This window comes from Spirillospora sp. NPDC000708, assembly GCF_040299565.1.
Classification (GTDB): Bacteria; Actinomycetota; Actinomycetes; order Streptosporangiales; family Streptosporangiaceae; genus Spirillospora.
The window spans coordinates 1-56,636 of sequence record NZ_JBEPCJ010000008.1; the positions used below are offsets into that span (position 1 = coordinate 1).

The following is a 56,636-nucleotide window of genomic DNA, read 5'->3' on the forward strand; positions in this document are numbered from 1 at the left end:
GGTGGACGAAGTCCATCGCGAAGCGACGCCGAAGGCGCCCTTGACTTTGGAGGGGCGGCCCCGTACGCAAGCGCCACCCCACCACCCGAACACCCTTTCTTCCCATCAGAAAAAACCCCTACTGCCCCATCGCCCCGCACTACTGCCCTGTCCCCTGCTCCACCCCATCACCTATCGCCTATCGCAAAAACAAACTTCGAAGCCACACGAACTCAAATGGAGGGCCCCGTTGCGCTTTTCAGAGGCCATTCGGACACGCTTCCAATGAGCACACCAACGAGCCGATCGTCGGTAAATGAACACTTCATTCCCCAGTCTCCCGCCCCGCAGTCAAAGGGTTGGTCGGGACGGGCGTGAGGGGTTAGCGTGCGGTGGGTGGATCTCTTCGAACGGTCGTGGACGGCGCTGCTCGCGGCGGTCGCGGGGCTTTCCGACGAGGACTTCGAGCGGCCGTCGGGCTGCGCCGGGTGGCTCGTCCGGGACCTCGCGTGCCATCTGGTCATCGACGCCCAGGACGTCCTGATCACCCTGGTCACGCCCGCAGGGACGGAGCCGACCGCGGACGCGGTGTCCTACTGGGACGTCGGCGACGAGCCTCCGACCGGTGACGACCCGCTCGACGCGCTGATCCCGCGGCTCGCCGCCGCGTACGGCGAGCCGCGGTGGCTGAAGTTCCATCTCGACGACGTCGGGTCGGCGGCGGGGCGCGCGGCGGGGCTCGCCGACCGCGCCGCGCGGGTGAGCACGCAGGGGAAGGTGCTGACGGCCGGGGACTTCCTGTCCGCGTACGTCCTCGAATGGACGCTGCATCACCTCGACCTGGTCGCGCATCTGCCGTCCGTCGCGGGGCCCTCGGCGGAGGCGCTCGCGGCGGCGCGGGCGTTGCTGGAGGGGATCGCCGGGGCGGCGTTCCCCGGCTCCTTCTCCGACACGGACGCGCTGCTGGTCGGTACGGGGCGGCGGGCGGCGAGGGGGGCGGAGGAGGCCGCGCTGGGCGGTCTGACCGCGCGGGTCCCGCTCATCCTCGGCTGAGCGGCGAGCGGCCGCCGGCTCAGCGCGAGGTGAACGCCTCGGTGGTGCGGCCGGGGCTGACGAAGGCGAAGACGGAGTGCGGGTCGTAGCCGGAGAACAGCAGCCGGATGATCACGATGGCCATCGCCTCCAGGTTGCGGGCCTGGCGGATGTCGCCCGCGTCCAGGGGCTCGGCGCCGAGGTCGGCGATCAGGGTGCGGGCGGCGGCCTTGCCCTCTTCGGCTCCCGCGTACGGGACGGCGAGGGGGCGGCCGTCGAAGGCGGGCGGGGTCATCGCCCACACGGACGCGTGCGCCTGGTTGAACGCCTTGACGACGTGGGCGCCGGGTGCGAGGCGGGCGATCTCCTCGGCCATGGACGTGCCGTCCTTGTAGGTGACCTGCGAGAAGTCGGTGACGTCGACGGCGTTGCCGCAGTCGATCACCGGCTTGCCGGCGAGGGCGCCGGCGGTGGCGGCGATGGTCTCCTCCAGCCCTTCGCGGCGGACGGCGACGAGGACGGCGTCGCCGAACTCGGCGGCCTCGCGGAGGGTGCCGGCGCGGGCGCCGACGCGTGCGGCGAGGGCGGCGGCCTTCTCGGGGGTGCGGCCGCCGATCAGCACGTCGTGTCCGGCGCGGACCCAGCCCGCGGCGAGGGATTCGGTCATCATTCCCGCGCCGAGCACACCGATCTTCATGATTCCTCCCGGAGTCCTTTCGGGGTCTGCGAAGGAATGTAGGAGGCCGTGGGGAACCGGGTGGTTCCTAGGCCGGGCGGGCGGCGAGCAGCGCGTCGGTGTTCTCCTCCGCCCAGCGGGACAGGGCGCAGACGGGGACGAGGAGGCTGCGTCCGAGGTCGGTGAGGCGGTACTCGGTGCCGGGCGGGGCGGTGCGCAGTTCGCGGCGCTCGACGAGGCCGTTGTCGGCGAGGCGGCGCAGCGTCTGGGTGAGCATCTTGTTGCTGATCCCGCCGATCTTCCCGCGCAGCTCGCCGTACCGGGCGGGGCCGCGGCCGAGGGCGGTGATCACGACCACGGACCATGTGTCGGAGATCAGCGCGAGGGTGGTGCGGGCGGGACAGTCGGCGAGGAACACGTCGTAGGCGACCACGTCCGGCAGGCTACGCCTTCGCGGGGCGGCGGGCGCGGGCGAGGAGCGCGGCGGCGGGGCCGGTGGGGTCGGCGCCGGTCCGCCACACGGCGCGCAGGGACCGTTCCACCGTCATCCCGGCGATCTCGACCTCGGTGAGGGTGCCGGCGGCGAGGTCGGCGGCGACGACGAGCTCGCTGATCAGGGCGGGTCCGGCGCCGGCGACGACCGCGTTGCGCACGGCGGTGCTCGATCCGAGTTCCAGCAGCGGCGGGACGGGTTCCAGGCCGTGCGCGGCGAACGCCTGCGCGGCCGCCTGCCGGGTGCCGGAGCCCGCCTCCCGGGTGATCAGCGGGGTGCCGGCGACCTCCGCCGGGTCGACGGGGCGGCGGCGCCGCGTCCAGCGGTGGCCGGGCGGCGCGACGAGGACGAGCCGGTCCCCCGCGACGGCGCGGGAGCGGAGCCCGGACGGGCGGCCGGGCGACTCGATGAAGCCGAGGTCGATCTCGCCATGCCGGGCCAGTTCGCAGACCCGCGAGGAGTTGGTGACCTGGAGGCCGACGTGCAGGCCGGGGTCGGCGCGGCGGAGGTCGCCGATCCAGGCGGGCAGCAGGTACTCGGCGACGGTGAGGCTGGCCGCGACGGACAGCTGCGCGGTGCGGGCGCGGTGCAGCGCGGCGGCGCCGTCGGTGAGGGCGGTGAGGTCGTCGAGGACGCGGCGGGCCCATCCGGTGACGAGGGCGCCGTCGGCGGTGAGGGCGGAGCCGCGGCGGGTGCGGTCGAGGAGGCGCAGCCCGAGCCGGCGCTCCAGCCGGGACAGCCGCTTGCTGGCCGAGGGCTGGCTGATGCCGAGCTCGGCGGCCGCGGCGGTGAGGCTGCCCTGGTCGGCGACGTGCACGAGCAGCTGGAGCGATTCCAGGTCCGGGGGTTGTGCCATGCCCCCAGGTTATGACGTGAGGTCGGATCGCCCGCTTCCGGCGCGGTCCCGGGTCCCCGAGGGTCGGATGCATGAGCACAACGGTGGAGGCGGTACGGCCGGAGCGGGTCCGGTCGTGGACGAGGCGGACGGGGCCGGGGGTCGCGGTGGCGGCGGCGGGCGCGGCGGCGGCGATGGTGATCAACGGGTGGGTGCCGGCGCTGAGCGCGCTGACGGTGGCGGTGCTGCTCGGCGTGCTGGTCGGCGGCGCGCTGCCCGAGGCGGCCGCGTCCGGGCTGCAGTGGGCGACGCGCAGGTTCCTGCGGATCGGTGTCGTGCTGCTGGGATTGCAGCTCAGCGTGGGCGAGGTGCTGCGGCTCGGGCCGGGCATGCTGGCGGTGGTGCTGGTCACGGTCCTGGCGGGGTTCGCGGGGACGCTGGCGCTCGGCCGGCTGGTCGGGGTGCCGAAGGGGCTGGCGCTGATGGTGGCGACGGGCTTCTCGATCTGCGGGGCGTCGGCGATCGTGGCGATGGACAGCGTCGCGCGCAGCCGGAAGGAGGACGTCGCGACGGGCGTGACGCTCGTGACGATCTACGGCAGCGCGGCGATCGCGGTCGTCCCGTTCCTCGGGACGCACGTGTTCGGGCTGAGCCCCGAGTCGCTCGGCATGTGGGCGGGGCTGAGCGTCCACGAGGTCGCGCAGGTCGTGGCGGCCGCGTCCCCGGCCGGTGCGGCCGCGGTCGGGACGGCGGTGATCGTGAAGCTGACCCGCGTCGTGCTGCTCGCGCCGATGGTCGCGGGGATGGGCGTGGTCGAGCGGCGCGGCGGCGTCCGCGCGGAGGGGAAGCGCCCGCCGATCGTGCCGCTGTTCGTCGTCGGGTTCCTGGTGATGCTGGCGCTGCGCAGCACCGGCCTGGTCCCCGGCCCGGTGCTGGCAGGCGCCAAGGACGTCTCGACGGTGCTGCTGGCCGCCGCGATGTTCGGTCTCGGGTCGGCGGTGCGCGTCCGGGAACTGGTGCGGACGGGACGGCGCGGGCTCGTCCTCGGCGCCCTGTCGACACTGCTGGTCGGCACGGTCGCGCTGACCGCGCTCACCGTGATCCCCCGCTGATCCCCCGCTGACCGCGGGCCGTCAGCGCATGACCGTGGTGAGCACGTCCGAGCCGAGCGACAGCAGGAGCCGCGCGTGCAGCCGGTGGTAGATCATCCGGCCCTCGCGGCGGGACGTGACGAGGCCGACCTCGCGCAGCCGCCGCAGATGCCGCGACACCTGCGGCTCGGAGATGCCGGTCCGCTGCGCCAGCTCCGACGTGGTGATCGGTTCGCCGAGCAGGTGCCGGCACATCTCGAACCGGCCCGGCTCGGAGATCGCGGCGAGCCGGTCGCGGATGAGGGACTGGCGGGCGGACGGGCGCTGCTCCCAGTCCCCGGCGATGAAGTGGACGACGAGCGGCAGCCCGTCGTCGCCCGTCTTGAGGATGAGGTGCGGCCAGCCGTGCAGGGTCGGGACGAGGAAGCAGCCGCGCTCGGCGACCTTGCCCGTCGCCGACTGGAGCTTGTCGTAGTGGACGCGCGCCGGCTGCTCGGTGCCGGTGGCGGTCGGGCTGACCGAGGTGAGCACGGTCAGCGGCGACTCCTTGCGCAGCTGCTCCCGGACGGGCGCGGCGGTGTCCTTCAGGCGCGGGCCGATGCGGCGCCATTCGGCGTCGAAGAACGCGGCGGCGCAGCGTTCGAGGGTGTCGGCGAGGCGGGACCGGAAGCCCTCCGGGTCCTCGACGAGGGCGCGGGCCAGCTCGCCGCGGGAGAACGAGCGGCGCTCGCTGGCCTTGACGAACGCGCGCCGCACCGCCTCGTCGCGCAGCTCGTACGCGCCCTCGAACGTCACCCCGCGGATCGCGAACGCCGCCAGCCGGGTGAACTCGTCGACGTCCAGCCGCGCGACGGTGTCCAGTTCGGCGGGCAGCTCGCGGTCGAGGGCCCTGCGCAGCGGCAGGAACAGCCGGCAGCGGTAGCGGGCCCACAGCGGCGCGAACCGGTTCAGCTCCTGGACGAGCGGCTCCGGCAGCGCCTCCCGGGTGCGGGCGAGCCACGCCCGCGACTCGGGATGGTGCTCGGGCTCGGCGAGGGTGTGCAGGCACGCCATCAGCTCCGCCAACGGGGACGTCCCGACCGCGAAGTGCAATGCCTGCGCCCCGTCCACGTCGAGCGTGACGACCATGGCCCGAATCCTAGCCGCGGTCCGGGCCGCGCCCGGACCCGTCGCTCAGGACGTGCACCGACAGCCACGACGGGTGCTCCGGTGACAGGTGCACCTCGTTGACGGCCACCACGCGCCGCCGCGCCGCCGCCTCCGGGCCGCCGGTGTTCGGGTTCACGTCGAAGCGCGGGAAGTTGCTCGACGACACGTCCAGCCGGATGCGGTGGCCCCGGGCGAACAGGTTCGCGGTGTCGGGCGCCGTCACGGTGATCTCGTAGACGGTCCCGGGCCGCATCGGCTCCGGGCTCGCGAACGAGTTCCGGTACCGGCAGCGCAGGATCCCGTCGGTGAGGTTCATCGCGTAGCCGTTGGGATAGTCGGCGTTCGGCGGGTGGACGTCGATGAGCCGGACGGTGAAGTCGGTGTCCGGCGCGCTCGACGCCACCGACAGCCGCACCCGGACGGGACCGGCGATCGCGACGTCCTCCTCCAGCGGCTCGGTCTGGAAGACCAGCACGTCGGGGCGGGCCGCGAGCGGCAGGTGCGGCGGTTCGCAGCCGAACGTCTCGTCGGTGGGGCACTGGTCGAACGCGCCGCCGCGCATGACGGGCTCGCCCGAGGTGATCTGGCCGCCGATCGTCGGGACCGGGTTCGCCGGGTCGAAGTCGTACTCGAGCCGGTCGTCGGCGCCGTCCCGCGGGAGGGCCTCGGTGAGGGAGCCGTCCTGCCGCAGGTACAGCCGGACGGCGGTCGCCTCCTGCGGCGGCCAGGTCGCGGCGGTGCGCCACTCCCCGCCGTGGTCGAGCCGCCCCTCGGCGGTGCGGCGGCCGCTGCCGCCGCCCATCAGGAAGTACTGGACGCGCGGGAAGTCCTCCGCCGCCGCGCCGTCACCGGACGGGCCGTCACCGGACGGGGCGTCGCCGCCGAGGTGGCGGGCGAACCAGCGGGCCCGGAACTCCCAGTAGTCGGGGGCGAGGTTGCCGTCCAGGACGGCGCGGGGCCCGAAGTCCACGTCGCCGGAGTGCCGGACGCTGCGGGCGCCGTGCGTCCACGGCCCGACGACCAGGTACGCCGGGCTGGACTTGGCCTCGGTCAGCGCCCGGAAGTTCTCCACGGCGGTCAGGACGTACGGGTCGTACCAGCTGACCATGTGCAGGCTCGGCACGTCCGGGAACCGGTCGTAGGAGCCGCGCCCGAACAGCCCGAGGCGCTGCCAGAACTCGCCGAACGCGCCGTGCTCCCACTGTTCGAGCAGGTACTCCTCGTACTCGGGGACGGCGCGCAGCGGGGACGCGCCGCGCCGCCACGGCATCGCGCGGAACCAGGCGGGCAGGTCCTGCGACTGCAGCGACGCCCGGACGACGGGGTCGCGGTGCGCCGCGGGGCTGTTCAGCGCGTGCCGGTACGCCCACGTCGCCTGCTTCAGCTCGAACGCGCCGCCCATCCGGATGCCCGCCTCGTACGCGCTGGCGAACCCGCCGGAGTCGACGAACATGGCGGCGAGGGGGCGCGGCGACAGCGCGGCCAGCGCGGTCTGCACGTGCGCGGAGTACGACACCCCGGTGGTGGCGACGCGGCCGTCGCACCAGGGCTGCGCGCCGATCCACTCGACGGTGTCGTAGCCGTCCTCGGCCTCGCCGAGGTACTTCACGAACCGGCCCTCGGAGTCGCCCCGCCCGCGGCAGTCCTGGCGGACGACGTTGTATCCGCGCGCGACGAAGAGCGCCGCCGACCGGTCCGGGAACACCGGCTCGCCGTGCCGGTCCAGGCCGTCGGACTCGCGCCGCGCCCGCCGCCCGTAGGGGGTGCGTTCCAGCAGGACGGGGCGCGCCTCCAGCGCGCGGCCGGGACTGTACAGGTCCGCCACCAGGACGGTGCCGTCGCGCATGGCCGTGCGCACGACGCGCCGCCACACCGACCCGCCGTCCGGCAGCGCGATCTCCTCCGCCTCCTCGGCGACGGCCCCCGATTCCATCACCGTCATGAAGCGGAACCACCCTGCCCGGTCTCGCCGCCCTGCCCGTTCCCGCCGCCCTGGCCGACCTGCGCGCCGAGCGCGGGCCAGATCTTCACCAGCTCCGGACGCGGCGCCTCGACGAACCACTTCTTGTAGATCCGCAGGAAGGTGCCGTCCTGCACCATCGCGCCGAGCTGCCCGTCGACGGCCTGCTGGAACTTGGTGTTCTTCTTCTGGACGGCCATCGCGGTCGGGTGGTCGACCGGCGCGGACACGGCGGGCTTGAGGGCGCTGTACTTCTTCAGGTACGCGTCGGCGTCGGGGCCGCCGACGACGAACGCGTCCAGGTTGCCGGACAGCAGCTGGGAGACCGCGGAGTTCTGGTTCTGGAACTGGACCTGCTTGGCGCCCGGCATCTTCGACTTGACGAACTCCTGCTGGACGGCGCCGGTGATGTCGCCGACCCGCTTGCCGGAGAAGTCGTTCAGCGTGGTGGCCGTGGACTCCTTGCGGGTCAGGACGGTGGTGGTGCTCCAGTAGACGCCCTTGGTGAAGGACACCTGCTTCTGGCGCTCGGCGGTGACGCCGAGGCCGCTCGCGGCCAGGTCGTACTGGCCGGACGAGAGGCCCTGCAGCGCCGCCGGGACCGCGCTGGCCTTGTACTCCACCTTCAGCTTCAGCCGCTTGGCGACCTCGTCGGTGAGGTCGACGATGAAGCCCTGCGGCTTGCCGCCCTTGTCGGCGGTCGCGAACGGGGGCTGGTCGGTGGAGACGGCCGCGAGGACGGTGCCGGCCTCCTCCAGCCCGTACGGGTCGTCCTTGCCGGAGCCGCCGCCGCAGCCGGCGAGCGTCAGGGCCGCCGCGGCGACCACGCCGCCCGCCGCGAAGCGGACGCTGAGGGCCTTGTTCATGTGCTGTCCTGCCTATTCGTGAGGGGGGTCAGAGCACCTTGGAGAGGAACTCGCGGAAGCGGGGGTCGGACGGGGCGTCGAGCACGGCGCGGGCCTCGCCCTCCTCCGCGATCACGCCGTCGTCCATGAACATCACGCGGTCGGCGGCCTCGCGGGCGAACCCGATCTCGTGCGTGACGACGACCATGGTCATCCCGCTCGCGGCCAGTTCCCGCATGACCGCGAGGACGTCGCCGACCAGCTCCGGGTCGAGCGCGGAGGTCGCCTCGTCGAAGAGCATCACCTCGGGGCGCATCGCGAGGCTCCGGGCGATCGCGACGCGCTGCTGCTGCCCGCCGGACAGGTTCCCGGGCCGCTGCCGGGCCAGCCGCCCGAGCCCGAGCCGGGCCAGCTGCGCGCGCCCGATCTCCTCGGCCTCCGCCTTGCCCATCCCGAGGACGTGCCGCGGCGCGAGCGTGACGTTGTCCAGCACGTTCAGGTGCCCGAACAGGTTGAAGTGCTGGAACACCATGCCGATCTTGGCGCGGGCGGCGTCCACGTCCACCTTGGGGTCGGTGAGGGCCGTCCCGGAGACGACCACGCTGCCGGACGTCGGCCGCTCCAGCAGGTTCAGGCATTTCAGCATCGTCGACTTGCCGGAGCCGGACCGGCCCAGCACGCACAGCACCTCGCTCTGCGCGACGTCGAAGCTCACCCCGCGCAGGATCTCGGTGTCGCCGTAGGACTTGCGCAGATCCCGGACGCTGATCACCGTCTGCGTCCGCGTCGCCGTCGTCATGCCCGCTCCTTCACACCGTTCGCCGCGGGACCCGCGGTCGGCTCGCCCGTGGCCGGATCGCTCGCGAGGCCGGCGGCGCCGGTCCCGTCCTCCTGGGTGAGGTCGGCCGCCGCCCGCCGCGCGCCGCGCCCGCCCCCTTCGCGCATCCGCCGGTCCAGCCAGTTGACGAGGTACGTCAGCGGGATGGTGATGACGAGGTAGCAGAGACCGGCCGCGACCAGCGCCGACGCGTTGTAGCTCGCGGCCTGCCGCTCCTGCGCGATGAAGTACAGCTCCCGCTGGCCGACGCCGAGGCCGAGCAGGTAGACCAGCGAGCTCTCCTTGATGTCGACGATGAACTGCCCGGCGAGGGCGGGCAGCACGTTCCGGATCCCCTGCGGGACCACGACCAGCCGCATCGTCTTCAGGTACGACATCCCGAGGCTGCGCCCGGCCTGCAGCTGCCCGGGCGGCACCGCCTGGATGCCGGACCGGAAGATCTCCGCGCAGTACGCCGCGGAGATCAGCCCGACGGCGATCACGGCGTAGCCGAGCGGGTTGCGGCCGAACGGCCGGACGCCCGCCGCGGGGAGCCCGAGGCCGATCAGGCTGACCGTCACGATGGCGGGCAGCCCGCGGAAGACGTCCACGTAGAGCCGGGCGGGCAGCCGCACGAGCCGCCGGCGCGACAGCAGCAGCACCGCCAGCAGCACGCCGACGACCAGGCCGAACAGGATGGCCAGCACCGCGATCAGCAGCGTGTTGCGCAGCCCCTCGGTCAGCAGCGTCGGGAGTGCGCCACGGATCTCCGACCAGTCGAAGAACGTATGCAGGAAGTCGCTCACACTCGCTCCGATCTCACGGCGTCCACCGGCGGTCCGGCGCACCCGCCGACCGCCCGGCGGCCCTCGGCCGACCCCGCGTCCACCGCGGACGGGCGTCGCCGGTGCGCTCACACTAGGCGCAGGGTAGGCGACTGAACAGCATCATTGCGCCAACGCGTTAATCATTGGCCGCACCCTCACATCGGGGGGCGGCGGAGGCGGAGAGGTGAACGGGGAGGTGGGCGGCGAGGGGAACGACGAGGTGAACGACGAAGGGACCGGCCGTCGCCGGCCCGTGGTCGGGCGGTGAACGGCCGGTCCCTGAAGGGCGCGGTTGCCGGAGGGCGCGGTGGCTGGAGGGCGCGGTGGCTGGAGGGCGCGGTGGCTGGAGGGCGCGGTGGCTGGAGGGCGCGGTGGCTGGAGGGCGCGGGGCGCTCTAGTCGTCGATGGCGGCGTAGGCGGTGGTCCAGAAGTCCTGGAAGTGGTGCGGCGGCTCCGGGGAGGTCATGGCGCGCTGGGTGAAGACGATGCCGATCATGTCCTCGCCGGGGTCGGCGTAGGCGGACGTGCCGAGGCCGCCCGTCCAGCCGAACCGGCCGGGGCGGACGAACAGGTCCTCGCGGCGGCCGTCGACGGCGAGGCCGAACCCCCAGCCGCCCGAGCCGAGGAACACCCCGTTGCCCGCCTTCTGCTCCGGCGTCAGCCGGTCGGTGGTCATCAGCTCGACGGACGGGCGCGACAGCAGCCGCCCGCCCGGGTACCGGCCGCCGTCCAGGAGCATCCGCAGGAACGCGCAGTGGTCGTCGACGGTGGACAGGAGGCCGGGGCCGCCGCTGCCGGCGGCGAAGACCGGCGGGCGGTCGTAGGCGCCCTCGCGCGGGTCGGGGCGGCGGACGAGCGCGCCGGTGGCGGGGTCGGCGGTGTAGGACGCGGCGATCCGGCCCGCCTGCGCGGCGGGCACGGTGAAGCCGGTGTCGCGCATCCCGAGCGGCTCGAAGATCCGTTCGCGGAGGAACTCCTCGAACGGGCGCCCGGTGGCGCGGGCGATCAGCACGCCGGCCACGTCGGCGCCGGTGTTGTAGAGCCAGCCCGCGCCCGGCTGGTGCGCCAGCGGCAGCGCGCCGAGCCGCTTCAGCCACTCGTCGGGGCCGCAGGGCGGGCCGTCCGGGCCGTTGTCGACACCGGTGTCGAGCATCGCCTGCATGATCGGAGGCGGGCCCTGCGGGGTGAACGTCACGCCGTAGCCGAGCGTGAACGTGAGCGCGTCGCGCAGGGTGATCGGCCGTTCGGCGGGGACGGTGTCGTCGAGCGGGCCGTCGAGGCGGCGCAGGACGCGCCGGTCGGCGAGTTCGGGGAGCAGGTGGTGCAGCGGGTCGTCCAGGCGGAGCCGGCACTCCTCGACCAGGATCATCGCGGCGGCGGCGGTGACCGCCTTGGTGAGCGACGCGATCCGGAAGAGGGTGTCGCGCCGCATGGGGGCGTCGCCGCCGGCTTCGAGGGCGCCCGCCTCGATCACGTGCGTGCGCCCGCGCCGGTGGACGAGCGCGACGAGCCCGGGCAGGTCGCCGCGGTCGACGAAGCCGGTCATCACCCGGCGCATCCGGTCCAGCCCCGCGGGGGACAGCCCGCCGTTGTCGCTCATCGTCGCTCCTCGTGGTCGGCTCTTGGGGGTATGACCGCCCTGCGGCCGGTAACTCATCGGCCCGGGCCGCCGCGGGCCCGGGCGACGGGGTCGGACGACGGGGTCGGGCGACGGGGTCAGGCGACGGGTTCCAGGGGCGGGCGGGTGTCGAACTGCGTCTCGTACAGGTCGGCGTAGCGGCCGCCGGCGGCGAGGAGCTCGTCGTGCGTGCCGCGCTCGACGATCCGGCCCTCCTCGACGACCAGGATCTGGTCGGCGGCGCGGACGGTGGACAGCCGGTGCGCGATCACCACGGCGGTGCGGCCGTCGAGCGCCTCGGCCAGCGCCTCCTGGACGGCGGCCTCGGACGTGGAGTCCAGGTGGGCGGTCGCCTCGTCGAGGATGACGACGCGCTGCCGCGCCAGCAGCAGGCGGGCGATGGTGAGCCGCTGCCGCTCGCCGCCCGACAGCCGGTAGCCGCGCTCGCCGACGATCGTGTCGAGGCCGTCCGGCAGCCCCTCGATCAGGGCGTCGAGACGGGCGCGGCGCAGCACGTCCCACAGCTCGTCCTCGGTCGCCTCGGGGCGGGCCAGCAGCAGGTTGTCGCGGATCGACTCGTGGAACAGGTGGCCGTCCTGCGTGACCATCCCGAGCGTCGCGCGGATCGAGGCGAACGACAGGTCGCGGACGTCCACGCCGCCGAGCCGGACGGTGCCGGAGTCGGCGTCGTACAGGCGCGGCAGCAGCTGCGCGATCGTGGACTTGCCGGCGCCGGACGAGCCGACGAGCGCGATCATCTGCCCGGGCTCGGCGCGGAACGACACGTCGTGCAGGACGTCGACGCCGCCGCGGGTGTCGAGCGTCGCGACCTCTTCGAGGGAGGCGAGGGAGACCTTGTCGGCGGCGGGGTAGCCGAACGTGACGCCGTCGAACTCGACCGCGACGGGGCCGTCCGGGACGGTGCGCGGCTCGGGCTTCTCGGCGACGAGCGGGCGCAGGTCGAGCACCTCGAAGACGCGCTCGAAGCTGACCAGCGCGCTCATCACCTCGACGCGGGAGCTGGCGAGCGCGGTCAGCGGCGCGTACAGCCGGGTGAGCAGCAGCGCGAGGGAGACGACGGCGCCGGCGTCGAGGTGGCCGCGCAGCGACATCCAGCCGCCGAGGCCGTAGACCAGCGCGAGGGCGAGGGCGGACACCATGGTCAGCGCGGTGATGAACACGTGCTGCACCATCGCGGTGCGGACGCCGATGTCGCGGACGCGGCGGGCGCGCGCGGCGAACTCGGCGGACTCGCGGTCCGGCCGGCCGAACAGCTTGACCAGGGTGGCGCCGGGCGCGGAGAACCGCTCGGTCATCTGGGTGCTCATCGCGGCGTCGTGCCGGGCCGCCTCGCGCTTCAGCCCGGCGAGGCGGGTGCCCATCCGGCGGGCGGGCAGGACGAAGACCGGCAGGAGCAGCAGCGCCAGCAGCGTCACCTGCCAGGAGATGCCGACCATGACGGCGAACGTCAGCAGCAGCGTCACGAGGTTGCTGACCACGCCGGACAGCGTGTCGCTGAACGCGCGCTGCGCGCCGATCACGTCGTTGTTGAGCCGGCTGACCAGCGCGCCGGTGCGGGTCCGGGTGAAGAAAGCGACCGGCATCCGCTGGACGTGGTCGAAGACGGCGGTGCGCAGGTCGAGGATGAGGCCCTCGCCGATGCGGGCGGACAGCCACCGGTTGGCGAGGCCGAGCCCGCCCTCGGCGACGGCCAGCACCGCGATCAGCACGGCCAGCCCGACCACGGTGGACGCGGCGGACCGGTCGACGATCGCGTTCACCACCCGTCCGGCGAGCACCGGGGTGGCGACGGCGAGCACCGCCATCACGACGCTGAACAGCAGGAACGCGAACAGCGGCCGGCGGTGGGGGCGGGCGAAGGCGGCGATCCGGCGCAGCGTCGCCTTCGAGAACGGCCGGCGGTCGTCCTGGGCGTTCATGGCGTGGTGCAGCGACATCCACGCGGTGACTTCCATGTCCATGCGGGCGGTCCTCGGTCGTCGTCGGCTCGGAAGCCCCATCCTGGAACCTCAACTAATGTTGAGGTCAAGTCGGCGGCGAGGGCCATCGTCGCGCGCGAGTACGACAATCCGGCGTTGATCACCGATAATCCGAATGATCGGCAACGGAGGGGGCGCAACGTGGGGACCGACACCGGCACGGCCAACGGCACCGGCATCGACGTCGGGAAGGCGCGGGCGGACACGCCGGGATGCGCGCGGGTGGCGCACCTGAACAACGCGGGCGCGGCGCTGCCGCCCGCGCCCGTGATCGAGGCGGTCGCGGAGCACTTCGCGCTGGAGACGACGATCGGCGGCTACGAGGCGGCGGAACTGAGGGCGGACGCCGTCGAGCACTTCTACGGCGCGGTCGCCGGGCTGATCGGCGCGCGCGCGGACGAGATCGCCTACGTAGAGAACGCGACGCGCGCCTGGGACCTGGCCTTCTACGCGATCCCGTTCGCGGAGGGCGACCGCATCCTCACCACCACCAGCGAGTACTCCAGCAACGCGATCGCCTACCAGCAGGTCGCGGCGGCCAAGGGCGCGCGCGTGGAGGTGATCCCCGACGACGCGAACGGCACCCTGGCCCTGGACGCGCTGGAGGCGGAACTGGCCAAGGGCGGCGTCCGGCTGGTCTCGCTCAACCACATCCCGACCTACAACGGGCTGGTCAACCCGGCCGCGGAGGTCGGGCGGCTGTGCCGCGAGCACGGCGTCCTCTACCTGCTGGACGCGTGCCAGTCCGTCGGGCACCTCGCGGTGGACGTCGCCGAGATCGGCTGCGACATGCTGTCCGGGACGGGCCGCAAGTACCTGCGCGGGCCGCGCGGCACCGGCTTCCTGTACGTCCGGCGGGAGATCGCCCGGACGCTGGAGCCGCCGTTCCTCGACCTGACCGCCGCCGAGTGGAGGGCGCCCGACGGCTACGAGATCCGGGACGACGCGCGCCGCTTCGAGACCTGGGAGCGGTACGTCGCCGGGCAGATCGGGCTCGCCGTCGCCGCCGACTACGCGTCCGCGCTCGGCGCCGCCGCCATCGAGGAGCGCGTCGTCGGCCTGGCCGCGGCACTGCGGCGGATGCTGGCCGACCGGCCCGGGATCACGGTCCTCGACCGGGGCGAGCGCCCGTCCGGGATCGTCACCTTCACCGTCGACGGCCACGACGCCGCCGCGGTCAAGGCGGCGGCGCGGGAGCGGGACGTCAACGTCAGCGTGGCCCAGCCGAGGACGCACGGGTACGACCCGCACGGCCTCGACGCGGCCGTGCGGGCGTCCGTGCACTACTACAACACCGAAGAGGACCTGGACCGCCTGATCGCGGCCCTCCCCTAGTCCCCCGGCGGGCCGTCAGGACATGGAGCGGGCCGTCAGAAGGTGGAGCGGGCCGCGCTGATGTCGGCGAGCGCCGAGGCGGAGTCCTTCTCGATCGCCAGGTCGCCGATGGACACGATGCCGACGGGGCGCCCGTCCTCCAGGACGGGCAGCCGCCGCACGGCCCGCTCCCGCATGATCTGCGCGGCCTTGTCGAGCGAGTCGTCCGGCCCGATCGTGGCGGTGACGTTGCTGGCGAGCCCGCCGATCGTGGCCTGGGCGGGGTCGCCGCCGGCGGCGAGCCCGCGGATCACCAGGTCGCGGTCGGTGACCAGGCCGAGCAGGTCGTCGCCCTCGGCGACCAGCACCGCGCCGATGTCCTCGTCGCGCATCGCCCGCGCCACCGTGACGATGTCGAGTTCCGGGGACACCGACGTCGGGGAACCGGTCATGATGTCGCGGATCTTCCTGGCCATTGCACACCCCTCGAGGCTCGTGATCGTACTGCTGGGAGCATTGGGACGATTGCGGCTCTACCCGACATAGCGGCGGCCACTCATCGGGGGCGGACCGACGGCGCCGGGGGGCTCTCCTCCCCCCTGAACGGCGCGAACACCGTCCGCGCTCCCGCCGGGACCCACGCCAGCCGGCTCGGATCGCCCGGCGCAGGACGCACCGGAACCGTCGCGTAGTGGACCCGCCCGGGATCCAGGTCCTTCAGGCTCCTGGCGAGCGACTCCATCGCCTTCAGATCGAGGCCCGGGGATGTCTTCACGGATCCTGCCGCCGCCGCGAGGAACCGCGCGAACCGCACCGGATTCCTCAGCTGCTCGCCGTGCGCCGCGCCCAGCAGAGCCGCCATGAATCTCTGCTGCCGCCGGACCCGCGCGAGATCCGACCCGTCGTCCAGGCCCCGGCGAGCCCGCACGACGTCCAGCGCCCGCTCCCCGTCCAGGCGGTGCCGCCCCGGCGGCACCAGCACCCGCCCCGACGGGTCCGTGATCGCCTTCGGCAGGGTGTACTCGACCCCGCCGAGCGCGTCCACCATCGCCTTGAACCCGGAGAACTCGATCACGATCGTGCTGTCGATCCGGACGGACGCCGCGTACTCGACGGCCTTCCCCACGCACGAGGCGCCGCCGTCGGAGTAGACCGCGCCGATCGCGGCGCGACGCGCCGGGAGCGTCCGTCCCCCGGGCCCCTTGCACGCCGGGACGTCCATCAGCGAGTCACGGGGGATGCTCACCACCGTCCCGGCCTTGCGGTCGGCGGGCAGGTGCACCATCACCACCGTGTCCGCCCGCGCCGGGCCTCCCGCCCGGCGGTCGGACCCCAGCACGAGGACGTTCACCGCCTTCCCTGTGAACGCGGACGTGTCCGACGCGACCGGCCGCGCGCCGCGCCCGTGCAGCAACAACGCCGGCACCAGGATCGCCGCCGCCGTCACCGCCGTCACCGCCGCCACCACGCCGATCAGCGTCCAGCGCCCCCCGGCCGGGCGGAACCGGCGGCGGCCGCGCGCCGCGTCCAGCAGCCGCCCCCGCTGCCGCGCCAGCGCCGGCGGCGGCTCGTCCCCCAGCTCGCGCCCGAGGTCGCGGAGCAGTTCCAGGTCGTCCACGGTCACTCCTCCTCGTCCATCGGGTTGGTGTCGCCGAGCGCCGCGCGCACCTTGCGCCGCGCCCGGTTCAGGCGGGACCGGACCGTGCCGACCGGTATCCCGAGGGCCCGCGCCACCTCCTCGTACGCCAGGTCGCCCCACGCCACGAGCAGCAGCACGTCCAGGTCCCGGCGCGGCAGCCCGGCCAGCGCCTCGGCGAGCGCGGGACGCGACGCCCACGCCGTCACCCCGGCCGCGACCCGCTCCGCCGGGCCCTCGACCGGCCCGTCCACCGGGCTGCGGCGCAGCGCCCGGTACCGGGCCGCCTCCGACCGGTGGTGCCGCGCGACCAGCTTCGTCGCGATCCCGAACAGCCACGGCCGCGCGTCCGGCTGCGCGAGGTCGTAGCGGTGCCGCTTGCTGAACGCGGCCAGGAACGTCTCTCCGACGACGTCCTCGGCCGCCTCCGGGCCCAGCCGGCGCGACACGTACCGGTAGAGCATCGCGGAGTAGCGGTCGAACAGCGCTGCGAACGCCTCGGGATCATCGAACGACCGCCCGATCAGATCGGCGTCGCGCGCCGGGACCCTCGGCGGCGCGGTCATCTCGGACACCATGGCATGCGGACCGGCCTTCTCGTCGGGAACATTGTCAGCGGTGTATCTCCGCAACCCCGCCGCCGGGTTCACGGGGCGCGCCGGGCCCCGTGACCGGGCCCGCCGGACCGACGAAGATCACTGATGCGTAACGGTCCGAACCTCGTCGCTAAAGTGGACATCTTTCTATGTGCACGGGGGATCCACGGCGAAGGACCACCCCCGTCCGCATCCGTGATCACCGAGCTTGAGGGGGCAGGCCCGTGAACGACGTCCCGCAGGAGCCGGAGCCCGCCGAGCGCCCGGAGGACGCCGAACACGAGCCGGGCCGGACGGCCACCGCCGAGTTCCGCATCCCGGCGCCCGCCCCGGCGAAGAACGCCTCGCTGACCAGGCCCGACATCCGGCGCCCGGCCCGGCCCGCCGAGGACGCGCCGCCCGCGGCCGACGACCCCGAACCGTCCGGCGAGGCGCCCGATGAGGCGTCCGCGGGCGAGGAGGCGGACACGTCCGCGCCGCCCGAGGACGAAGCCGCTGAGGACACGCCCGAGCAGGACGCGGAGCCGGAGGCGGACGCGGAGCCTGAAGACGCGGACGCGGCGGAAGAGCGTCCCGAGGAACCGCAGGAACCCGCCGAGGCTCAGGAAGAAGAGCTTGAGGCGGACACCGCGCGGGCCGAGCCGGAGGAGTCCGCCGAGCCGGCCGAAGCCGCGCCGGACGCGGGCACCGCCCATGACCAGGGCACGCCTCCCGCGCCGCCGGAGGACGCCGGGCCCGCGCAGGATCCTGAGGACGAGCCGGCGCCGAGCGCCGAACCGCCCGAGGCCGACGAGCCGGAGGCGTCCTGGGACGACGACCCCGACGACCCCGACGAGCCGGAGGCGTCCTGGGACGACGACCCCGACGAGCCGAACGCGGCCGAGGAGAGCGCGGCGCCGGGCGCGGAGGAGCACGAGCGGCCCGGCCCACCGCACCGCTATGAGGCGGCGCCCCGGCCGGAGCCGCCTGCGGAGCCACCGGTGGAGTCGCCTGCGGCGGTGACGCGGGTCGAGCGGCTGCCGGCTCCGTGGCAGCTCCCCGCACCGGAAGCGCCGGCGGCGCCGCCCGCGGAAGAACGGCAGGGCGGACAGGGCGGACAGGGCTGGTTTGAGTCTCCGCGCCAGAGTCCCGGACCGGTGGTGTGGGATGCGCCGCGGCAGGCGCCCGCGGGCGAGTTCCGGCCCGAGTCCGTCCGGTGGGACGCGGCCCCCCAGAATGCGGCCCCCCAGAATGCCGCACCGCAGAACGCGGCGCCCCAGGGCGCGCCGCCACAGAACGCGGCACCCTACGCCGCTGCGGCGCAGGGAGCGGCGCCGCCGGTGCGGCCCGTGCAGAGCGGGCCCTGGGAGGTCGCCGTACCGCAGGCGCCCGCTCCGGCCCCGCCCGCGGCCGAGGCGGAGAAGCGTCCGAAGCGCCGGGGGCTGGTGATCGTCCTCGTCGCGGCGCTGGTGCTGGTCGTGGGAGTGGTGGCCGGGCAGCTGATCCGGCCCGTTCCGGATCCGACGGTGAAGCTGAGCCTGGCGTCCAGCCACGTGTTCCCGGGCGCGGCGCCCGCGCTGCCGTGGCCGGCGGTGGGCCAGTCGACCGTGTACGTGGACGGGCTGGGGACGATGGGGTCGTCGGGCGGGTCCGCGCCGACGCCGACGGCGAGCGTCGCGAAGGTGATGACGGCGTTCGTCTACCTGCGCGACCATCCGCTGGCGACCGGCCAGGCCGGGCCGGTGCTGGCGGTGTCGCCGCAGGGGGTGGCGGAGATCCCGGCGCGCAAGAAGCGCGGGGAGTCGCTGCTCGGCATCACGGCGGGGCAGCGGCTGACCGAGCGCAAGGCCCTGGAGGCGCTGCTGATCATCTCGGCGAACGACCTGGCGCACGAGCTGGCGCGCTGGGACTCGGGCGGCGACCAGCCGTTCGTGGCGAAGATGAACGCGGCGGCGCGGGAGCTCGGGATGACCGCTACCCGCTACACCGACCCGAGCGGCTACGACTCGGGGACGGTCAGCACCGCCGCGGACCAGGTGAAGCTGCTGCGGGCGGCGATGAAGGTGCCGGCGTTCACCGAGATCGTGAACCGGCGGGCGTACGTGCCGGACGACGGGAGCCCGGCGCGGCCGGGCGGCAACGTCCTGGTCGGGCAATACGGGGTGGTCGGCGGGAAGACCGGCTACACCGACGCGGCCGGCGGGAACTACGTGTTCGCGGCGCGCCGGAAGGTCGGCGGTGTGCCGACGCTGATCCTGGGCGCGGTGATGGCGCAGAAGTCGCCGAGCGCGCAGGGGGCCGTGGAGGCGGCCGGGCGGCTCATCCAGGCGGTGGAGGGCTCGATGACGGCCGCGACCCTGGCGCCGAAGGACGCCAGGGTCGGCACGGTCGACGACGGGCTCGGCGGGTCGACGCCGCTGCGCGCCGCGTCGCCGGTGACGGTCGTGGGGTGGCCGGGGCTGCGGGTGCCGGTCGGGATCCAGGGCGACCCGCCGCACCAGGGCGCCGCCGGCGAGCGGGTCGGCCAGGTGACGGCGGGCGCCGCGCGGGTGCCGCTGGTGCTGGGGTCGTCGCTGGACGAGCCGTCGTACCTGAAGCGCCTGGTCCGGGTGAACTAGCCGGCGTAGAGGGCGGACAGGAACCGGACGAGGAGGGCCTCGCGGGTGGCGGGCGGCAGGCCGTTCAGCACGGTGTTGACGACCGCCATCTCCGGGCCGCCGCCGTCGAGGTCGACGCCGACGGCGGCGAGCAGGCCGGTGAAGCCCGCGTCGTCGAGGGAGTCGAGGTCGAGCCCGGCGAGGGCGTCCAGCAGGTCGGCCGGGACGTCGGGCGGACCGGCCGCGCGGGCGGCCTTGGCGGCGTCGGCGAGCGCGGACAGCAGCGCGTCGACGTCGCTGACGCCGGTAAGGGTGAAGTGCAGGTTCGGCGGGATGCCCTGGTAGGCGAGCTGCGGCTGGAAGAACCAGCCGCGGGCGCGGGCCTCGTCGGCGATGGTGAAGACGTCGAGGGCGGGGTCGTCGGAGGCGACGGCGACGAGCGGGACGGCCGGGTCGCCGAGCACGCGCAGCCCCGGGATCCCGGCGACGCCCGCGATGAACCGTTCGGCGGTGTCCATGGCGGTCGCGGCGAGGTCGCGGTAGCCCTGCGCGCCGACCGCGTTCAGCGTGGCCCACGCGGCGCCGAGGGGGCCGGCGCTCTTGCTGCTCTGGACGCCGGCGTTGATGACGGTGTAGCCGGGCCATTCGGCGGACGCGAAGTAGGCGGCGCGGCGGACGGCCTCGTCCTTGAACAGCACGACGGACGCGCCCTTCGGCGCGTACCCGTACTTGTGCAGGTCGCAGGAGATGGACGTGACGCCGGGGACGGACAGGTCGAACGGCGGGACGGGGCGTCCGAGGTCGCGGAGCCACGGCAGCACCCAGCCGCCGACGCAGGCGTCCACGTGGCACGGCACCCCGGCGGCCGCGGCGATGCCGGCGATCTCCTCGACCGGGTCCATGACACCCTGCGGATAGGACGGCGCGGACGCGACGACCAGCACGGTGTCGGGCGTGATCGCGGCGGCGACGGCGGACGGGTCGGCGCGGAAGCCGGCGTCCACCGGGATGTGGTCGACGTCGAAGCCGAGGTAGTGCGCGGCCTTGTGGAACGCGGGGTGCGCGGTGGTCGGCAGGACGATCCGGGGGCGGCCGGCGACGGGCCGGGCGTCGCGGGCGCCCTTCACCGCGAGCATGATCGACTCGGTGCCGCCGCTGGTGAAGATGCCGGTGCCGCCGCCGAGCTCGTCCGCCACGGCGGACACGATCCGGCGCTCCAGCGCGACGATGCTGGGGAACGCGGTCGGGTCGAGGCAGTTGACCTCCAGCATCTCCTGGAAGGCGGTGGCGGCGAGGTCGTGCACGGCCTCGCGTCCGGTGTCGTAGACGTAGGCGGTGACGTGGCCGCCGCGCACGGGCAGGTCGGCCTCGCGGAGCCGGGCGAGTTCGGCGAGCAGGTCGGCGGCCGGACGGCCGTGCTCCGGCAGGACGCGATCAGACGGCATGGGGCTGCGCTTCCTCGGTCGGTCGGTGGGCGGCGGCGAGCCGGCGGTAGGCCAGCAGGAGGGGGACGGCCAGCAGGAACAGCAGGGCCGGGACGAGGGAGAAGCCGGCGGTCAGCCCGGTGAGGGCGGTCCCGGTCTGGTGGACGGGCTCGTCGAGGTCGGACGAGCGGAACGACGACACCGCCAGCACCAGCGCGAACACGCCGGGGCCGAGGGCGAGCGCGCCGGTCTCGGCGGCCGTCCACAAGCCGGTGAACGCGCCGGCCTGGGCCTGCCCGGTGCGTCCCTTGTCGGCGTGGACGGTCTCGGGCAGCAGCGACAGCGGGAACAGCTGGACGGCGGCGTAGCAGACGCCGGTCAGCGCGGCGAGGAGCAGCACGCCGGGCCGCGACCCGGCGGAGATCGCCGGGTAGGACGCGAAGCCGGTGACGGAGAACATCGCGAGCGCCGTGACGTAGCAGGGGACGATCCCGTACCGGGCGGACATCTTCCGCCACAACGGGACGGCGAACGCGCTCGGCCCGACCATGCAGACGAACATCGCGGAGGTGAGCCCGTAGTCGTCCAGCCGGTAGGTCGCGACGTAGGGGGCGCCCGCCAGCATGATCGCGACGGCGAGGGTGTGCGCGACGTAGCCGCCGAGCAGCGCGAAGAACGGGCGGTTGCCGCGCGCGGCGCGCAGCGCGGCGGCGAGGCCGAGCGGGCGCGGGCCCGGGGTGGACGGGATCCACCGGTTGGCCAGCGCACTGGTGATCATCGCGGCGCCCATCACGGTCCCGATCACGGCGCCCATCAGGGCGTATCCGCCGCGCCCTCCCCCGGCGGAGTCCGACAGGGCGGGCGCGACGCCGCCGGCGACGAGGATGCCGACGGTCAGGCACACGACCCGCCACGCCATCGCCCGGCCGCGCTCGGACGGCAGGTCGGAGATCTCGGCGGGCAGCGCCACGTACGGCACCTGGAAGCACGCGAACGCGCTCGCGGCCAGCAGGAACATCACCGCGGCCCAGCCGGCGCCGAAGCCGGGCGAGTCCACCGGGACGGCGAACATGGCGGCGAACAGGAACGGCAGCGTCGCGCCGCCGATCAGCAGCAGCCGGGTGCGGCGGCCCGTCCGGACGGCCTCGCGGTCGCTGGCGGCGCCGACGACCGGGTTCAGCAGCACGTCCCACGCCTTCGGGACGACCAGGACCGCGCCGGCGATCGCGGCCGACACGCCGAGGACGTCGGTCAGGTAGTAGAGCAGGAGCAGGCCGGGGACGGCGGAGAACACGCCGGTGCCGACGGACCCGACGCCGTAGCCGAGGAGCCGCCGGCGCGGCAGCGCCGCGGTCGCGGCGGGGGCCGTCACAGCGCCGCCCGGGCGTCGAGGTTCAGCCCCGCGAGGACGAGCCGGTGCAGGTTGGCGCGGAACCGGGCGAGCGCGGCGGGGTCGTCCATGCGGTGCCGGAGGCCGTCGCCGCGCAGGACGCCGCCGCGGCCGAACCCGTGGGTGCACCAGACGACGGTCCAGGCGACGTACTCGACGTCGGCGTCCTCGCCGACGGCGTCGCCGACCGCGCGGACGACCGCGTCCATCAGCGGCTTGACGTACCGCTGCTCGATGTCCGCGATGTCGGAGGCGTCCGACAGCCAGCGGTGCATCCACAGGGCGGTGATCTCCGGGTGGGCGGCGCAGAAGTCGATGTAGCGGTCGACGAGGGCGAGGATCCCGGCCGCGTCGGGGGTGAGGCCGACGAGGGCCTCCTCCAGGGCGGCGCGTTCGGCCTGGTGGGCGCGTTCCATCACGGCGAGGTAGAGGTCGCGCTTGCCGCCGGTGTGGTAGGCGACGGTGGCGATGTTGAGCCCGGCCGCCTCGGCGATCAGGCGGGTGGACGTGCCTTCGTAGCCGTGTTCGGCGAACAGCCGGGTCGCGACGTCGAGAATGCGCTCCCGGCCGGAGTCGCTGGTCATGGGCAGCACCGTAGGGGCCCGCCCGGCTCTCGGTCAATCGCTTGATGGAAAACGCGACCGCGAGATCATCCGAGGGGTGCGGCGCGGGCCGCCGGCCCGCCGGCCCGCTGGCCCGGCGGTGCTATTCGGCGGGAGCGGTCTCCTGGTCGCGGCGGCGCGGGCCGTCCAGCGGGATCACGTCCGCGCCCTGCCGTCCCTCCTGCGGGCCCGAGAGCCAGACGGTCAGCACCATCTCCATCTCCAGCCGCGTCTCCGGGTCGTACAGCCGCTCCCCGAACAGCTCCTCCAGCTGGTGCAGCCGGTACCGGACGGTCTGCGGGTGGACGTGCAGCCGGCTCGCGACCTCGGTGGCGTTGAACCCGTTCTGCAGGCAGGACAGCAGCGTCCGCATGAGCCGCTCGCGGTGCCGGGGCCGGACGGTCTTCAGCGGCGCGAGCCGCAGGTCCGCGACGGCGCGCACCAGCTCCTCGTCCTTGAACACCACCAGCGCCGGCATGTGGTCGGCGCAGCGGATCAGCCGGTCGGACGCCAGGATGCCGCGGCGGGCGAGCGGCAGCGCCTCGCGGGCCCAGCGCAGCGACTTGGCGGCGTCCTCGGTGCGGACGGTCGGGCCGAGCGCGGCGACCCAGTTGCGCAGCGCCGACTCCAGCATCCGGCCGCGCCCGGGGCCCTCCGGGTCCGGGACGAGCAGGCACGGCTCGCGCCGGTTGACGTCGGCGAGGACGTCCGGCGGCAGCGACGGGTGCGAGAACGGCTGCTGCCCCCGCTCGTACAGCACGACCGCCGCGACCGTCCGGGGCACGCGCCACTGCGCGAGGCGGGCGAGGTCGGCGACGGCCTGCGGCGCGGCGGGCGGCTCGGCGAGCAGCATGTCGAGCAGCCGGCGGCGGCGGTGCTCCAGCTCGCCGGCCTCCTGCTCGCGGGCCTTGGTGTACCCCTCGGTGGCGGCGCGGGCGATCTCGTCGAGGAACGCGAAGATCGCCTCGGCGATGCTGGCGAGGGTGCGGCGGGAGATGTTGTACCGCTCGGACTCCGCCGCGAGCCGCCGCCACGCGACGCGGGCGCCGAGCCGCAGCGAGGTCTGCAGGATGTCGAGGTTGCGGCCCTCGCGGGCCTCCGCCCAGCCGATCTCCCGGTACACGGCGGCGACCGCCTCCCAGGAGCTCTCCGGGTCCATGATCAGGTCGACGAACTGCCGCAGCGCGCCCTCCACGGCGAGCCGGACGAGCCGCGCGTACTCCTCGTCCTGCGGCCGCGAGTACTCCGGGATCCCGGCGAGGATCTCCTCGATCATCTCCTCGGCGAGGGCCTCCAGGTGCGGCCGGAACATCTCCGACAGCTCGCTGGGCACCCCCGCCCACGGCTTCAGCGGCGAGCGGCCGTCCCCGCTCCGGGCGGACGCCCCGCCGGGACCGCCGGTCCCCCCGGACGCCCCGGACGCCCCGGCCGCCCCGGACCCGCCGGCGAAAGCCTCCAGGCTCGTCGTCACCTTCGCACCTCCCGCCCCCGATGGGTCCTTCCGGAAGTTACCGAGCCGGCGGGCGGCGGGCTGCGCGATCGGGCACGCATTGCGGGCGGGCGCTTGTAAGCCGACTGACAAACCGTTCATCGAAAACCTAGGCCCGGCGGCCGCCCGGTCCGGCGAGCAGGGCGGCGGCGCCGAGGCCGAGGTAGATGAGGCCGGTGGCATACCGCTGCCGGCGGCGGAACCCGGGGCGGGCCCGCAGCCAGCCGCCGAGGACCCCGGCGGCGACCGCGTAGACCAGGTCGGCGGTCAGCCCGATCAGCGCGGTGGCCAGGCCCATCACCACGATCTGGAGCGGGACGGCGCCGGCGCGCTGGTCGACGAACTGCGGCAGGAACGCCAGGAAGAACAGCACGACCTTCGGGTTCAGCACGTTCACCAGGACGCCGTCGAGGTAGACGCGGCGCAGCGGCCGAGGTTCGAGGAGCGGCGCGTCCTGGCCGCCGCGGGCGCGGAGCGTCCGCCAGGCGAGGAAGACCAGGTAGGCGGCGCCCGCGTAGCGCAGGAGCCCGAACGCGGTGGCGGACGCGGCGACGAGGGCGGACAGCCCGGCCGCGGCGGCGGCGATGTGCACCAGCGTCCCGGACTCGACGCCGAGCGCGGACGCGACGCCCGCGCGCCGCCCCTCCCCGATGCTGCGCGCGGTGATGTACAGGTGGTTGGGCCCGGGGATCGCCACGAGGACGAGCGCGGTGAGCAGGAAGAGCGGTGGGTTCGTCACCCGTCGAACGCTACGAGCCCCGATGGTCCGCACCGAAGGGCCAATCAGGCACACGAAACATGGACCAATATGCCGTCACCCAAGTCGAGCCGACGCCGCGGCCAGGCGGCCGCCGGGGTCAGGCCGTCACAGCGGGCAGGCCGTCACAGCGGGCAGGCGGGCGCGGCGGTCAGGCAGGCGCGGTGGTCAGGCGGTCGGGGCGCTCGCCAGCGCCCCGGCCAGCACCAGCCGCCCGGAGGTGCGGACCATGTCCCGGATCTCCTCGGTGGGACGGCGCAGCGACGCCAGGCTGACCAGCGCGGCGAGCAGGATGTGGCCGAGCACGACCTCCACCTCGTCGCGGGCGGGCACCGGCTCGCCGATCGCCGCCGACAGCCGGTCGCGGACGAACAGGAACAGCACCGTGCGGGCATCGTCCACGCTGGAGTCGTCCGAGGTCACGGCCTGGATGATGGCCGAGGTGAGGGTCCGCTCCTGGGCCGCCACCTCGACGATCCGCTCCAGCAGCGCGGTGAGCCGCTCGACCGGCGTCTCGCCGACCGCGAGCGCGTCGATGTCGCCGGTGATGCGGTGCGCCCAGGTCGCGGCGACCTCGGTGAGCAGGTGGTCCTTGGTGGCGAAGTAGCGGTAGACGGTCGCGCGGGCCACCCCGGCGCGGTCCGCCACGTCGTGCATGGTGACGGCCGGGTAGCCGCCCTCGCGCGCCAGGTCGCGCGCGGCGTCGATCAGCCGCTCGCGCCGGGCCTGCTGATCCTTGGTCAGCGTCCGCGTGACGGTGAACCGCACATCGCCGCTCAAAACGCCTCCTCGCTGTGACCGTCCCCCATTCTCCCGCACCTTCGGCCTTTTCGCTCCGCCGGGGGCGGGACCGGCGGACCGGTGCGGCCGGTCCCGGATGATGTACCAACCGCTTGCTTGGCGGTGACGTTAGTTCAGACGGCAGTCTCACGCCAGGGATCCGCCGCGATCGCCATCCCGTCTCCCTCGGCTTCCCCTCCCGCACCGGCACCCGCACCCGTGCCCCGCACCGCCGCACCCGCGACCGCCTACCCCTGGACGCCGGAGCGGCAAGCCCCGCCCAATGGCCGAGTCCGGCCGCCCGCCCCTTCGGCCCGCCACCCCTGACCCGGCGCGCTCTGGTGCCGGTGCTCTGGTGCGGCCGGGCGGGGAGGTGGCCGGGCGGGGAGGTGGCCGGGCGGGCGGGCCTCAGGAGGCGGTGGTGGCGTTCGCGGCGAACTCCTCGACCAACGCCAGCAGCGCGCCGGGCGCCTCGATCTGCGGGAGGTGTCCGGCTTTCGGCAGGACATGGAAACGAGCGCCGGGAATGGCCGCGGCGTATTCCCTGCCGTATTCCGGTGTCATCATCCGGTCGGCCTCTCCCCAAACCACCAAGGTGGGGACGGTGATGTCGGCGAGCCGTTCCCGGAGGCTCGGGTCGGCCATTGTCGTGCCGCCGTAGACACGCAGTGCATCGCGATTCCCGGCCCCGATGCGCTTCTGCTCGCCGGTCATCGCGGAAAGGTCGATGCGGTGCGCGTCCGGATCGGCGTAGCTGAGGTCGGCGACCTCGTCCAGCGTCAGCGAGAAGAAGTCGGCCACGGGGTGCTCGGCGCTGTCCAGGCCGGCGGCGTCGAGGAGCACGAGGGCCGCCAGGCGCTCCCCCGCGACGAGGGCCAGCTCCGCGGCGACCCAGCCGCCGATGGAGCTGCCGATGACGGTCACGCGCCGGAGATCCAGCTCGTCGAGCAGGCGCCCGTACACCTCGGCGAGCGTGCGGATCGAGTCGAGGCCCTCGGGGCGCGGCGTGCCGCCGAAGCCCGGATGGACGGGGACGAGGGTGCGGCGGGACCGTTCGGCCAGCAGCCCGGCGAAACCGGCGACGGACTGGTCCCCGGCGCCGCCGTGCAGCAGCAGGACGGGGTCGCCTTCCCCGTTCCGTTTCACGGTCACCGGGACGTCACCGAATGGCATGGACACCGTGTGCGTGGTCATCTGGCTCCTAATCCGCGTATTCCGTAGCGGGCTCGGTGGCGTACCGCTTCATGACCTCGACGGTCGCCTCCGGCGTGAATTCCGTGCCCGACGCGATCAGCTCCTTCAGGTCGCGGAAATACTGCACGTAGAGGTCGGGCGTGAAGGTGTTCAGCAGCACCAGCGGTTCGTCGCCGGGATTGGCGAACGTGTGCGGGGCGCCCGGCGGGATCATCGCCAGCGTGCCCGCGGGGACGTCGTGGACCGTGTCGCCGACCGTGAACCGCGCCGTGCCCGAGACGACGTAGAAGCCCTCGTCGTGGCGGGCGTGGCGGTGCTGGGGCGGCCCCTCGGTGTGCGGCGCGACGGTGATCTCGCCGATGCCCAGCCGGTGGCCGGTGGTGCCGCCGTCCTCCAGGATCCGCATGGTGGTCGGCCCCAGCCGGACGGTCTCGCCTTCGTCCGGCCGGACGATCGCGACCCTGGTCATGGCATCGCCCCTTCATGAGAGTGAACTATCACGAAGATAGAGCGCCTTCACGATTTCATGCAAGTACACTCTCACGAAGAGAGTCGTCTTTCGGGAGGGAACCGGACGATGGAGACCGCCACCGGGCGCGCGAACCAGAAGGCCCGAACGCGCAGGGCGATCGTCGACGCCTGCCGCGACCTCGCCCGGTCCGGCGCCGAGGTGACGATGCCGCAGGTGGCGAAGGCGGCCCTCGTCTCCGAGGCCACCGCCTACCGCTACTTCCCCGACCTGGTCTCGCTGCTCCAGGAGGCCCTGGAGGCCGTGTGGCCGGGCCCGGACGAGGTGCTCGCGCCCGTCGCCGCGTCCACCGACCCGGCCGAACGCGTCGCCTTCGCCACCGAGCGGCTGCTCCGCCACGTCCTCGCCCACCAGGGCGCGGTCCGGGCGATGATCTCCCACACGATCGCCGCGCCGGCCCGCGCGGGCGCCCGGCCCGGCCTGCGCTTCCCCCTGATCGAGTACGCGCTGGCCCCGTTCCAGGGGCCGGCCCCCGAGGCGATGACCCGGCTCAAGCGTTCCCTCGCCCTGGCCTGCGGCGCCGAGGCGCTGTTCGTCCTCACCGACCTGTACGGTCTCTCCCCCGACGACGCGATCGGCGTCGCCGTCGATACCGCGAGGACCCTGACCGAGGCCGCGTTCGCGCGCGGCCCCGTCAGCGGAGGCGGGAGTTGAGCCGGGCGGCCTGGCGCGTCAGGTGGGCGCGCTCGGCGAGGTTCGGCGCCTTCTCCGCCGCCTCGGCGTACAGCCGCGCCGCCGTCACCGGGTCGCCGTCGCGCTCGTGGAGGTAGGCCGCCACCGCGGCGTGGCGCGGCACCGAGGCGTCCACCTCCGCGAGCGCCGCGAGCCCGGCGCGCGGCCCGTCGGCCTCGCCGACGGCCACGGCGCGGTTGAGCCGCACGACCGGGCTGTCGGTGAGCCGCGCGAGCTCGTCGTACCACTCGACGATCTGCACCCAGTCGGTCTCCTCGGCGGTGGGCGCGTCGGCGTGCAGCGCCGCGATCGCGGCCTGGGCCTGGAACTCGCCGAGCCGGTCGCGGGCGAGCGCCGCCTGCAGGATCTCGACGCCCTCGGCGATCGCGGCGGTGTCCCACCGGCCGCGGTCCTGCTCGGCGAGCGGCACCAGGCCCCCGCCGGGCGCGGTCCGGGCGGCGCGGCGGGCGTGGTGCAGCAGCATCAGCGCGAGCAGCCCCGCCACCTCCGGATGGTCGATCACGGCCGCGAGCCGCCGGGTGAGCCGGATCGCCTCGGCGGCGAGGTCGACGTCCCCGGAGTAGCCCTCGTTGAAGACCAGGTACAGGACGCGCAGCACGGTGGCGACGTCGCCGGGCCGGTCGAACCGCACGCCGGACACGGTGCGCTTGGCGCGGCTGATGCGCTGCGCCATGGTCGCCTCGGGCACCAGGTAGGCCGCGGCGATCTGCCGGGTGGTGAGCCCGCCGACGGCGCGCAGCGTGAGCGCGACCGCGGACGCCGGCGTCAGCGACGGGTGGGCGCACAGGAAGTAGAGCCGCAGGGTGTCGTCCACCGCGGGCGCGGGACCGGGCGCCGGCTCCTCGTCCAGGAGCTCCTCGCGCCGGCGGCGGGCGGCGTCCGACCGGGCCGCGTCGAGGAACTTGCGCCACGCCGCGGTGACCAGCCAGCCCTTCGGGTCCCGCGGCGGGTCGTCCGGCCAGACGCGGAGCGCCTCGACCAGCGCGTCCTGGACGGCGTCCTCGGCCGCCGCGAAGTCGGCTCCGCGGCGGACGAGGACGCCGAGCACGCCCGGGATGAGGCTCCGGAGCAGGACCTCGTCCACGCGGGCCGTCACTCCGTGATGGTCGGCGGCGTGCCGAGGAACGGGCGCACCTCGAGCCATTCGTGGATCGGCCTGCCGCCCGCGCCGGGAGCCGCCGACAGCTCCGCGGCCAGTTCGAGGGCGCGCTCGTAGCCGTCGACGTCGATCACGTACCAGCCGGCGATCAGGTCCTTGGTCTCGGCGAACGGGCCGTCGGTGACGGGCGGGCGCCCCTCGCCGTCGTAGCGGACGAACGTGCCCTCCGACGACAGCGCCTGGACGTCGACGAGCTCGCCCGTCTCCTCCAGCCGGGCCCCGAAGTCCTCCATGTACTTCACGTGCGCCGTGACCTCCTCGGGCGTCCACCGGTCCATCGGCACGTCGTTGACCGCGGCCGGGGCGCCCCGGTAGTGCTTGAGCAGCAGGTACTTGGCCATTGGTGTTCTCCTCGTCGCCGGCGCGACCCATTCTGGCCGCGTTCGCACCGGGGACGGAGCCGGACGCCGGTTCTCGACATCCCGGCTCGAATTTTTTCCGGCGCGGCCCGGGGCCGCCGCCTCCGGGGTAGAACGGGACGGTGAGCGGTGAAGAGCGGGCGGCCGGGCCGATGCCCGTGCGGGTGAGCTGGGACCGCGACGACCGGCACCGGCGGCTCCGCGCGGTGGCGGTCGCGGGGCTGGTGGCGGGGGTGCTGATGGCCGTGTTCGGGCTGCCGCCGATCGCCGTCCACAGCCCGCTCCGGCTGGTCGGCATGGTGTGCCCGCTGTGCGGCGGGACGCGGGCGGTGCAGGCGCTGATGCGCGGGGACGTCGCCACCGCGTGGCACTACAACCCGCTCGCGTTCGCGGTGGTGCCGGGAGCGCTGCTGGTCCTGGTCAGGTGGGGTGCGGGACTGGCCACCGGCCGCTGGGTGAACGTGCGCGTGCTCCGTCCGGCCGCCGTCTGGGTCGTGGCCGCGGCGGCCGTCGCCGTGCTGTGGGCGAACCAGGCGTCGCACGCGGCGATGCTCCGCCACGGCGACGGGAGCCTCCGGCACCAGGTGATGGGCATGGGCCTGGGGATGGTGGTCGTGGCGGCCGCCGCCGCGGTCCAGATGCTCGTCGTCCTGCCGCTCGTGCGCCGGGTCCGCCGGAGCGGGACGGAGCGGCCCGGCGGGTGACGCCGCCGGCCGCCCGGCGCGCGGAGCCGGGGGCCGGGCGGGCGGGTCACGCTTCGCAGATGCGGACGAGCTCGTTGGCCGCCCAGCGGATGGACGGGTGGTCGTCGTCGAGCAGGTGCCGCAGGGACGGGACCGCCGCCTTGACCGCCTCCCGCTCGTCGCCGGGGCCGTCCGCGATGTCGGCGATGAGGAGCAGGAGGGTGTTGCGGGCCCGGTTGCCGGGCACCAGCATCCGCTCCACCAGGAACGGGACGGCGGGCGCGGCCGCGGCGTTCGGCCCGCGCCGGTCGACCAGGAGTTCGTAGAGGCGTTTGACCGCGGCCTGCGCCGCGTCCTCGTCGTCGGAGGCGAGCGTGCCGAGCAGGCCGGGCACCTCCACGGCCGGGCCGTGGTTGGACCAGAGGTCCTTCCAGGCGATCCGGTCGATCCGCGAACGGAAGTCCCGGTCCGGCCAGAGGCGGTCCAGGTCGAGGCGGAGCGCGGCCGACCCCCCGGTGGCGGTCACGTGCAGGACGCCCTCGGGCCGCAGGCCGAGGGCCTCGATGCCGGTGCCGATGCGCAGGTCCGCGACCGATCGGGTGGCCAGGTCCCAGATCCGGACGAGCCCGTCGGCCCAGGCGGCGGCGACGGCGCCGCCGGTCTCCAGGGTCGCGCCGGCCAGCGCGGCCACCGGCGCGTCGCGGTGCGCGAAGGCCCGGGAGAACACCCCGACGCCGGGCTTCCAGCGGCGCAGGACGCCGTTCGCGTCGCCGCTGACGACGGTCAGCTCATCGGCGTCGCGGACGCAGGTGACGGCGGTGACCGGCGCGCGGTGCAGCTTCTCGGCGCCGATCTCGGCGCCGGCGGCGTCCCACACGTGGACGTGGCCCGCGGAGGTGCCGGCGGCGGCCGCCGTCCGGTCGCGGTCGGTGCCGGCGGACGTGCGGTCCGGCAGGTCGCGGAGCGCGGCGACGTCGGGGAGGGCGGGGACGGCGGAGGCGGCCGGGGCGGCGGCGGCCGTCCAGCGCTCGTCGTCACCGGCGAACGTCGCGGGGCCGAGGTCCTCGGTCGGCGGCGGCACCTCGGCGGGCGCGGCGATGTCGTCGTCGGACCAGGTCAGCCCGAGCGTGTCCAGCACGTCGACGAGGGCTCGGCGGGTCCGGGCGTGGACGACGATCGCGAAGTCGGCGCCGGGCCCGCGGCCGTGCCGGATGATCGCGTCCGGCGCCCCGTACGACAGCGCGTCGGTGCCCATCTCCTGCCAGGGCAGCAGGCCCATGTCGCGGTAGTGCTCCCGCAGCCGCGCCACGATCCCGGGGTCGCCGTCGACGGTCTCGCGCGGCACCCGGATGCTCCAGCCGAAGTGCGAGGGCAGCCGTTCGAGCGCCAGTTGCAGGAAGAACTCGGAGACGGAGCGGCTCTGCGTCGTCCAGCCGCCGGCGGTGTTGACCACGACCTTCGGGTCGTCCTGGGCGGCCTCGGAGGCCAGGTATCCCCACTGGTTGACCCACTGGTACTCGGCCATGATGACGCGGACGGCGTCGCCCGGCGGGTCGTCGACGGAGTCGGGGGCGGACGGCGGCCACTGCGGGTGGGTCCAGTAGAGGCGCGGCCGCATGGCGAAGGAGTTGAACGGCGAGTCCCACCATTCCAGGAGCGCGGCGGGAACCGGTTCGTCCGGCTCGTATCCGGGGGCCTCGTCCTCCCGGCTCGCCAGCGGGTCGCCGCCGGGGTCCCGGTACCCCCATTCGCGCTGCACCTCGTCGAGCAGCGCCCAGCGCGGCCGGTCCGCGGCGAGCCGTTCCGCGAACCGCCCATAATCGATGATCTTGGTCATGCGCCGCCAGCATAGGGCCTTGCGCGTGCGCGGGCGCACCGCTCGTCCGGTCCCCTCCAGCGGAAGGGTCGGGGACCGGACGAGCCCCGGGCGGGCGGGTCGGTGCGCCGCCGCGGCGGCCGCGCGGGGCCGCCGGGGAGGCGCGGCTCAGGCGACGTCGAGCTCCCGGCGCCGCTCGGCCCACTGCAGGGAGTGCCGGATGGCGTCCTCGATCGTGTACTCGGGCTTCCAGCGCAGCAGGTCCCACGCCTTGTCGGGCCGGACGAACGCGCCGACGACGTCGCCGAGCCGCGCCGGGGCCTCCTCCGCGACGAACGCGTCCCCGACGACCTCGCGGAACGCCTCGACCAGCTCCCGGACGGTGGTGCCGTCGCCGGTGCCGAGGTTGATCACCTCGTAGCCGGAGCCCTCCCCGGCCGGCCGCAGCGGCGGGACGATCGAGTCGAACCGGTCCGCCGCCTCGCAGAACGCGCGGGCGATGTCCCAGACGTGGATGTAGTCGCGGATCGCGGTGCCGTCGCGGGTGTCCCAGTCCACCCCGGTGATCTTGAACGGGACGCCCAGCTCGTACGACTCGATCATCTTGCCGAGCGCGTGCGTCGGCTTGCTGTTCTGCAGGCCGGTGCGCAGCTGCGGGTCGGCGCCGATCGGGTTGAGGTAGCGCAGCGAGACGACCCGCAGCGAGGTGGCGCGGCAGACGTCCTCCAGCATCAGCTCGGCCATCATCTTCGAGCGGGTGTAGGGGTTCTGCGGCTCCAGCGCCGAGGTCTCCGTCACCGACAGGTCGGCCTCCGGCCGGTACATGCCCGCGGTCGACGCGAAGATCATCCGGTCGCAGCCGTTGCGGACGAGGTGCTCGGCGAAGTCGCGGGTGCGGCCCAGGTTGACGCGGTAGTAGCGGAGCGGGTCCGCCATCGAGTCGGGCACCACGATCAGCGCCGCGCAGTGCACGGCGACGGTGATGTCCGGATGCTCCCGGAAGATCGTGTCGACCAGCTCCCCGTCGCCGATGTCGCCCTGGTAGAAGATCTTCCCGTCGGTGAACTCCTGCCGGCCGGTGATGAGGCTGTCGAGCACCACCGGCGTGACCCCGCGTTCGGCGAACGCGGACGCGATCGTGCTGCCGATGAACCCGGCTCCCCCTGTGATCAGGACTTTCATAGTGGCATCCCCTGAGCCAGTGCGTCCCTGCTCGGTCACGCACAGGATCAGCAGGCGGCCCCGGATGGTCAACGGCGCGCCCTCCAGGTTGACCGGCACCGGACGGCGGTGAACCGGCACCCGGTACGGGGCGTCCGCGCACGGTTCCTCCCGCGCGCACCCGCCACCTGCGAAGATCCCCGGGCGGGCGCGCGAGCCGGGTTCCGTGCCCGGTGCCCGGGGCGCCGCGGCATGTCCGAAACGACTACAGCGTTTGCAGGATCCGCATCGCCGCCGCACCGGTCATCGTCGGTGGATGCAACCGATCCGGGTCCTGATCGTGGACGACCACGCGCTGTTCGCCGAGGCGCTCGCCGCCCGGCTGGGCCGCGAACCCGATCTGGTGATCCTGCCGATCGCCGCGGACGTCCGGCGCGCGCTGGCGCTCGCCGGCACCGAGCGGCCGCAGGTGATCGTGCTGGACATGACGCTGGGCGCCGAGAGCGGCCTGGACGTCCTGGACCGCGTCCGCGAGGACCACCCCGACGTGCGGGTGGTGGTGCTGACGGCGATGAGCGACCTGGACACGCTGGTGCAGGCGGTGCGGCGCGGCGCGGTCGGCTGGCTGTCGAAGACCGAGGGCGCCGACCTGGTCGCGCGGGTGATCCGGTCGGCGGCGCGGCAGGGCGGCTGGATCCCGCCGGAGGTGCTGGGCGAGGTGCTGCGCCGGCTCGTCGCGGGCGACGCGCGGGACGGCGGCGGCGCCCGGCTGCTGGCGGAGCTGACGCCGCGCGAGCGCGAGGTGCTGCAGTGCATGGTCGACGGCCTCGGCCGCGCGGAGATCGCCGAGCGGCTGGGGCTGTCGGCCAACACCGTCCGCACCCACACGCAGAACCTGCTGGCGAAGCTCGACCTGCACTCGGCGCTGGAGGCGATCACGCTCGCGATGCGCGCCGGGATGCGCCCGGGCTCCGGCGAGGGCTGAGCCCCCGCCGGGCCGCGCCGCCGCCGAGCCGCGCCGGGCCGAGCCGCGCCGAGCCGAGCGGGGCCTGATGCAAACGGCGTAGTGGGGGGTCGTCGTTTGGGCGATTCGGGCGGCATCGGGCCTTCCTACGCTCGGCCCTACGAAGCCGCATGCCGGAGGGGAGACCCGTGGAGATCGATGAGGTCGCGGCGCGCGTCGCCCGCAGCTACTGGGCGCTCCTGCTGGTCATGACGGTCGTCCCGCTGGTGCTGGTGGGCGGCGTGATGAGCCGGCAGGACCCGCCCGCGGTCGCGAAGACGCGCCTGCAGGCCACCGCGAAGGCGGCGGACGCGGCGGCCGGGGACGCGGGCGTCAGCACCGAGGTCAGCCAGGTGAAGGCGTTCGCGACCAGCGACAACCTGCTGGCCGGGGTGCTGGGACAGCTGCGGCTGCACCGGTCCACCACCAAGCTCGCCAAGGACATCGGGGTCGCCGGGCTCGGCACCTCCACGGTCGTCGAGCTGTCGGTGAAGGACAAGGACCCGCAGGCCGCGCGGAAGCTGACCGACGCGATCGGCGCCGCCGTGGTGAAGGAGATCAACGACTCCAACCAGGGCGCGATCAACCGGCAGCTCGGCGACATCGACAAGCGGGTCCGGGACCTGGAGAAGAAGCTCGGGCCGCTGTCGCGGCGGGCCGGCGCGCAGCCCAACCCCGACATCGGCGCCGCGAACGAGCGGGAGCGGGTGCAGGCGGAGCTGACGGACCTGCGGTCGAACCGGTCGGACCTGCAGGCGCAGCTGCTGGCGGCGGGCAACGCCTCGGTGGTGCAGCCGGCGGTGCTGGCGCCGAAGAGCGACCCGGCGGTCATGATGGCGGTCGTCGCGGGCCTGGTCGGGCTGATCGCCGGGATCCTGATCGCGGTGCTGAACGAGATGGCCCGCCCCACGATCCCCGGGCAGCGGCGGGTCGCGCGGCGGCTCGGCGTCCCGCTGCTCGGCTGGGCCGACAAGGGCCCGGCGGAGCTCGCCGACCTCGGCCGGCGGGTCCGGCTCGCCGCCCGCAAGGAGGAGGTCGGGCAGGTCACCCTGGTCGGCGCGCCCGGCCCGCTGCCCGCCGACCTGGTGTCGTCGGTGGCGTCGGCGGTGTACGGGGACCGGACGAAGGTGGTCGGCGCCCGTCCCGTCCGGCAGCGTCCGGGCGAGGGCGACGGCGGCGGCACCGTGACCGGCGCCGCCGCGAAGCCGAAGGGCGGCCGGCCGGGGAAGGACGACGGGTCCGGCGACGAGCCGGGCGACGGCCCGTCGCTGAACAGCTCCGGGCCCGGCACGGGCAAGAGCAGGTCGGTGGTCCGCGCCGGGGGCGGCACCGCCGTGATGACGAAGAAGTCCGGCGAGGCGGTCTCCCCGTCGGAGATCACCCAGCCCGTTCCGGTGCCGGCGCGCGCGGTCTGCCACGTGCACGCGTTCGAGGACATCGATCCGGGCTCGGACGACGAGGTCGGGGTGGTCGTGGTGGTCGGTCCGGTGACGCGGGTGTCGGGGCTGGAGACGGTCCGGGACCTGGTCGCCGCGTCCGGCTGGCCGCTCCTCGGCGTCATCGCCACGTCCCGCAAGATCAAGGGGTAGCAATGAGTTCAGCCGGTCAGTCCACCGTTCCGTTCACGATCCCGTCGGTGTCCGGCGAGGTGTCGGACGCCGTGGTGAAGGTGCTCGACTCGGGGTGGATCACCACGGGCCCGCAGACCGCCGCGTTCGAGCAGGAGTTCGCCGACTATCTGGGCGCCGCGCACGTCGTCGCGGTCGCCTCGTGCACGACCGCGCTGGAGCTGTGCCTGCGCGCGCTTGAGCTGCCGCCGGGGTCGGCGGTGCTGACGCCGAGCCTGACGTTCTGCGGCGCGATCAACGCGATCCTGCACGCGGGGCACCGGCCGGTGCTGGTCGACATCGACGAGGACACGCTGGTGCCGAGCGCCGAGACGGTCGCGGCCGCGGCGGCGCGGGTGACCCCGGCGGCGATGATCGTGCAGAACCAGGGCGGCTACCCGGTGGACGTGGCGGCGCTGACGGCGGCGGCCGGGCTGGACCGGACGCGGGTCATCGAGGACGCGGCGCACGGTCCCGGCGCGGCGCGCGGCGGGAAGCCCGTCGGGTCGGAGTCGTTCGCGGCGTGCTTCTCCTTCTACGCCACCAAGAACATGCCGATCGGCGAGGGCGGCGCCATCGCGACGAGCGACGAGGGGCTGCAGGAGAAGGTCCGCGCGATGCGGCTGCACGGGATGAGCAAGGACTCGTGGAAGCGGTACCTGCCGGGCGGCAGCTGGCGGTACGACGTGAAGCAGATCGGCCTCAAGGCGAACATGACGGACGTGCAGGCGTCGATCGGGCGGGCGCAGCTCGCCGCGCTGCCGGAATGGCAGCGGCGCCGGGCGGAGATCGTCGCCGCCTACGACGCGGCGTTCCGCGGCCTGCCCGGCCTGACGCTGCCGCAGCGGAACCTCGACGGGATCCAGCACGCGTGGCATCTCTACCAGGTGCGGGTCCAGGACCGGGACGCGATCAGCGCGGAGCTGGAGGCGGCGGGCGTGTCGACGTCCGTCCACTTCATCCCCGCGAACCAGATGACGTCGTACCGGGACATCCTCGGCGCCGACGAGTGCGCGCGGGTGCCGGTGACGGACCGGGTCGGCGAGGAGCTGCTGTCGCTGCCGCTGTATCCGGGCCTCACGTCCGACGGACAGGACCGCGTCATCGCCGCACTCACCGAGGCGCTGCGGGCCCGGAGCTGACCGTGCGTTGGTTCCCGCCGCGCCTGGCCCGCAGGGACGTCCCGCCCCAGCCCGTCCCCCCGGTCAGCCCGCTCGCGCTGCTGATGGGGCGGGACGAGGTGGCGCTGGCCGGGCTGCGCGGCCGGCGCCTCGTCCGGGGCCGGCGCGTGCTGGTCACCGGCGCCTGCGGGACGGTCGGGTCGGCGCTGTGCCGGCAGGTCCGGCGGCTGGAGCCGGAGGCGCTGTGCCTGGTCGACAAGGACGCGGCCGGGCTCGCCCGGCTCGGCCGGGAGCTGGCCGCGGAGGCCGCCGAGGCCGGCGGGGACGCCGGCGGGGTCCGGGTCACGCTCGCCGAGGCGGACGTGCGCGACGGCGCCCGCGTCGACCGGGTCGTCCGGGACGCCCGTCCCGACCTGCTGTTCCACACCGCCGGCCAGAACGAGCTGGCGAAGGTGGAGCAGGACCCGTGCCGGGGCGTCGCCGACAACGTCGTCGGCACCCGGCACGCGGTCGACAGCGCGGTCCGGCACGACGTCCAGCGGATGGTGTTCGTCTCCTCCGACAAGGCCGCCGAGCCGACCTCGGTGTTCGGCGCGACGATGCGGCTCGGGGAGCTGCTGCTGCAGACCGCGACGGGCGGCCCGACGTGCTTCGCGGCGGTCCGCGTCGGCAACGTCATCGGCGAGGCGGGGGCGCTGCTCAGCGTGCTCGCGCACCGCATCTCCTCCGGCGAGGTCGTGACGATCACGCATCCGGAGGTCGCGCGGCACTTCATGACGGTGGCCGAGGCGGCGGGGCTGCTGATCGAGGCGGCGGCGCTGGCGGAGGAGGCGGAGACGTTCGTGCTGGACATGGGCCGTCCCGTCCCGGTCGTCGAGCTGGTCCACCGGTACGCCGAGCAGCTGCGGCTGCCGGAGGTGACGATCCGGTTCAGCGGGCTCGGCCCCGGCGAGAAGCTCGCGGAGAAGGCGTTCGCCGACTCCGAGCGGCGGATCCGCACCGCGCATCCGAAGATCTGGGCGACCCGTCCGGCGCCGCCGCCCGCCGGGCTGCCGCAGCTGCTGGACGAGCTCGCGGCGGCGGCCGGCGCCGGCGACGACGGCCGGGTCCGGCTGCTGCTGCGCCGGCTGCTGCCGGAGTACCACCCGGTGCGGCGCCCGCTGCCGGCCGGCGACCCGCCGCCGCCCGGACCTTCTTGTCTATGTGACGCGGGGTGCAGCCCCGATCCTCCCGGCCTGTGAGGTGCGCGTTGAGTACGACCAGGAAGCTCCGAGTCGCCACGGTGATCACCCGGTTCAACGGCGGCGCCGGCCAGGTGGCGCTGAACGGCGCGCTGGCGCTGCCGGCCGGGGAGTACGAGCGCGCGATCGTCACCGGCGGCGTCGGCATGGACAGCGTCGCCTCGAACGGGGAGGCGCGCGCGACGAGGGACACCGTCCTGTACGGGGACGAGGCGATCGAGAACGCGGCGGCGGGCGACCTGACCCCCGCCGCGCACGCCGCCGGGATGGAGATCGTGCAGGTGGGGCCGCTGGTCCCGCAGATCTCGCCGCGCGACGACCTCGCCGCGCTGAAGACGCTGACGCGGGTGCTCGCCGAGGGGCGCTACGACGTCGTCCACACCCACAGCGCGAAGGGCGGCGTGATCGGCCGGGTCGCGGCGGCCCGCGCGGGCGTCCCTCGAATAGTCCACACCTGGCACGGGTTCCCGTTCAACGAGTTCCAGTCGTGGGCGCGGCGCCGCGTCTACATCCGGCTCGAGCGGATCGCCGCGAAGCGCACCGACGCGTTCCTCGCGATCGGGTCGGAGACGGTGACGACGGCGCTGCGGCTCGGCCTCGCCACGCCGGAGCGGATCCGGCTGTCGTGGCCCGCGGTGGACGTGGACGCCTACGCGACCGCGGCGGGGTCCCGGGCGCAGGCGCGCCGCCGCCTCGACCTGCCGCTCGGGGTGAAGGTCGTCGGCGCGATCGGCCGGCTGACGTTCCAGAAGGGCCCGGAGATCTTCGCGAAGGCCCTCGCGCGGCTGCCCGACGACGTGTTCGGGCTGTGGGTCGGCGGCGGCCCGATGGCGGACGAGCTGGACGCCCTGACCGCGAAGCTCGGCATCGGGGAGCGGATGCGGTGGCTCGGGCACCGCGACGACGTCGCCGAGGTGCTGCCGGCGTTCGACCTGATGGCGATGCCGTCCCGGTGGGAGGGCCTGCCGTGCGTGCTGGTCGAGGCGATCGGCGCGGGGATCCCGCTGGTCGCGACGGCCGTCCCGTCCAACCAGGACCTGGTGCTGGCCGGGGAGACCGGGATGCTCGTCCCGCCGGAGGACCCCGAGCGGCTCGCCGGCGCGATCGGCGCGCTGCTGGACGACCCGGCCGCCGCCGCGCGGATGGCCGAGCGGGCCCGCGCCCGGATCGGCGACTGGTTCTCCCCCGCGCACCTCGGGACCGTCCTGGACGAGACCTACCGAGGAGGCTCCAAGCGCCCATGACCGTCCTGACCAAAGCGCCCCCCGACGCGCCGCCGGGCACCCCGCCGGACGCCGGAGCCTCCGCCGGGCCGGAGCTCCCGGTGCTCCGGCGGCGGTGGCCGCTGACGTCGGTCGCCCTGGTGCTCGGCATCGCGTCGCTGCCGATGCTGATGCCGGCGGGCCTGCCGCCGGGCCCCGGCAACACCGGGCTGCCGGACCTCGCGCTCATCGGTCTGGTCGCGGTGACGCTGCTGTGGGCGAGCGGCCGGGGGCTGCCGGTGCGCTGGCCGTTCCTCGTCCCCACCCTGATGACGATCATCGCCGGCGGGATCGCCGCGGTCGTCAACCAGGCCGGCACGCTCACCCTGGTCAAGGACCTGTTCGTACTGATGTGGGCGGTGTGCATCGCCAACCTCGGCCGCGATCCGAAGGCGCTGCGGCTCGCGCTGCGCGCGTTCGTGGCGATCGGCACGCTCTACGCGGTCATCGAGATCCTGGGGATGGTCCTCGGGATCGAGGCGATGTCCGGCAAGCAGCTCGACGGCGAGCGCGCGATGTTCACCTTCGGCGACGCGAACTACGCCTCCAACTGGTTCATCTGCGTCTTCTTCATCACCCGCGCGACCCGGTACCCGCGCAAGACCTGGCACCGCTGGGCGGTCTGCGCGATCCTGCTGACCGCCGAGGGGCTGACCGGCTCCAACGGCGGGCTCCTCGCGCTGTGCGTCGCGCTGCTGCTCGGCTACCTGTTCGGGCTCATCCGCGCGGGCAGGGCGCACCACGCGATCGCGGTCGGCTCGCTGGCGTTCTTCGTCGCGGGCGCGGGCGTCGCCGTCGTCACCACCGTCGACATCCAGCCCTACCTGGACCGGGCGAGCCAGATGTCGCCGGTGCTGCGCGACTCCATCGGGCGCACCACCGGGGAGAGCACCGAGTCCCGCAGCTCGGTGAACGCCGCGACCGTCCAGATGCTGGAGGAGCAGACGCACCCGTGGGGCATCGGCCCCAACCAGACCCGCCCGCAGATGCTCGCGCGGCAGTACGGGTACGTCCGCGAGGCGCACAACGACTACATCGCGGCCGTGCTGGAACGCGGGTTCCTCGGCGGGATCGCGCTCGTCACGCTGCTGTTCGTGCTGATCATGCGGTGCGTGCGGATCGCCCGGCGGGGCGCCCTCACCGCCGAGTACGCGGCGCTCGTCCCGCGCCCGGAGATGTTCGGCGCCCTCCTCGCCGTGTTCCTGGTCTCCGCGCTCTTCTACCAGACCCTGCACTACCGGCACGGCTGGGCCTTCTTCGGCCTGGTCGCCGCCCTCGACCTCTTCGGACGGCGCGCCGCCCCGGGAGGGCGGCCCGCCGGAACCCCCGACGACCCGGACGGCCCCGCCGCGGAGGGAGCCCGATGACCGACATCCAGCAGCCGACGGCGGCCCTGACCGCCGACGCCGAGGCCGGTCGGCTCCGGCGGCGGCTCCTCGCGCTCGTCGCGGGGAACATGGCGGGACGGATCGGCGCGCTCGGCTCGCTCGGCATCGCCACGATCCTCGTCGCGCGGATCGGCGGGCCGAAGCTCGTCGGCGCGTTCACGCTCGTGCGGATCCTGCCGGGGCTGCTGTGCCAGCTGTCGAGCGCCGGGCTGCCCGGCGCCGCGCCCTACTTCCTGGCCCGCGACTCCTACGACCAGAGCCGGGTGCGGCCCACGCTGGCGTGGCTGACCGTCATCGGCGCGGTCCTCGGCGGGATCGGCTGGCTCGCCCTCAGCCCCCTCGCCTACCTGGTGTTCTTCAAGTCGTTCGGGATCTGGATCACGCTCGCCGCGGCGGCCCCGTCGTTCACGCAGGGGTTCGTGTCGGTCGGCAAGGGCCTGCTGCAGGGCACCGACGACCAGCCCGGCGCGAGCCTCGCCATCGCCGTCGAGGAGTTCGTGTTCGTGCCGATCTACCTGGTGCTGCTCACCGGCTGGTACGGGCCGGGCGCGCTGATCGCCGGGCTGGTCCTCGCCGACGTCGCGGCGGCCGCGTGGATCGCGCGGCGGCTCGCGACCCGCGGGTTCTTCCGCGGCTGGGGGCGCGCCGACCCGCGCCTCGGCCGGACGATCGCCGGGTACGGGGTGCGCGGCTACGTCGGGCAGCTCATCGACCTGCTCCAGCTGCGGTTCGACATGGCGCTGCTCGGCGCGCTCGCCGGCCCGAAGGTGCTCGGCGTCTACACGGTCGCGAGCAAGTTCGCCGAGCTGGTGCAGCTGCCCGGCCTCGCCGTGAACTACGTGCTGTACCCCGACTTCGCCAAGGAGGACCGGGCGAAGGCGACCCGGCGCACCTCGCGCCTCATCCTGCCCGCGCTCGGGGTGTCCGTGCTCGCGGCGGTCCCGCTCGCGCTCGTCGCCGGGACGGCGCTGCCGTGGATCTTCGGGGACGTGTTCGACGACGCGGTCGTGCCCACCTACATCCGGCTCGCCGGCGTCGTCACGTTCGGCGTCACCGGGCTGATCATGGCCTACCTGTACGGCGTCGGGCGGCCCGGCGCCGCGTCCACCGGGCAGGGCATCGGCCTGCTGGTCGTCGTCGTGCTCGGCGCGATCCTCATCCCCCGGCACGGCGCGGTCGGCGCGGCGATCGCCACGTCCGTCTCGTTCGTCGCCACCACCGCCGCGCTGCTCGCCTGGTTCCAGCACGTCCGCAGGACCGCCGGGGCCGCGGCCGACGACCCTGCTCCGCACAGCAAGGGGTGACCATGTCCGAGGACAACACCGAACTCGCCACGCGGCCCGTCGACCCGTCCGACGGCGTCGCGCCGTCGGGGGCGCGCCGCGCCCTGGACATCGCCGGCGCGCTCACCGGGCTGCTGCTGCTCAGCGTCCCGCTGGCGCTCATCTACCTGCTGGTCCGGCTGTCCAGCCCGGGTCCCGGGGTGTTCCGGCAGACCCGCGTCGGGCAGGGCGGCCGGCCGTTCACCATGTACAAGTTCCGGACGATGCGGCAGGGCGTCGGCGGGCTCACCGTCACCGCCAACTGCGACCCGCGGCTCACCCGGATCGGCAAGCTGCTGCGGGAGTGGTCGCTGGACGAGCTGCCGCAGCTGGTGAACGTGCTGCGCGGGCAGATGACGCTGGTCGGGCCGCGCCCGGAGACCTACGACCTCGCGGTGCACTACGACGCGGACTCGCGGTGGATCTTCGACCACCGGCCGGGGCTGACCGGGGTGTCGGAGGTCCGGTTCCGCGACTTCGACGTGCTCGGCCCCGGCGAGGAGGTCGACCTCGTCAACTACATCGAGCGGATCGTCCCGGCGCGGGTCGCGGTGGACGCGATCTACCTGCGCGACCCGTCGATGCGGCAGACGCTGCGGGCGCTGTGGGACACCGTCAAGCACATCCTCGGGTTCACGATCCCGCCGCTGCAGGTGGCGTCGGACGGGACCGTCGAGGAGGCGCCCGAGCCCGCGCCGCCGCATTCGCCGCCGCACGCGGCACCGCACGCGGCCGACGCCGCACCGCGCACGCCCGCCGAGGAGCCCGGCTCCGCCGCGTAGAGACCCGCATCGGGGAAAGGGAGACATGGACATCCGGGACGTCCGGTTCAAGGTCTCGGCCGTCGCGGCCGCGGTGGTGCTGGTGGCCGGGTTCCTCTTCTACCTGCAGCACCGGTCGTCGTCCGGCGGCGACGCCCCCTACAGCGGCCCGCCCGCGACGCCCGGCAGCCCCGCCGCCCGGCCGGGCGAGACCCGCCGCATCGCGCTGAACACCCAGCCGTCGGACTACCCGCGGCTCAAGGCGCTCGGCTACGACCTGGTCGACGCCAAACCGGACGACTCGCTCGTCGCGGGCGTCCCGGACGGGATGCAGGCGCTGCTGTGGGTCGGCAACTTCACCTGCGGCTCCTTCGACCTCGACTACGGCGCGTTCACCCGGGCGGTGCAGCGGTACGGGCGCAACCCGAAGGTGTACGGGTGGTACCTGTCCGACGAGCCGGACACCGGGCGCTGCCCGAAGATCGCCGGTGAGATCCGGCGCCGCGCCGACTACATCCGGCAGAACGCGCCCGGCCAGGTCTCGTTCGTCTCGCTGACCGACTGGCCGATGCGGCAGCTCGCACCCAAGCGGGTCGGCGTCGACCTCTACGGCCTGGACCCGTACCCCTGCAAGGGGTCGGCGGACGTGCAGGACTCGTGCAACATCGGGGCGATCGACCGGATGGTCCGGCTGGCCGACGACGCCGGCATCCCGCGCGCGCAGGTCGCGCCCGTCCTGCAGACGTTCGGGCAGAGCTGCAGCAAGGGCGACAAGCAGTACTGGCTGCCGACGCAGGCGCAGTTCCGGAAGATCCTCGCCCGCTGGGACCGGCTCGCACCGCGTCCCAGGCTCGAGATCTCCTACTCCTGGGGGCACCAGTCCGAGTGGGCGTGCCCGTCGCTGGCGGACGCGTCCGGCGGCGCCCACCCCGACCTGCAGAGCATCATGAAGGCCCGCAACACCGCGAAGTGAGACCGGCCCCGGCGGCCCTCGGAGAGGCCGGCGCTCGGGACGGTCAGTGCGTGGGGTGGTCCGCGACCGCGGGATGGCCCTCCGACGGGAACGGCAGGTTGAACGACCCCACCTTCAGGGCCAGGACCTCCATGCCGCCGATGAGCAGCACGAACACCACGGCCATCAGGCCCAGCTGCACCCGGTTCGGCTTCCTGCGATTCAACGTGCGGCTCAGCCTGACACTGAAAGCCGCCCAGGCCCCGCGTTTCACGCGCACCCCTTCAATCCCCCATTAACCACGAGAAATTTAACCACAACCCCCGACCCGGACACGCCCGGGCCGGCGTCCCTTCGCCGCGGTGCGGCGAGTCGCCGCCATGCCGGCCCGCATGACGGCGACTCGCCACGTGTGACGACGTCCGGGTCAGGAGACGCGGCGGCTCGTCAGGTTGGCGGCGCGGGCGTTCACGCACGAGCCCGTCGCCAGGTCGAACGCGAAGTTGTGCGCCAGGCAGTGCACCTGGCCGTCGCGGATGACCGCGCCGACCGACAGGTCCTCGCCGGCGTGCGGGCAGTACCGCGGGATGTCGTAGCACCCGCCGGCCCACTCGACGGTGATCCGCTCGCTCTCGTCCCGGCCCGTCTCGTACGCCTCGACGGCGTTCAGGGCGGGCGCGTTCGCGTGCTTGAGCAGCCCCACCAGGTAGTCGTTGTAGACGTCCGGGTCGCGGTACAGGCTGAGCCGGAAGGAGATGAGCAGGTCCTCCCAGGCCATCCGGCCGGTCAGCACGGAGTCCAGCCAGCGGCCGGCCGTGGTGATCCGGTAGTGCGGGCGCGCGTCCGGGGACGCCTCCCCTACCGTCAGCCCCTCCGGCGAGAAGTCCACGTCCCAGACCCCGCCGTTCGGGCCGGTGATCTCGAACCGGACCAGCATCGCGATCTGCCGGAGGAAGTAGTCGCTGAGCGAGCCGAGGTGCTCGAAGTGGGCGGTGAACCGCGCGAACAGGTCCGGGCCCGGCTCCGGGTACTCGGCGAGGACGCCCTCGATCAGCTCCTTGCGGTCCTCGGCGTACTGCTTGAGGTAGGCCGGGCGCTCGTCGTCGGCGAAGGAGAACTCCGCCGAGACGGGGTCCCGGACGATCCCGCCGGTGTCGAGGTCGACGGTGTCGCCGGGCTTGAAGCACTCCCAGCGCTGCCGCGGCAGGTGCTCGCGCAGCCACTCCGCGGAGACCTCGGGGTCGCAGAACGCCCCGTCCCGCTGGCCGAGCACCCAGTTGAGGTGGTCGACCTCGCCGTCCAGGAAGCACGGCGGCCCGGCGAACGGGACCGCGAGCTCCGGCTGGGTCTGCCGGACGAGCCGCTGCGCGGCGCGCAGCTTCGACACCCGCTTGTCCATCGAGACCTTGGCCATCTCCTCGGCCGGGTACTCGTAGCAGATCGGATGCCAGGACGCGCCGGAGGTCTGCAACGCCATCAGGTCGAGCCGGCCGCCCGCCAGGTGCTTGGCCCGGCGGGCCTGCGCGGCGGTGAGCCGGGCGTCGTTGCAGTGCAGGATGCCGCGGCCGTCCGCGACGATGAGAAAGGCCGCGTCATGGCACATAGGGGAGAGTTCCGGAATGACCGTTATCCAGGAGCCCCGATTGTCGAGCGGGAATTTCTCCCAGGGCTCTATCTCGATTACCTGGCGGGAACCCGCGGCTTCCGCCATCCGTTCCCGGAAGGCCGGGCCCGGATAGCGCGGAATGAGGATCCGGGTCCGCTGCGGAAGCCGGCCGATGACCCAGGGGTCGAAATGATCAAGGTGCTCGTGCGAGACCGCCACCCAGTCCGCGGCGAGCAACCGATCGGTGTCGAGGTGATCGTTTCTGGGGTACTGGTGCCAGGCCCCGATAAAGGCCCCCGTCGGAGCGAGCCACGGGTCTGCGAGCAGGTGGAACGCCCGGGCGTGCACCGACACCCCCGCGTGTCCGATAAATGTGACCGTCGGCATACCGAGACTGTCCCTCGCCGGCCCCGCCGCCGCACCCGCCCGAATGCGCAAAGCGGCTACGCCGTAGGCATGAAGGAAATGCCACAAGCCGAACTGACAATCCTGACTTAGACGCTCGGAGAAAGACCCGAGTTTACCCGGATCGACGCATGTCCACTTCCGGTCAGAGACCGGTCTGTTGCGGTCAATTGACTGGACACGACCCGGCACGCGGGGTGACCGTCGAAGGCGGTGCTGGTAAATAGGGACGGGGGTCCATTCATGATCAACGGGCGGTCACGGTCCTCCCCGGGAGCCGGCGCGGGCGTGGGGACGCTCGCCGCCGCTCCCCCGCGGGAGGACGGGCGCGAGGCCGTGCGGGAGGACGCGCGGCCCGATCCGCCGGCCGCGCCGGAGACGGCCGGCGAGCACGCCCTGTGGAAGCGGCGGCTGCGGCACGACATCCGGCACGAGCTCGGCACGATCATCATGCTGGCGTCGGCGGTCGTCGTCGCCGAGGACGTCGGCGACGGCAGCCGCGCGCGGATCGAGCAGCTGCTCGGCGAGACCCGGTGGCTCGACCACCTGCTGCGCCGGCTCGACGAGGACGACGACGACCAGCCCATGCCGAGCCCGGAGCGGATCCGGGTGGACGAGCTGACCGCCGAGGTCGTGACCGGCATGCGGCTCGCCACCCCGCACGAGGTCTGCTTCGGCGGCGGCGAGGCGTGGGCGCACATGGACCCCGTCGCGCTGTGGCGGGCCGTCCGCAACGTCCTCGACAACGCGTGCCGCGTCGCCGAGGGCCGCGTCAACGTCCGGGTCGAGGCCGACCAGGGCTGGGTCGTCATCCAGGTCGACGACGACGGCCCCGGGTTCGGCGCCGGTCCGGGCACCGGCGGGGGGCGGCGCGGGCTGGCCTCGCTCGGCCTCGGCATCGTCCACGACCTCATCTCCGGCTACGGCGGCAGCCTGGAGATCCGCACCTGCGAGATGGGCGGGGCGCGGGTGCGCATGCTGCTGCCGTCGGCCCCGCCGCTCCGCGACCCGGAGCCGCCGTACGACCCGGCGCAGCACGCCGACGACTGGCGGCCGCACCCATGAGAGTGATCATCTGCGACGACCACGCCGTCTTCGCCGACTCGCTGTCGCTGGTCCTGTCGGACGCGGGGCACGTGGTGGTCGGCGTCGCCTACTCGCCCGAGGAGGCGCTGCCGGTGCTGCGCGGCAGGCAGGCCGACGTCTGCCTGATCGACCTGCACTTCCCGTCCGGCACCGCGCTGGACTGGATGCCGCGGCTGCGCGCCGCCGCCCCGCAGACGCAGTTCGTGGTGCTGACCGGCTTCCTGGAGCGGCACGTCCTGGAGGAGGGCGTCGCCGCGGGCGTGCGCGGGTTCGCGCACAAGGGCCAGCAGGCCGGCGACATCCTCGCCGTGCTGCGCCGGGTCGCGGACGGGGAGGTCGTCGTGGACCAGGCCGCCCGCGCCGACGCCGTCCGGCCGCGCAGCCAGGCGCAGCGGGTGGCGCGGTTCCTCACCCCGCGCGAGCGGGAGGTCCTGACGCGGCTCGCGCGCGGCGAGTCCACCCAGGCGCTGGCCAAGGCGATGGGCGTCACCCGCAGCACCGCGCGCAGCCACGTGCAGAGCGTGCTGAGCAAGCTGGGCGTGCACTCGCAGCGGGAGGCGGTGATCGAGGCGGCCCGGCACGGGCTGGTCAGCGTCGAGACGGGTGAGTGGCTGGCGGGCTGACACATGGCGGGGGACGGCCGAATCCGGACATACGGGGTTCGGCCGGGACGCGTTAGCGTCCACCTGGGAGGGAGGGGTTCCCATGCCTCGACGGGGAGGCGCGCTGCCCGTCTCGGACGCGGCGGTCCTCGGCTGCGCGGACGCCTTCGCGCGCGGCGTCCCGCACGACCGGCTCGACCGGCTGCGCTCGCGGACGCCGGTCGTCTGGCAGGACGCGGGCGCGGCGGAGCGGCCGGGCGCCTGGGCGGTGCTGCGGTATGCCGACGTCCAGCACGCCCTCACGCGCCCGCAACTGTTCCCGCCGGAGGACGACGGCGTCCTGCACGGCCCCCGGACGGAACCGCCCGACGGCACCGGACGACCCGGCGGCATGAGCGGGCGCGGTGGCCGCCCGGCGGGGCGTCCCGATCCCGACGCGATCCCCGACGACGAGCCGGGCCGCGCGCCGATCGACATGGACCCGCCCATGGCCGCGATGCTGGACCGGATCCCGCCCGGCGACGCGGTGGACTTCGTCCGCCAGGTCGCGCACGACCTGCCGGAGACGCTGCGCAACACCCTCGCCGGCGGTCTGCACGCCCTGCTGCGCCATCCGGACCAGTACGCCCGGCTCCGCGCGGACCGCGGCGACGAGCGGCTGATCGACAGCGCCGTCGAGGAGATGCTGCGCTGGTGGACGCCGGTGCTCCAGGTGCGGCGGCGGGTCCGGCGCGCGACGGAGGTCGGCGGGGTGCCGCTGCTGCCCGGCGAGCGGGTGGCGCTGTGGCTGGTGTCGGCCAACCACGACGAGGACGTCTTCCCCGACCCCGGCCGGTTCGTGCCCGACCGGTTCGCGGAGGGCGGGCGGCCGCACCTGTGCTTCGGCACCGGCCGGCGCGCCTGCCTGGGCGCGCGCCTGGCCCGGGCGCACCTGCGGGCGTTCCTGGTCGCGCTGCTGGAGCGGCCGGCGCTCGCGCAACCGGCGGGGGAACCGGTAATGTCGCGGTCCAGTGCCCGTCACGGTTTCGAGCGGCTGCCGATCCGCTGGAACGGCTGAGGGCGGGCCCGAGCGCACTGTGCGCCATCTCACCGGATCGCGGCGTCCTACCGCCGCCTCCTCAGCGTCCCCAGAACCGGCCCCGGACCGCCGACCAGCGGTTCCGCGCCGCGCCGGCGGCCGCACCGGAACGGTCCACCGGCGAGGGGCCGTTCGCTGAACTTCGATCGGGACTCCGCCGTATCCCGGCAGAGTCGCCCGTTGCGCGCCCGCATCCCGGGCGCGGCACCGGAGGGGGCTGGTTGTGGGACTGACGGGTTCGGGGCTGCTCGCCGTGCTGTCGCTGCTCACGGCGGCGTGCCTGGCGGGCACCGTGTGGCTGTGGCCGCGCGCCGCGGGCGGCGGCGTCCGCGCCGTCGCGAGCCGGGCGGCGCTGCTGGCCGGCTGCCAGGTCGCCGTCCTGCTGACGCTGCTGGCGTCGGTGAACACCTACTACCTCTTCTACGGCTCGTGGCGCGACCTGCTGAGCGCGGCGGGCGGGAAGGCGACGCAGGCGCAGCACCCGCCGCCCGGCGGCGCCGGGGCGGTGGCCGCGAGCCAGGCGATCCGGAAGGTGCGGACCGACCTCGACCCGGGCGGCAAGGGCGGGCACGTGGCCGCGCGCGACGGCCAGGTCGAGCACCTCGACATCCGGGGGATCCGCACCGGGATCTCCGCCGAGGCGTACGTCTACCTCCCGCCGCAGTACTTCCAGCCCGCCTACGCGGCGCGCCGCTTCCCCGTCGTGCTGCTCATCGCCGGCTACCCCGCCGCCGACCGGATGGTGTGGATCGACAAGGGGCACATCCCCGAGGACGCCGCGAAGGCCCTCGCCGCCGGCCGGATCCAGCCGATGATCTACGTGATGATGCGGCCGACCGTGGAGGAGGGCTGGGACACCGAGTGCGCCGACGTGCCCGGCGGCCCCCAGGTCGAGACGTTCTTCGCGCAGGACGTCCCCGAGGCGGTCTCGGGGGCGTACCGGACGGCGCGCACCCGCACCGGCTGGGGCCTCGCCGGATACTCGACCGGCGGGTTCTGCGCCGCCAAGCTCCTGCTGCTGCACTCCGACCGGTTCTCCGCCGCCGCGAGCATGGCCGGGCACTTCGACGCGCTGCTCGACCGCACCACCCGCGAGCTCTACGGCGGCAGCAAGCGGATCCGGCGGAGCAGCGACCTGGTCTGGCGGCTGCGGAACCTGCCGCAGCCGCCGGTGTCGGTGCTGGTGGCGTCCGCGGACGTCGGCGAGAAGACGTACCCGTCGGCGCAGCGGTTCATGAGGGCGGCGCGGCCGCCGCTGGTCGTGGACAAGCTGCTGCTGCCGACCGGCGGCCACAACTTCAAGACCTTCCGCAAGTACATCCCGCCGTCGATCGCGTGGCTGAGCGCGCACCTCAAGGGGGAATGATGCAGCCGGTCAGTGCGGCGTTCCTCGTCCTTGTGTGCGCGCCCGCCGCGGCGTGCGTCGTCGCCGCGCTGGTGCTCTGGCCGCGGTTCGCCGGGCGCGGCGTCCGCCCGGTGGCGGCCCGGACGGGGCTGCTGCTGGGCTCGCAGGCGCTGCTGACCGCCGCGGTCGTGCTGCTGGTCAACCGGTACTTCGTGTTCTACGCGACGTGGGACGACCTGCTCGGCGGCACCACCACGAGCGCGACGGTGAAGCAGGTGCAGCCGAGCCGCGGCGCCGAGGCGGCGCCGGCCGGGCTGGTGCACCGGGAGGCGACGGAGCTCGGGCCGAAGCGGCGCGGGCACCAGCGCGACCCCGCCGAGGACGGGCGGGTCGACCGGCTGGACGTCGAGGGCGCGCGCAGCGGCCTCGGCGCGCAGGCGTACGTCTACCTCCCGCCGGAGTACTTCCAGCCCCGGTACGCGAACCGGCGGCTGCCGGTCGTCATCGCCGTCTCCGACGACGGGACCGGGTCCGACACCGGGACGGCGTGGCTGCGGCAGGCGAGGCTGCCCGACGCGGCCGTCGCGGCGATCCGGGCGGGCCGCGCCCAGCCGGTGATCTACGCGGCGGTCGGGGCGGTGCGCCGGTTCGCGCCCGTCCGGACGCCGTCCGCGAGCCCCGTGCACGGCGGTCCCGGCAAGCCGGGCGGGCCGGATGAGCCGGGCGGGCCGCAGGGGCCGTCCGGGCCGGGTGCGCCGGACAGGTCGCACGGACCCGTCGGCGGGGCGCCGGAGCCTGCATCGCGCGCCGTCCGCCCGGCCGGGTGCCTGGACCTCCCGGGCGTCCCGGGCGGGCAGGCCGAGACCTTCCTCGCCCAGGACCTGCCGCTCGCGCTGGCCGGCACCTACCGGCTGCCGGAGGCGCGCGCGGGCTGGGGCGTCGCGGGAATCGGGACGGGCGGGCAGTGCGCCGCGCGGCTCGCGATGCTGCACTCCGACCGGTTCACCGCCGCCGCGTCGCTGAACGGCCGGTTCGGGCCGCCCGCCGACGGCTCCGGCACGGACGCCCGGACGGTCGTCAAGCTCAAGGCCGGGGCGGGGAAGGCGCCGGGCGGCGGGACGAAGGCCGCGCCGGAGCCGGACGACCCCTACGGCGGCAGCGGGCCCTACCGGCTCGACCAGGACCTGACGTGGCGGCTCCAGCACCTCCCGCCGCCGCCCGTCTCGGTGCTGGCCGCCGCCCGGGCGACCGGGCCCGACGCCCAGGCGGCCGGGCAGTTCGCGGCGCTGGCGAGGCCGCCGATGCACGCCGACAAGGTCCTCGTGCCCGGTGACCCGGCGACGCTGAAGCAGTGGCGCGACCACCTGCCGGCCGTGCTGGAGTGGCTCAGCGCCCATCTCAGAGCCGAATGACCGGTACGCCGCGGTCCTCCCCGGGCCGGTCCCCTACCTCCCGAGGAGTAGGCCCGCTGCCTCCTCCCGGCCGACGTGCCGCCGCGCGCCGATGACCTAACGTGCAGGAATGAGCACTTCGCCGCCGCAGGAGGCGGTCCGGGCGCACTGGCCGCGGCCGTCCACGTGGCCCGTGTGGGTCGTCCCGCTGCTCGTGCTGGTCGTCGAGTTCTTCGGGACGATGGCGGCGCAGCACGGCGCGTCCCGGAACCGGGCGCCGAACAGCGGGGACGGCTGGGGGCACGGGCACGGCTGGGGTGACGGCTCGCCCGGCTACGGCACCACGCACCTGGACGCGCTCGGGTTCGCGATCGTCCTCGCGGGCCCTGCGCTGCTGCTGCTGCGCCGCCGGTACCCGGTGCCCACGCTCGCGGCGACCGGCCTGCTCACCGGCCTGTACTTCCTGCGCGCCTATCCCTACGGCCCGGCGTTCGCGGCCGTCGGCGTCGCGATGCTCGGCGCGATCGTCGCCGGGCACCGGCTCGTCACCTGGGCCGGGACGGCGGTCTCGGTGGCGGCGTACTTCGGGATCACCGCGCTGATCGGGGTGCCGTTCGTGGAGCGCGGCACGACCGGCCGCGCGTTCCCGGTGGAGGAGCCGAGCGTCGGCGGCGTCAGCGTGGTCGTCGGCTGGTCGCTCGCGGTGCTGGTGACCGCCGAGCTCGTCCGGATGACCGGGCAGCGGGCCGCCGAGCGGGCCCGCACGCGGGCCGAGGAGGAGCGCCGGCAGGCCAGCGAGGAGCGGCTGCGGATGGCGCGCGAGCTGCACGACGTGCTGGCGCACAACATCTCGATGATCAATGTGCAGGCGGGGGTGGCGCTGCACCTGATGGACGGCGACCCCGAGCAGGCCCGCACCGCGCTCGCCGCGATCAAGGAGGCGAGCAAGGAGGCGCTGACCGAGATGCGGTCGGTGATCGGGGCGCTGCGGGCGCAGGGCGAGACCGCGCCGCGCTCCCCCACCGCCGGGCTCGGCCGGCTGGACGACCTGCTCGCCCGCGCCCGCTCCGCCGGGCTCGCGGTGGACGCCGAGATCACCGGGGAGCGCCGCCCGCTGCCTGCGGGGGCCGACCTCGCCGCGTTCCGGATCGTCCAGGAGTCGCTGACGAACGTGACCCGGCACGCCGGTCCGGGCCCGGTGACGGTGCGGGTCCGCATCGCCTACCGTGAGCGGGAGATCGAGGTGCGGGTCGAGGACGACGGGCGGGGCGTCTCCCTGCTGGACGACCATCCGGGCGGCAGCGGCATCCGCGGCATGCGGGAGCGGGCCGCCGCGCTCGGTGGGACGTTCGACGCCGGGCCGCGGGCGGGCGGCGGGTTCGCCGTCCGGGCGGCGCTGCCGCTCACCGGCGAGCCGCAGGACGCGGCGGACGGCGACGGCCCCACCGGCGCCGGTGAGGGGACTCCCGCGGAGAGGGGCGGTCGATGATCAAGGTGCTGCTCGCCGACGACCAGGTGCTGGTCCGGGCGGGGTTCCGGGCGCTGCTGGACGCCCAGGACGACATCGAGGTGGCCGGCGAGGCGAGCGACGGCGAGGAGGCCGTCGCGCAGGCGCGCCGGCTGCGCCCGGACGTGATCCTGATGGACATCCGGATGCCGGGCCTGGACGGCCTCGCCGCGACCCGCCGGATCGCCTCCGACGACCGGCTCGGCGACGTCAAGATCGTGATCTTGACCACGTTCGAGCTGGACGAGTACGTCTTCGAGGCGCTGCGCGGCGGCGCCAGCGGGTTCCTGGTCAAGGACACCGAGCCGGTCGAGCTGATCCACGCGGTGCGGGCGGTCGCGGCCGGGGACGCGCTGCTGTCGCCGGGCGTGACCCGGCGGCTGATCGCCGAGTTCGCGGCGCGGGCGAAGGAGCCGGCGCCGTCGCCGCGGCTGAACGCGCTCACCGACCGGGAGCGCGAGGTGATGGCGCTGGTCGGCGAGGGCCTGTCGAACGAGGAGATCGCGACCCGCCTGGTGGTGAGCCCGGCGACGGCGAAGACGCACGTCAGCCGCACGATGGTGAAGCTCGGCGCGCGGGACCGGGCGCAGCTCGTGGTGTTCGCCTATGAGTCGGGACTGGTCAAGCCGGGCTGGCTGCCCTAGAAAGGGGACGGGCGGGCGCGCCCGGTGTCCCCCGGCACGGGCCCCTGCCCTGGAAATTCGCACTCTGTCGCGATTCACTGTTCGCGTCCGTGGTGACATGACAAGGTGGAACGCACAGGCCGTCACCGAAGAAGGAGTCCGGTGCCGCACGACACGAGGATCCTCGCCGTCGACGACCGTGAGGAGAACCTCACCGCCCTGGCGGCGGTGCTCGACGCGCTGCCGGTCGAGGTGGTGCCCGCCTCGTCCGGGCAGGCGGCCCTCAAGGAGCTGCTGGGCGACGACTTCGCGCTGATCCTGCTGGACGTGGTGATGCCGGGGATGGACGGTTTCGAGACCGCCCAGCACATCAAGTCCCGGCCGCGCACCCGGGACATCCCGATCATCTTCCTGACCGCGGCGGGCGGCGAGAGCGAGCAGGCGTACCGCGGCTACGCGGCGGGCGCGGTCGACTTCCTGACCAAGCCGTTCGACCCGTGGCTGCTGCGCGCCAAGGTGTCGGTCTTCCTCGACCTGCACCGCAGCAACCTGGAGCTGCGGCGGCAGGCGGCGCTGCTGCGCCGCACCCTCGCCGAGCACGGCGCCGGGACGGACGAGGCGCCGGAGGGCGGCTGCGGCGGGCTGCTGGAGGCGCTGGACGAGCGGGTCTCCCGCGTCGAGGACGCGCTGGCCCGGATGCGGTCCGGGGAGCCCGCCGACGACCTCGACGCGAGCGTCGCCGATCTGCGGCTCGCCCTCGACGCCTTCTCCGCCGGGAGCTGACCCCGCGCGTCCCTCACCGGCGTCCCGGCGCGTTCCTCACTGAGGGCCGGCCCGGCGCGTCCCCCACCGGGGCCGCCTCTCGCCCGAGGCTCCGCGAACCCCTGCCCTGCCGGGGTTTCGGACGTTCGTCAGTGACTACTTACAGTAGTGGATTACGGCCCGTCCCGAAGCGGGAGGCGAGCGGCGGCCGTGATCATTCCCGCAGGTCACCTGCCCGGATTCTTTACCTTTGAGTTCTCTGTACGGGTTTGCCGCAAGTAAGTACTTGAGGGTAACTTGCACTCACCGTCACGCACGTGACCCGCATCACCGGGCGCCTCCCGCCCGTACCCCCGACCCCCCAGGAGTCCCCCTATGACCGACCCCGCCGGCCCCACCGACGCCGCCGACGCCGGCCTCGGCCGCGTCCGCTGGAAGCGTTTCGCCGCCATCGCCGCCCCCGCCGCGGTCGGCGCGGGCGCCCTGGTCTTCATGACCGCGCAGGGCGCCATCGCCTCCTCGTTCGCCGTCTCCGGCAGCAGCTTCAAGGTCAGCGCCGACTCCCTCACCGGCACGGGCTTCGTCCAGTACGGCGACGTCGACGCGAGCAAGGACGGCACGAAGCACCCGGTGCAGGTCTCCGGGATCAAGAACGCGACGATCACCAACATGTGCCAGTCGGTCAAGGTCGGGCCGTTCACGCTGCGGCTCACCGCGGGCGACAAGGGCACCCCGGTCCAGGCGTCCGACCTCGTGCTGGACGTCGAGCAGCTGAACGCCGACGCCGAGTTCTCCAACATCGAGATCGGCCGGGACGCCAGCACGCTCGACAAGGGCCCGAACGGGGCGAAGGGCGCGGCCGGGATGTTCGGCCAGCAGGCCGACTCCCTCAAGCTCACCGGCGTCAAGCAGGTCGCGTGGGCGACCACCGCCGGCACCTTCAAGCTGAGCGGCCTCAGCATGAAGCTCGGCAAGGAATGCTTCTGAGGCCATGACGGACACGACACCCCACGGGTTCCGCCGCTGGCGGCGCACGCGCCCCTTCTGGGGCGGCGCGTTCGCCGTCCTCGGCGGCGCGGAACTCATCGCGATCCCCCTCGCCCCGATGCCGCTGGTCGTGCACCAGGGCATCGCCGGCGTGGCGAGCTGGCTGATCGGCGCGCTGCTGATCGCCGCCGGCGCGCTGATGTGGTTCCAGCCCGCGCAGCGCGGCTTCTTCGGCATCCTCGCCGTGCTGCTGTCGCTGGCGTCGTTCCTCACCTCCAACTTCGGCGGGTTCCTCGTCGGGATGCTGCTCGGCCTGCTGGGCGGGGCGCTCGGCTTCGCCTGGGCGCCCGCGCGGGCCCGCGGACCGGACGGACCGGACGGCCCCGAGGCCCCCGCGCGACCCCGCGCCGGCGGGCACGGGGCCGGCGCGCACGCGGCGCCGCGCGGCGGACGGTTCACCGCCCTCGCGCTGCCGCTGGCGCTGCCCGGCGCCCTGGGCCTGCACCTGCTGAGCGCGGCGCCGTCCCCGGCCGCGTCGGCGAGCCCGTCCGCGAGCGCGTCCTCCAGCCCGTCCCCGGCCGCCAAGGCGGCGCAGACGCCCGCCCCCACCGCGAGCGCCACCCCCAGCGCGACCCCGTCCGCCGGCGCCGCCCCGGCCCCCTCGGCGTCACCGTCGGCAACGCCGTCGGCGTCACCGTCGCCCTCGGCCTCGCCGTCCTGCCCGGCCGTCCCGGCGAACGGCTCCGGGCTGTCCCAGGACCAGGCCGCCAAGCTGCTCCAGGAGATCCGGTCGAGCAAGGACCCGGGCGCGTGCCTCAAGGCCGGGGACCAGGCCACCGCGAAGGCCGCCGCGTCCGGTTCCCGCATCTACAGCGACACCGGGACGCTGCGGGCGAGCTCCCTGACGATGTCGGGCCTCAGCTACGACGGCGTCGCGTCGCTGCCCTCGGCGTCCGGGACGGTGCGGGCGCTGAAGTTCACCATGTCCAAGGCCGTCCTGAAGGACGTCGACCAGACCGCCGCGCACGGCGGCGTCACCAGCCGGATCAAGACCGGCTCGCTCACGCTCACCGGCGACGTCGTCATGTACACCACGAAGATGTCGTC

52 protein-coding genes (1 of these 52 running past the window's edge) are annotated in these 56,636 nt (G+C 74.4%); 25 read left to right on the forward strand and 27 right to left on the reverse strand.

Features of this window, described 5'->3' with window-relative positions; all coding sequences use genetic code 11:
• Positions 1-375: 375 nt before the first annotated feature.
• A complete protein-coding gene (locus ABT299_RS08435) occupies positions 376-1,032 on the forward strand; it encodes a maleylpyruvate isomerase N-terminal domain-containing protein (RefSeq protein ID WP_500250214.1) in 657 nt (218 codons plus the stop codon).
• A 19-nt stretch (positions 1,033-1,051) separates the two neighbouring features.
• Here the strand turns inward: ABT299_RS08435 and ABT299_RS08440 are convergent, their stop codons facing one another.
• The 3 genes from ABT299_RS08440 to ABT299_RS08450 all read right to left on the reverse strand — a co-directional run bounded on the left by ABT299_RS08440 (position 1,052) and on the right by ABT299_RS08450 (position 3,036).
• A complete protein-coding gene (locus ABT299_RS08440; RefSeq protein ID WP_500250215.1) occupies positions 1,052-1,708 on the reverse strand; it encodes an NADPH-dependent F420 reductase in 657 nt (218 codons plus the stop codon).
• Between the two features lie 67 nt (positions 1,709-1,775).
• Positions 1,776-2,120 (reverse strand): winged helix-turn-helix transcriptional regulator, encoded by a 345-nt coding sequence (locus ABT299_RS08445; protein WP_387021004.1) that lies wholly within the window; start codon positions 2,118-2,120, stop codon positions 1,776-1,778.
• Positions 2,121-2,130: 10 nt separating this feature from the next.
• The gene (locus ABT299_RS08450) at positions 2,131-3,036 is read right to left on the reverse strand and encodes a LysR family transcriptional regulator (protein WP_190864816.1); all 906 of its coding nucleotides are present in this window, start codon (positions 3,034-3,036) and stop codon (positions 2,131-2,133) included.
• A 71-nt stretch (positions 3,037-3,107) separates the two neighbouring features.
• Between ABT299_RS08450 and ABT299_RS08455 the strand changes: the two genes are divergently transcribed.
• A complete protein-coding gene (locus tag ABT299_RS08455; RefSeq protein WP_500250216.1) occupies positions 3,108-4,127 on the forward strand; it encodes a YeiH family protein in 1,020 nt (339 codons plus the stop codon).
• A gap of 21 nt (positions 4,128-4,148) precedes the next feature.
• On the opposite strand, the gene ABT299_RS08460 is transcribed toward ABT299_RS08455, so the two are convergent.
• From ABT299_RS08460 to ABT299_RS08490, 7 genes are all read right to left on the reverse strand, one after another.
• Positions 4,149-5,234: a DUF5937 family protein gene (locus ABT299_RS08460; RefSeq protein ID WP_500250217.1), complete on the reverse strand. Its 1,086-nt coding sequence runs from the start codon at positions 5,232-5,234 to the stop codon at positions 4,149-4,151.
• Positions 5,235-5,244: 10 nt separating this feature from the next.
• Positions 5,245-7,197, reverse strand: a complete 1,953-nt coding sequence (locus ABT299_RS08465) for a CocE/NonD family hydrolase (protein WP_387021014.1) — start codon at positions 7,195-7,197, stop codon at positions 5,245-5,247.
• The gene (locus ABT299_RS08470; RefSeq protein ID WP_433141141.1) at positions 7,194-8,081 is read right to left on the reverse strand and encodes a substrate-binding periplasmic protein; all 888 of its coding nucleotides are present in this window, start codon (positions 8,079-8,081) and stop codon (positions 7,194-7,196) included. The genes ABT299_RS08465 and ABT299_RS08470 overlap by 4 nt, the downstream gene beginning before the upstream one ends.
• A 28-nt stretch (positions 8,082-8,109) precedes the next feature.
• Positions 8,110-8,859, reverse strand: a complete 750-nt coding sequence (locus tag ABT299_RS08475; RefSeq protein WP_500250218.1) for an amino acid ABC transporter ATP-binding protein — start codon at positions 8,857-8,859, stop codon at positions 8,110-8,112.
• Positions 8,856-9,683 (reverse strand): ABC transporter permease subunit, encoded by an 828-nt coding sequence (locus tag ABT299_RS08480; protein WP_190864825.1) that lies wholly within the window; start codon positions 9,681-9,683, stop codon positions 8,856-8,858. The genes ABT299_RS08475 and ABT299_RS08480 overlap by 4 nt, the downstream gene beginning before the upstream one ends.
• Before the next feature lie 415 nt (positions 9,684-10,098).
• Entirely contained in the window at positions 10,099-11,304 is a 1,206-nt protein-coding gene (locus ABT299_RS08485; protein WP_500250219.1) for a serine hydrolase domain-containing protein, read from the reverse strand.
• Positions 11,305-11,420: 116 nt separating this feature from the next.
• Complete coding sequence (locus ABT299_RS08490; protein WP_500250220.1) at positions 11,421-13,304, reverse strand: ABC transporter ATP-binding protein; 1,884 nt, start codon at positions 13,302-13,304, stop codon at positions 11,421-11,423.
• A gap of 159 nt (positions 13,305-13,463) precedes the next feature.
• On the opposite strand from ABT299_RS08490, the gene ABT299_RS08495 reads away from it, so the two are divergent.
• Entirely contained in the window at positions 13,464-14,657 is a 1,194-nt protein-coding gene (locus ABT299_RS08495; protein WP_500250221.1) for an aminotransferase class V-fold PLP-dependent enzyme, read from the forward strand.
• 35 nt (positions 14,658-14,692) lie between these two features.
• On the opposite strand, the gene ABT299_RS08500 is transcribed toward ABT299_RS08495, so the two are convergent.
• The 3 genes from ABT299_RS08500 to ABT299_RS08510 form a co-directional block, all read right to left on the reverse strand.
• Positions 14,693-15,112 carry a CBS domain-containing protein gene (locus tag ABT299_RS08500; RefSeq protein WP_190864829.1) on the reverse strand — a complete coding sequence of 140 codons (420 nt, stop codon included), beginning with the start codon at positions 15,110-15,112 and terminating at the stop codon, positions 14,693-14,695.
• 80 nt (positions 15,113-15,192) lie between these two features.
• Entirely contained in the window at positions 15,193-16,254 is a 1,062-nt protein-coding gene (locus ABT299_RS08505) for an LCP family protein (protein WP_500250222.1), read from the reverse strand.
• A 2-nt stretch (positions 16,255-16,256) separates the two neighbouring features.
• Positions 16,257-16,838, reverse strand: a complete 582-nt coding sequence (locus ABT299_RS08510; protein ID WP_387021034.1) for an RNA polymerase sigma factor — start codon at positions 16,836-16,838, stop codon at positions 16,257-16,259.
• Between the two features lie 254 nt (positions 16,839-17,092).
• Here ABT299_RS08510 and ABT299_RS08515 point away from each other — a divergent pair, with 254 nt between their 5' ends.
• Positions 17,093-19,465, forward strand: a complete 2,373-nt coding sequence (locus ABT299_RS08515) for a D-alanyl-D-alanine carboxypeptidase family protein (RefSeq protein WP_500250223.1) — start codon at positions 17,093-17,095, stop codon at positions 19,463-19,465.
• Here the strand turns inward: ABT299_RS08515 and ABT299_RS08520 are convergent.
• The 8 genes from ABT299_RS08520 to ABT299_RS08555 all read right to left on the reverse strand — a co-directional run bounded on the left by ABT299_RS08520 (position 19,462) and on the right by ABT299_RS08555 (position 27,549).
• Positions 19,462-20,889, reverse strand: coding sequence for a pyridoxal phosphate-dependent decarboxylase family protein (locus ABT299_RS08520; protein ID WP_500250224.1), 1,428 nt, complete (start codon positions 20,887-20,889; stop codon positions 19,462-19,464). The genes ABT299_RS08515 and ABT299_RS08520 overlap by 4 nt on opposite strands.
• Entirely contained in the window at positions 20,879-22,240 is a 1,362-nt protein-coding gene (locus tag ABT299_RS08525) for an MFS transporter (RefSeq protein WP_190864836.1), read from the reverse strand. Before ABT299_RS08525 ends, ABT299_RS08520 begins: the two co-directional genes overlap by 11 nt.
• The gene (locus tag ABT299_RS08530) at positions 22,237-22,842 is read right to left on the reverse strand and encodes a TetR/AcrR family transcriptional regulator (RefSeq protein WP_500250225.1); all 606 of its coding nucleotides are present in this window, start codon (positions 22,840-22,842) and stop codon (positions 22,237-22,239) included. The genes ABT299_RS08525 and ABT299_RS08530 overlap by 4 nt, the downstream gene beginning before the upstream one ends.
• A gap of 121 nt (positions 22,843-22,963) precedes the next feature.
• Complete coding sequence (locus ABT299_RS08535; RefSeq protein WP_500250226.1) at positions 22,964-24,331, reverse strand: PucR family transcriptional regulator; 1,368 nt, start codon at positions 24,329-24,331, stop codon at positions 22,964-22,966.
• Positions 24,332-24,458: 127 nt separating this feature from the next.
• The gene (locus ABT299_RS08540) at positions 24,459-25,088 is read right to left on the reverse strand and encodes a LysE family translocator (protein WP_500250227.1); all 630 of its coding nucleotides are present in this window, start codon (positions 25,086-25,088) and stop codon (positions 24,459-24,461) included.
• Positions 25,089-25,274: 186 nt separating this feature from the next.
• A complete protein-coding gene (locus ABT299_RS08545; RefSeq protein ID WP_190864841.1) occupies positions 25,275-25,886 on the reverse strand; it encodes a TetR/AcrR family transcriptional regulator in 612 nt (203 codons plus the stop codon).
• A gap of 408 nt (positions 25,887-26,294) precedes the next feature.
• Entirely contained in the window at positions 26,295-27,080 is a 786-nt protein-coding gene (locus tag ABT299_RS08550; RefSeq protein ID WP_500250228.1) for an alpha/beta fold hydrolase, read from the reverse strand.
• Positions 27,081-27,087: 7 nt separating this feature from the next.
• Complete coding sequence (locus ABT299_RS08555; RefSeq protein WP_500250229.1) at positions 27,088-27,549, reverse strand: cupin domain-containing protein; 462 nt, start codon at positions 27,547-27,549, stop codon at positions 27,088-27,090.
• 108 nt (positions 27,550-27,657) lie between these two features.
• Between ABT299_RS08555 and ABT299_RS08560 the strand changes: the two genes are divergently transcribed.
• Positions 27,658-28,263, forward strand: coding sequence for a TetR/AcrR family transcriptional regulator (locus ABT299_RS08560; RefSeq protein WP_500250230.1), 606 nt, complete (start codon positions 27,658-27,660; stop codon positions 28,261-28,263).
• Here ABT299_RS08560 and ABT299_RS08565 read toward each other — a convergent pair.
• Together ABT299_RS08565 and ABT299_RS08570 are read right to left on the reverse strand one after the other, a co-directional pair.
• A complete protein-coding gene (locus ABT299_RS08565) occupies positions 28,244-29,386 on the reverse strand; it encodes an RNA polymerase sigma factor (RefSeq protein WP_500250296.1) in 1,143 nt (380 codons plus the stop codon). The genes ABT299_RS08560 and ABT299_RS08565 overlap by 20 nt on opposite strands.
• Before the next feature lie 8 nt (positions 29,387-29,394).
• Positions 29,395-29,802, reverse strand: a complete 408-nt coding sequence (locus ABT299_RS08570) for a YciI family protein (RefSeq protein WP_190864845.1) — start codon at positions 29,800-29,802, stop codon at positions 29,395-29,397.
• A gap of 140 nt (positions 29,803-29,942) precedes the next feature.
• Here ABT299_RS08570 and ABT299_RS08575 point away from each other — a divergent pair, with 140 nt between their 5' ends.
• Positions 29,943-30,524, forward strand: coding sequence for a DUF2752 domain-containing protein (locus ABT299_RS08575; RefSeq protein ID WP_500250231.1), 582 nt, complete (start codon positions 29,943-29,945; stop codon positions 30,522-30,524).
• A gap of 46 nt (positions 30,525-30,570) precedes the next feature.
• On the opposite strand, the gene ABT299_RS08580 is transcribed toward ABT299_RS08575, so the two are convergent.
• Both ABT299_RS08580 and galE read right to left on the reverse strand, forming a co-directional pair.
• On the reverse strand, positions 30,571-32,340 hold the full coding sequence (locus ABT299_RS08580; protein WP_500250232.1) for a WD40 repeat domain-containing protein: 1,770 nt from the start codon (positions 32,338-32,340) through the stop codon (positions 30,571-30,573).
• 147 nt (positions 32,341-32,487) lie between these two features.
• On the reverse strand, positions 32,488-33,501 hold the full coding sequence (gene galE / locus ABT299_RS08585) for a UDP-glucose 4-epimerase GalE (protein ID WP_500250233.1): 1,014 nt from the start codon (positions 33,499-33,501) through the stop codon (positions 32,488-32,490).
• 295 nt (positions 33,502-33,796) lie between these two features.
• Between galE and ABT299_RS08590 the strand changes: the two genes are divergently transcribed.
• The 9 genes from ABT299_RS08590 (at position 33,797) to ABT299_RS08630 (ending at position 44,158) form a co-directional block, all read left to right on the forward strand.
• Positions 33,797-34,465 carry a response regulator gene (locus tag ABT299_RS08590; RefSeq protein WP_190864851.1) on the forward strand — a complete coding sequence of 223 codons (669 nt, stop codon included), beginning with the start codon at positions 33,797-33,799 and terminating at the stop codon, positions 34,463-34,465.
• A gap of 167 nt (positions 34,466-34,632) precedes the next feature.
• A complete protein-coding gene (locus tag ABT299_RS08595) occupies positions 34,633-36,072 on the forward strand; it encodes a YveK family protein (protein WP_500250234.1) in 1,440 nt (479 codons plus the stop codon).
• Positions 36,073-36,074: 2 nt separating this feature from the next.
• Positions 36,075-37,232, forward strand: a complete 1,158-nt coding sequence (locus tag ABT299_RS08600) for a DegT/DnrJ/EryC1/StrS family aminotransferase (protein ID WP_500250235.1) — start codon at positions 36,075-36,077, stop codon at positions 37,230-37,232.
• A gap of 2 nt (positions 37,233-37,234) precedes the next feature.
• Positions 37,235-38,452, forward strand: coding sequence for a polysaccharide biosynthesis protein (locus tag ABT299_RS08605; protein WP_387021076.1), 1,218 nt, complete (start codon positions 37,235-37,237; stop codon positions 38,450-38,452).
• A gap of 8 nt (positions 38,453-38,460) precedes the next feature.
• Positions 38,461-39,696 carry a glycosyltransferase gene (locus ABT299_RS08610; RefSeq protein ID WP_500250236.1) on the forward strand — a complete coding sequence of 412 codons (1,236 nt, stop codon included), beginning with the start codon at positions 38,461-38,463 and terminating at the stop codon, positions 39,694-39,696.
• The gene (locus ABT299_RS08615; protein WP_387021081.1) at positions 39,693-41,081 is read left to right on the forward strand and encodes an O-antigen ligase family protein; all 1,389 of its coding nucleotides are present in this window, start codon (positions 39,693-39,695) and stop codon (positions 41,079-41,081) included. The genes ABT299_RS08610 and ABT299_RS08615 overlap by 4 nt, the downstream gene beginning before the upstream one ends.
• Positions 41,078-42,406 carry a lipopolysaccharide biosynthesis protein gene (locus ABT299_RS08620; RefSeq protein WP_500250237.1) on the forward strand — a complete coding sequence of 443 codons (1,329 nt, stop codon included), beginning with the start codon at positions 41,078-41,080 and terminating at the stop codon, positions 42,404-42,406. The genes ABT299_RS08615 and ABT299_RS08620 overlap by 4 nt, the downstream gene beginning before the upstream one ends.
• Before the next feature lie 2 nt (positions 42,407-42,408).
• On the forward strand, positions 42,409-43,206 hold the full coding sequence (locus ABT299_RS08625; protein WP_190864866.1) for a sugar transferase: 798 nt from the start codon (positions 42,409-42,411) through the stop codon (positions 43,204-43,206).
• A 25-nt stretch (positions 43,207-43,231) separates the two neighbouring features.
• A complete protein-coding gene (locus ABT299_RS08630; protein ID WP_500250238.1) occupies positions 43,232-44,158 on the forward strand; it encodes a hypothetical protein in 927 nt (308 codons plus the stop codon).
• Positions 44,159-44,201: 43 nt separating this feature from the next.
• Here ABT299_RS08630 and ABT299_RS08635 read toward each other — a convergent pair whose 3' ends face one another.
• Both ABT299_RS08635 and ABT299_RS08640 read right to left on the reverse strand, forming a co-directional pair.
• On the reverse strand, positions 44,202-44,363 hold the full coding sequence (locus ABT299_RS08635; protein ID WP_190864872.1) for a hypothetical protein: 162 nt from the start codon (positions 44,361-44,363) through the stop codon (positions 44,202-44,204).
• A 201-nt stretch (positions 44,364-44,564) separates the two neighbouring features.
• Positions 44,565-45,740 carry a Rieske (2Fe-2S) protein gene (locus ABT299_RS08640; RefSeq protein WP_241756246.1) on the reverse strand — a complete coding sequence of 392 codons (1,176 nt, stop codon included), beginning with the start codon at positions 45,738-45,740 and terminating at the stop codon, positions 44,565-44,567.
• A gap of 696 nt (positions 45,741-46,436) precedes the next feature.
• Here ABT299_RS08640 and ABT299_RS08645 point away from each other — a divergent pair.
• From ABT299_RS08645 to ABT299_RS08690, 10 genes are all read left to right on the forward strand, one after another.
• Positions 46,437-47,213, forward strand: a complete 777-nt coding sequence (locus tag ABT299_RS08645; protein ID WP_433141219.1) for a sensor histidine kinase — start codon at positions 46,437-46,439, stop codon at positions 47,211-47,213.
• Positions 47,210-47,857: a response regulator gene (locus ABT299_RS08650; RefSeq protein WP_190864878.1), complete on the forward strand. Its 648-nt coding sequence runs from the start codon at positions 47,210-47,212 to the stop codon at positions 47,855-47,857. Before ABT299_RS08645 ends, ABT299_RS08650 begins: the two co-directional genes overlap by 4 nt.
• Positions 47,858-47,939: 82 nt before the next feature.
• Positions 47,940-48,893 (forward strand): cytochrome P450, encoded by a 954-nt coding sequence (locus ABT299_RS08655; RefSeq protein ID WP_387021093.1) that lies wholly within the window; start codon positions 47,940-47,942, stop codon positions 48,891-48,893.
• 244 nt (positions 48,894-49,137) lie between these two features.
• Positions 49,138-50,280: an alpha/beta hydrolase gene (locus ABT299_RS08660; RefSeq protein ID WP_500250239.1), complete on the forward strand. Its 1,143-nt coding sequence runs from the start codon at positions 49,138-49,140 to the stop codon at positions 50,278-50,280.
• Positions 50,280-51,671 carry an alpha/beta hydrolase gene (locus tag ABT299_RS08665; protein ID WP_500250240.1) on the forward strand — a complete coding sequence of 464 codons (1,392 nt, stop codon included), beginning with the start codon at positions 50,280-50,282 and terminating at the stop codon, positions 51,669-51,671. Before ABT299_RS08660 ends, ABT299_RS08665 begins: the two co-directional genes overlap by 1 nt.
• 109 nt (positions 51,672-51,780) lie before the next feature.
• Complete coding sequence (locus tag ABT299_RS08670; RefSeq protein WP_500250241.1) at positions 51,781-53,139, forward strand: sensor histidine kinase; 1,359 nt, start codon at positions 51,781-51,783, stop codon at positions 53,137-53,139.
• Complete coding sequence (locus ABT299_RS08675; RefSeq protein WP_500250242.1) at positions 53,136-53,801, forward strand: response regulator transcription factor; 666 nt, start codon at positions 53,136-53,138, stop codon at positions 53,799-53,801. The genes ABT299_RS08670 and ABT299_RS08675 overlap by 4 nt, the downstream gene beginning before the upstream one ends.
• A 141-nt stretch (positions 53,802-53,942) precedes the next feature.
• Positions 53,943-54,563, forward strand: a complete 621-nt coding sequence (locus ABT299_RS08680; RefSeq protein WP_190864893.1) for a response regulator — start codon at positions 53,943-53,945, stop codon at positions 54,561-54,563.
• 354 nt (positions 54,564-54,917) lie between these two features.
• On the forward strand, positions 54,918-55,529 hold the full coding sequence (locus ABT299_RS08685) for a DUF6230 family protein (protein ID WP_190864895.1): 612 nt from the start codon (positions 54,918-54,920) through the stop codon (positions 55,527-55,529).
• Positions 55,530-55,533: 4 nt separating this feature from the next.
• On the forward strand, positions 55,534-56,636 hold the 5' portion of the coding sequence (locus ABT299_RS08690; RefSeq protein ID WP_500250243.1) for a DUF6114 domain-containing protein. 148 nt of this gene lie beyond the right edge of the window; the window shows 1,103 of its 1,251 coding nt (coding positions 1-1,103); it begins with the start codon at positions 55,534-55,536; the stop codon falls past the right edge of the window.

What these genes read in the sequence shown, in the direction of transcription:
- ABT299_RS08485 (WP_500250219.1), bottom strand. Translation starts at nt 11,304, where the DNA reads ATGAGCGACAACGGCGGGCTGTCCCCCGCGGGGCTGGACCGGATGCGC.
- ABT299_RS08675 (WP_500250242.1), top strand. Translation starts at nt 53,136, where the DNA reads ATGATCAAGGTGCTGCTCGCCGACGACCAGGTGCTGGTCCGGGCGGGG.
- ABT299_RS08470 (WP_433141141.1), bottom strand. Translation starts at nt 8,081, where the DNA reads ATGAACAAGGCCCTCAGCGTCCGCTTCGCGGCGGGCGGCGTGGTCGCC.
- ABT299_RS08440 (WP_500250215.1), bottom strand. Translation starts at nt 1,708, where the DNA reads ATGAAGATCGGTGTGCTCGGCGCGGGAATGATGACCGAATCCCTCGCC.
- ABT299_RS08570 (WP_190864845.1), bottom strand. Translation starts at nt 29,802, where the DNA reads ATGGCCAAGTACCTGCTGCTCAAGCACTACCGGGGCGCCCCGGCCGCG.
- ABT299_RS08555 (WP_500250229.1), bottom strand. Translation starts at nt 27,549, where the DNA reads ATGACCAGGGTCGCGATCGTCCGGCCGGACGAAGGCGAGACCGTCCGG.
- ABT299_RS08580 (WP_500250232.1), bottom strand. Translation starts at nt 32,340, where the DNA reads ATGACCAAGATCATCGATTATGGGCGGTTCGCGGAACGGCTCGCCGCG.
- ABT299_RS08670 (WP_500250241.1), top strand. Translation starts at nt 51,781, where the DNA reads ATGAGCACTTCGCCGCCGCAGGAGGCGGTCCGGGCGCACTGGCCGCGG.
- galE (WP_500250233.1), bottom strand. Translation starts at nt 33,501, where the DNA reads ATGAAAGTCCTGATCACAGGGGGAGCCGGGTTCATCGGCAGCACGATC.
- ABT299_RS08465 (WP_387021014.1), bottom strand. Translation starts at nt 7,197, where the DNA reads ATGACGGTGATGGAATCGGGGGCCGTCGCCGAGGAGGCGGAGGAGATC.
- ABT299_RS08685 (WP_190864895.1), top strand. Translation starts at nt 54,918, where the DNA reads ATGACCGACCCCGCCGGCCCCACCGACGCCGCCGACGCCGGCCTCGGC.
- ABT299_RS08650 (WP_190864878.1), top strand. Translation starts at nt 47,210, where the DNA reads ATGAGAGTGATCATCTGCGACGACCACGCCGTCTTCGCCGACTCGCTG.
- ABT299_RS08550 (WP_500250228.1), bottom strand. Translation starts at nt 27,080, where the DNA reads ATGACCACGCACACGGTGTCCATGCCATTCGGTGACGTCCCGGTGACC.
- ABT299_RS08560 (WP_500250230.1), top strand. Translation starts at nt 27,658, where the DNA reads ATGGAGACCGCCACCGGGCGCGCGAACCAGAAGGCCCGAACGCGCAGG.
- ABT299_RS08600 (WP_500250235.1), top strand. Translation starts at nt 36,075, where the DNA reads ATGAGTTCAGCCGGTCAGTCCACCGTTCCGTTCACGATCCCGTCGGTG.
- ABT299_RS08625 (WP_190864866.1), top strand. Translation starts at nt 42,409, where the DNA reads ATGTCCGAGGACAACACCGAACTCGCCACGCGGCCCGTCGACCCGTCC.
- ABT299_RS08500 (WP_190864829.1), bottom strand. Translation starts at nt 15,112, where the DNA reads ATGGCCAGGAAGATCCGCGACATCATGACCGGTTCCCCGACGTCGGTG.
- ABT299_RS08615 (WP_387021081.1), top strand. Translation starts at nt 39,693, where the DNA reads ATGACCGTCCTGACCAAAGCGCCCCCCGACGCGCCGCCGGGCACCCCG.
- ABT299_RS08490 (WP_500250220.1), bottom strand. Translation starts at nt 13,304, where the DNA reads ATGGACATGGAAGTCACCGCGTGGATGTCGCTGCACCACGCCATGAAC.
- ABT299_RS08655 (WP_387021093.1), top strand. Translation starts at nt 47,940, where the DNA reads ATGCCTCGACGGGGAGGCGCGCTGCCCGTCTCGGACGCGGCGGTCCTC.
- ABT299_RS08640 (WP_241756246.1), bottom strand. Translation starts at nt 45,740, where the DNA reads ATGTGCCATGACGCGGCCTTTCTCATCGTCGCGGACGGCCGCGGCATC.
- ABT299_RS08475 (WP_500250218.1), bottom strand. Translation starts at nt 8,859, where the DNA reads ATGACGACGGCGACGCGGACGCAGACGGTGATCAGCGTCCGGGATCTG.
- ABT299_RS08620 (WP_500250237.1), top strand. Translation starts at nt 41,078, where the DNA reads ATGACCGACATCCAGCAGCCGACGGCGGCCCTGACCGCCGACGCCGAG.
- ABT299_RS08450 (WP_190864816.1), bottom strand. Translation starts at nt 3,036, where the DNA reads ATGGCACAACCCCCGGACCTGGAATCGCTCCAGCTGCTCGTGCACGTC.
- ABT299_RS08630 (WP_500250238.1), top strand. Translation starts at nt 43,232, where the DNA reads ATGGACATCCGGGACGTCCGGTTCAAGGTCTCGGCCGTCGCGGCCGCG.
- ABT299_RS08460 (WP_500250217.1), bottom strand. Translation starts at nt 5,234, where the DNA reads ATGGTCGTCACGCTCGACGTGGACGGGGCGCAGGCATTGCACTTCGCG.
- ABT299_RS08665 (WP_500250240.1), top strand. Translation starts at nt 50,280, where the DNA reads ATGCAGCCGGTCAGTGCGGCGTTCCTCGTCCTTGTGTGCGCGCCCGCC.
- ABT299_RS08510 (WP_387021034.1), bottom strand. Translation starts at nt 16,838, where the DNA reads ATGACCGCGCCGCCGAGGGTCCCGGCGCGCGACGCCGATCTGATCGGG.
- ABT299_RS08455 (WP_500250216.1), top strand. Translation starts at nt 3,108, where the DNA reads ATGAGCACAACGGTGGAGGCGGTACGGCCGGAGCGGGTCCGGTCGTGG.
- ABT299_RS08530 (WP_500250225.1), bottom strand. Translation starts at nt 22,842, where the DNA reads ATGACCAGCGACTCCGGCCGGGAGCGCATTCTCGACGTCGCGACCCGG.
- ABT299_RS08520 (WP_500250224.1), bottom strand. Translation starts at nt 20,889, where the DNA reads ATGCCGTCTGATCGCGTCCTGCCGGAGCACGGCCGTCCGGCCGCCGAC.
- ABT299_RS08590 (WP_190864851.1), top strand. Translation starts at nt 33,797, where the DNA reads ATGCAACCGATCCGGGTCCTGATCGTGGACGACCACGCGCTGTTCGCC.